Source organism: Micromonospora sp. CNZ297 (assembly GCF_007827625.1).
Genome location: NZ_VISU01000010.1, coordinates 169306 through 224055, shown reverse-complemented (window position 1 = coordinate 224055; position 54750 = coordinate 169306). Strand labels below are relative to the sequence as shown.

Genomic DNA, 54750 nt, shown 5'->3' with positions numbered 1-54750 from the left:
CCGGCCGTACAGGGCCATGTTCAGGTCGGCCTGCTCGGTCTTGGTGGGCATGCCGGTGGACGGCCCGGCCCGCTGCACGTCGACGATGACCAGCGGCAGTTCCAGCGCCACCGCCAGGGAGATCGTCTCGCTCTTGAGCGCCACACCCGGGCCGCTCGTGGTGGTCACACCGAGCGAGCCGCCGTACGACGCGCCGAGCGCCGCACCGACCGCCGCGATCTCGTCCTCGGCCTGCATGGTGACCACGCCGAACTTCTTGTGCTTGCTCAGCTCGTGCAGGATGTCCGAGGCCGGCGTGATCGGGTACGCGCCGAGGAACACCGGCAGCCCGGAGCGCACCCCGGCGGCCACCAGGCCCAGCGACAGCGCCGCGTTGCCGGTGATGTTCCGGTACGTGCCCGGCAGCATCTTGGCCGGCTTGACCTCGTACCGGACGGAGAAGTCCTCGGTGGTCTCGCCGAAGTTCCAGCCGGCCCGGAACGCGGCCACGTTCGCCGCCACCAGCTCGGGGCGGGCCGCGAACTTGCGCTCCAGGAAGCGCAGCGTGGACTCGTACGGACGGGAGTACATCCAGCTCAGCAACCCGAGCGCGAACATGTTCTTGGCCCGCTCGGCGTCCTTCTTGGACACGTCGTGCTCGGCCAGCGCGCCGATCGTCATCGAGGTGAGCGCCACCGGGTGCACCGCGTACCCGGCGAGCGAGTCGTCGTCGAGCGGGCTGGCCGCGTAGCCGACCTTCGCCAGGTTGCGCCGGGTGAACTCGTCGGTGTTGACGATGATGTCGGCCCCGCGCGGCAGGTCGGCCAGGTTGGCCTTCAGCGCGGCCGGGTTCATCGCCACCAGCACGTTCGGCGCGTCACCCGGGGTCAGGATGTCGTAGTCGGCGAAGTGCACCTGGAAGCTCGACACGCCGGGCAGAGTCCCGGCGGGAGCGCGGATCTCGGCGGGGAAGTTGGGCAACGTGGAGATGTCGTTGCCCAGTTGCGCCGTCTCCGAGGTGAACCGGTCGCCGGTGAGCTGCATGCCGTCGCCGGAGTCACCGGCGAACCGGATGACCACCCGGTCCAGCTGACGGATCTGCTTGGTCACACCCGCACCTCGCTTAACTGAGCGCCGTCGCCCTCGCCGGCCCGGCCCGCTCCGATTCTCACGTCAGAGCCTACGTCGCCACGTTAGGACCACCTTGGTCGAGGTCCGACGTATGGGACTGGATCGGGCCGCTGTATGCCCTGCTTTGCAGCGTTTAGTACCTGGGCCCGTAACCCAGATCACCACATATCCATGATCACCGGTCGGTGATCGGACGCTCCGGCACGGTGATGTCGCTGCGGCGGCGCAGCGAACGGGTCGCCAGAGTCAGTGCGAGCACGACCAGGAGACCGGACACGGCGATCAACGCGACGGCGGTCCCCCGGACCGAGGTGTCGTCGCCGTCCCGTTCGCCGGCGGCGACGAGCACGCCCTGCGAGCCGGTCGGGGCCGGCGCCCCGCCGGGCGGGACGGCGTCCGCCGCCGCCGCGCTGATCCGGAAGCTCATCTGCACCTGCCGGTCGCGCCCGCTACGCGGGTCGAGCCGGCCGATCACCGCGCCGGACAGGGGCGCCCGTCGCTGCGCCTCCGCTGAGGCCGCCAGCGTCAGCCGTACGGTCGCGGTCCGCCCGGCCGCCAGCGTGCCCAGTTCGCAGCGGGTCCGGTCGGCCGACACCGGGGCGCAGCCGCTCTCGGTGCCGGCCACCGTCACCCCTTCGGGCAGGAGCACCTCGATCCGGCCCGCCGCGTCGACCTTGCCGGTGTTGCCCAGCCGGACGGTGAGCGTGCTGGGCGCACCGCTGATGTCGAACAGCACCTCGTCGGCGCGCAGCGAGATGCCGGGCACCGGCGGCCCGGGCGGGAACAGCACCGCGAAGCCCTCGTCGTCGTACGCCGCGCCGGTCACACCGGGCGCGACGGCGGTGACCTGGACCGATCCGGCCAGCGGCATGGTCCGCCAGGCGTCGCCGTCGACCCGGACCCGGATGGTCGCGCTGAACCGGGCGCCCGGCTCCGCGTCCCACCCGACGCAGCGGTGGTTGCCGCCGCCGGAGGGCTCGCAGCCCGGGGTGCCCGCGTCGGTCAGCCCCGGCGGCAGCGTGTAGCCCAGGCTGATCCGCTCCGCCCGCCCGCCGGTGTTGGTCACCGTCACCCGCAGCGTGGCCACCGTGGCGTCGGCGTTCCAGTAGGCCGGCGGGAGGGCCACGTCCTCGGTGTTCACGCGTACCCCCAGGGGCCCGCCGGCCGGCTGCGCCGGCGGTGGCGGCGGGGTCTTGACCGGCGGCACGACCGGCGGGGGTGCCGGTGCCGTGGTGGCCGGCGCGGCGGTGGTCGGCGCCGGTTCGGCGGGCGCGCTCGTCGGCGGGGCCGGCGAGGTGGTGACCGGCGCCGGGGGCGTGGTGGCCGGCGGCGGCGGCTCGGTGGGCGGTGGGGCCGTCGCGGTGGTCGTGGGCTCGCCGGTGGGCGCGGGCTCGGTCGGCTCGCCGCCGGGCTCGCCGCCGGGCTCGCCGCCCGGCTCCACCGGCTCGATCAGCCGGAGCGCGGCGGTCGGCCCCGGGTGAGCGTCGGCCCCGGCCGGCGCCACCGCCACCAGCGCCGCGACGAGCGCGGGCGCCAGCAGCGCGAGGGTACGGCGGAGCGCGACCCGCCGAACGGGCGCAACGCGGGGGCGGGCCATCTGTCCTCCGGGACGATCAATGAGATCCCATTATTCGGTGATACTTGCCATCAAGCACTAGTCCTGCGAGGAAACGAATTCGTAACGTGTCCGGGACATCTGGACGGGACCGGTACGCTCCGGTCGTGACCGGATATCTCGGCTCGTACGCCACGCTCGGTCTGCTGCTGCTCGCCGCCGTGCTCTTCTTCGTGACGGCGTTCTCCGCGAACCGGGTGTTACGTCCGAGCCGTCCGGCCGAGCCGTGGGGCAAGCGGGCCTCGTACGAGTGCGGTCTCGACCCGGTCGGCGGCGACTGGGCCCAGATGCAGATCCGGTACTACGTCTACGCGTATCTCTACGTGCTCTTCGCGGTCGAGGCGGTCTTCCTGTTCCCGTGGGCCCTGGTCTTCGACCGGCCCGGCTTCGGCGCCACCACCGTCGTGGAGATGGGCGTCTTCGTGGCGATCGTCGCGCTCGGCATCCTCTACGCCTGGCGGCGCGGCGTCCTGCGCTGGACCTGACGCGCCGGACCGGCCCGTCAGGCCAGCCCGCGGCGGGTCACCGCCGGCGGCCGGTCGCCCCGGATCGACGCCACCATGTCCAGCACCCGGCGGGTCTCGCGGACCTGGTGGGCGCGGAACACCCGGGCGCCGAGCCAGGCCGAGACCGCCGTGGCGGCGAGCGTCCCCTCCAGCCGCTCGGGCACCGGCAGGTCGAGCGTCTCGCCGATGAAGTCCTTGTTCGACAGGGCCACCAGCAGCGGCCAGCCGGTGTCGGTCAGCTCCGCCAGCCGCCTGGTGATCTCCAGCGAGTGCCGGGTGTTCTTGCCGAAGTCGTGCGCCGGGTCGATCAGGATGCCGTCCCGGCGCACACCCAGCCCGACCGCGCGCTCGGCCAGCCCGGTCACGGTGCCGACCACGTCGGCCACCACGTCGTCGAAGGCGGCCCGGTGCGGCCGGGTACGCGGGGCGAGCCCGCCCGCGTGCGAGCAGACCAGCCCGGCGCCGGTCGCCGCGGCGACCCGGGCCAGCGCGGGGTCCGCCCCCGACCAGGTGTCGTTGAGCAGGTCCGCACCGGCCGCGACCGCCTCCACGGCCACCTCGGCACGCCAGGTGTCGATGGAGATGACCACATCCGGGAAGGCGGACCGGACCGCCGCGATGGTGTCCACCGTCCGGCGGATCTCCTCGGCCACGTCCACCTCGTCGCCCGGCCCGGCCTTCACCCCGCCGATGTCGATGATCTCGGCGCCCTCGTCCACCGCGCGTTCCACCGCGCGAAGCGCGCTGTCCTGGGCGAAGGTGGCGCCGCGGTCGAAGAACGAGTCCGGGGTGCGGTTGACGATCGCCATCACCACCAGCTCACCGGGGCCGAACGCCCGTCCGCCCAGCCGCAACGCCCCGGTCATGCCCGCCTCCTCGCCGCCGGACCGCACCGGCCGGTCCGACGCTATCCGGTCCCGCCCGCGCCGCCCGTGCCGGTCCCGTGCGCCGGACGCATTTACCGACCGGACGTCCCGGAGGGCTCGCCCGATCCCGGCCCGCATGCCACGATCTGTGCATGGGTGAGGTTCTGCTCCTCTTGGTCGTCGCGCTGACCGTCGCGGCTGTGGTGTTCGGGGTGACGGTGCTCGTCTCCGGCAAGGATCCGGGCCTCACGCCGGCCGAGCCGGACGGGCGGGCCGTGCCCCTGCCCGGCAGCCGTCCGCTCGACGAGTCGGACGTGTCCGACGTCCGCTTCGACACGGCGCTGCGCGGCTACCGGATGAGCCAGGTCGACGCGGCGCTGCGCCGGGCGGCGTACGACATCGGCTACAAGACCGAGCTGATCGGCGTCCTGGAGGCGGAGAACGCGGCCCTGCGGGACGGGCGTACCGAGGACGCCGACGCGCTGCGCCGGGCGCGCGAGGAGGCCGCCGCGACCCGTCCCGAGACCGAGCAGGCACCCGACCCGTCCACCCCCGAGCCGGTGGTGATCGACCTGTCCGCGCCCGAGCCGCCGGCCCGGACCGACACCGACGGGCAGCCGGGTCGCACCGACGCCGACGGCCGGGCCGGACGCGCCCCGGCCGAGGCGGGCGTGGCGGAGGCCCCCGCCGCCGCGGCGACCGAGGACACCGTCTCCCCGGCGAACGGGATCGCGGCCGGTCCGGCCGACGACGACCGGGAGCGCGGTTCGGTGGTCCGCTCGGAGTCGGCGTGACCGGCGCCGGCCGGCCGGCCGACGACTTCACCGAGGCGTCCCGCCGGGGCGCCGCCGAGGTCACCGCCACGGTGATCGTCGAGGCCCCGGCCGACCGGGTGTTCGCCGCGCTCACCGCGTGGGAGCGGCAGTCGGACTGGATCCCGCTGACCCGGGTCCGGGTGGTCGAGGGCGACGGCGGCGAGGGGAGCCTGGTCGAGGCGGTCACCGCGCTCGGCCCGGCCGTGCTCCGCGACGAGATGCGTGTGGTCCGGGTCGACGCGCCCTACGAGGTCGGCGTGGTGCACTGCGGCAAACTGCTGCGCGGCCCCGGCGTGCTGCGCTGCACCCCGATGGACCGCGACCGCACGCAGGTGGTCTGGCACGAGTGGTTCCACCTGCCGGGCGGGGCGGCCGGCCGGGTGGCGTGGCCGGTGCTCTGGCCCGGCTCGAAGTTCAGCCTCACCCAGGCGCTGAAGAAGTTCGCCCGGCTGGTCGAGCAGGGCCGCCTGCCCTGACGGGCGGTCGTTGGCGCGGCGGGGCTGTCGGTGGCCCGGCCTATCGTGGACGCCGTGACTGACCTGGTGACCGGCGCCGACGGGCTGCCGCGCTGCGCGTGGGGGGCGAGCACCCCCGACTACGCCGTCTACCACGACGACGAGTGGGGCCGGCCGCTGCGCGGCGACGACGCGCTCTACGAGCGGCTGACGCTGGAGGCGTTCCAGTCCGGCCTGTCCTGGCTGACCATCCTGCGCAAGCGGCAGGCGTTCCGGGACGCCTTCGCCGGCTTCCGGATCGAGTCGGTGGCCCGCTACGGCGAGGCCGACGTGACCCGGCTGATGGCCGATGCGGGGATCGTCCGCAACCGGGCCAAGATCGAGGCGGCGATCGCGAACGCCCGGGCCGCGTCGGAGCTGCCCGAGGGCCTCTCCGCGCTGCTCTGGTCCTTCGCGCCCCCGCCCCGGGCCGCGCGTCCCCGGTCCTTCGCCGAGGTGCCGGCCACCAGCCCGGAGTCCGTGGCGATGGCCAAGGCGCTCAAGAAGCGGGGCTTCCGGTTCGTCGGCCCCACGACCGCCTACGCGCTGATGCAGGCCACCGGCATGGTCGACGACCACCTGGCCGACTGCCACGTGAGCGGTGACCGGGCCGGGGTGTGACGGAGCGCGCCACCTCCGGCGTGATGGGATTGGGGCATGACCGACACCGAGCCGCGTACGAGCGGGACGACAGACGGTGCGACCACGACCGGAGCCTGGGCGGTGCTGCTGCCCGCCGAGCGCTTCGAGGCCGAGCGGCTCGTGCACCACGACGCGCTGGAGCTGACCGGGCTGTCCGAGGCGGCCCGCCCCCGGCCCGGTGACCGGGTGGCAGTGCTCGTCGACGAGCCGCTGCGCCTGGTCGCGCTCGGCCGGGTCGCGCTCGCGTCGTCCGAGACCCGGGAGGACCCGGACGATCCGCAGTCCGACGCGGTGGCCGGGTCGCTCGTGGTCACGTACACCCGGCGGGTGCTCGACGAGCCGGTGCCGGTCGACGGCCCGGCGCCGGACGGCCCGGTCGTGGCGCTCGACCCGGCCCGCTGGCGGTCGCTGGCCGACCGGCTCGGCCCGCCGCCCGCCCGCAGCACCTGGCTGGTCAGCCTGGACCTGCCGATCGAGGCCGCGTCGCGCGCCGAGGCGGTGCGGATCTTCTGGTCCTACGTGCAGGAGCTGGGCCCGCGGGAGCTGCCGGCGTTCGTCTCGCCGTACGGCGACGAGCTGGCCATGCAGGCGTTCGTGCTCGGCGTCGAGGCCAACCAGGATCCGGAAGAGGACGACTGACCTCCGGGGCCGACCGGGGCGGTCAGCGTCCCTCGAAGACCGGCTTCTGCTTGGCGACGAACGCCGTCGTGGCGGCCCGGTGGTCGGCGGTGGCGCCGCAGATCGCCTGGGCCTGCGCCTCGGCGGCCAGCGCGTCGGCGAGCGTGCCCGCGTCGGCGATGGAGAGCTGACGCTTGATCGCCCCGTACGCGACGGTCGGGCCGGCGGCGAGCCGGGCGGCCAGTTCCTGCGCGGTCGGGAGCACCTGCTCGTCGTCGTCCACCAGCTTGGTCAGCAGGCCCAGCCGGCAGGCCTCCTCGGCGCCGACCGGCTCGGCGAGCATCAGCAGCTCGACGGCCTTGGCGTGACCGACCAGGCGGGGCAGCGTCCAGGAGGCGCCGGTGTCGGCGGCGAGGCCCACCCCGGCGAACGCCATCAGGAACCGGGTCTTCGGGCCGCCGATGCGGAAGTCGGCCAGGAACGCCAGCGAGGCGCCGGCCCCGGCGGCCATCCCGCGCACCGCGGCGACCACCGGCTTGGGCAGGTTGGCCAGCCGGGCGGCGATCGGGTTGTAGTGCGCCCGGACCGTGGCCAGCGGGTCGGCGTCCGAGGTCTCCAGCGTCCGCACGTGCTCGCGCAGGTCCTGCCCGGCGCTGAACGAGCCGCCCGCGCCGGCGAGCACGACCGCCCGGCAGGACCGGTCGGTCTCCAGCTCGGCCAGCGTGTCCCGGAGCGCCTCCTTGAGCGCCACGTCGAGCGAGTTCATCGCCGTCGGGCGGTTCAGCGTCAGGGTGACGACGGCGTCGGTGCGGTCGACGAGCAGCGGCTCGGTCACGTTCTAACGACCCTTCTGTCGGGCGAGGCGGTTGCCGGTGTCGAGGCACTGCTCGACGTACCGGTCGGCGGCCGGCCGGAGCCGGGCCGCGTGCCGGTCGAAGAAGCTGGCCGCGCTGGTGCCCGGCCAGCGCTCGGGCAGCAGTGCCGGGGGCAGTTGCGGATCCCGGAACAGGAACGTACGCCATGCGTGCACGAGCCGGAATCGGGCCGCGTACGCGTCCTCGTCGCTGCTGCGCACAGTGACGCCGGAGAGCAGCGGCTTCTGCTCGGCGACGAACCGCTCGTACGCCCGCCCGATCTCGGCCAGGTCCCAGGCGCGGCGGACCACGCCCATCGCGCCGGGGGTGCCGGCCGCGTGCGCTGCGGTGAACCGCTCGTAGCGCACGCCCGCCTCGTCGAGCAGCAGGTCGACGTCCTCACCCGGGCGGGTGGCCACCCAGGTGCAGTCGTCGAGCGTGCCGTAGCCGAGGAAGGCGAGGTTCGCGGCGAGCCGCTGCCGGTCCCGGCGGGACGAGGGCGCGGTGAGCACCAGGAGATCGAACCGTCCGTCCCAGCTGTGCCGTCCGGTCCGGTAGATCCGGGACGCCGCCTCGTCGAGTCGACGTGCCGCCTTCGGGGTGATCGAATATCCCGGTCCGGACGCCAGACGGAGCGGTTCCAGCCAGCCCTGACGGACCATCCGGGAGACCGCGGTGCGTACCGCCGGTGGGGCGATCCCGAGCGGGGCGAGCAGCTTGACCAGGGCGGCAACCGGTGCGCGGCCACCCCGGGCCCGGAGGTGGTCGCCGTACAGGTCGAAGAGTGCCGACCGTGCCTGCATGACCGCACATTGTGACAGGCCTATCCAAGATAAGCTAGATGCTGTTACATCAATGCTGCTTCGGTTTGGGTCCGGCGGTGTTCATCAGGGAAAATCGTTGGTCGAGCCTTCCGCGATGGTTGCGGATGGCGATGGCGAAGTGGCTGTGGGGCAACTCACCGACCCTGGTGTAGGTCTGAGGGGAGACAACATGGCGGCGATGAAGCCGCGGACGGGCGACGGTCCGCTGGAAGTCACCAAGGAGGGCCGGGGCATCGTCATGCGAGTCCCGCTGGAGGGTGGTGGCCGGCTCGTCGTCGAGATGACTCCCGACGAGGCCACCGCGCTCGGTGACGCGCTGAAGGCGGCCGCGGGCTGATTCGAGGAGTGTCCCGCACGGCGTCCGCCGTGCGGGCGGTTCGTCCTACCCTGAGCCACCGGCATGCCCGGTGGCTCAGGGTCTTTCCTCGACGGCTGCGTGGGGGAATGTGCCCGTTCAACCCATTTCGGAGGTACGGTCCAGCGTGCTGGTCATTCGTCTGGTGAGTGGGCCCGCAGGGCCCGACGCTCTCGTCCTGCCCGTCCGTCCCGGAGGGCCGGACTCCCCGGACTCCCTGGCCTCGCCGGACCCCACGGTCTCGCCGGCCTCCACGGCCCGCCTGGTCCCGACCGCCGTGCCGCTCGGCGACGACGTCCCTGCCGAGGCCGCAGCCGTCCTGCCCGCCACCCGGCTCACCGGCGCGGCCGGCGAGGTACGCGAGCACCTGCGTCCCGGTGGCTCCCCGGCGCGGCTGTGGCTTCTGGGCGTCGGCGAGGGCGACGAGCGCGACTGGCGTACCGCCGGAGCGGCGCTGGCCCGCGCGGCGAAGGATGAGACGCAGATCACCATCGCGCTTCCCGGCGAGGCGACGGCGGCGCTGCGTGGCCTCGCCGAAGGGCTGCTGCTCGGCTCGTACCGATTCCGTCTCACCGAGGCCGGCAAGCGTCCCGCCCTGGCCGAGGTGTCGGTGCTCGTCGACGACCCGGACGCTCTTGCCGGCACGCTCGACGCCGCCCGGGCCACCGCCGAGACGACCCGGCTCGCCCGGGACCTGACCAACATGCCCTCGTCCACCAAGAACCCGGAGTGGTTCGCCGCGCAGGTGGCCGAGGCCGCGTCCGGGCGCCCCGGCCTGCACCTGCGGGTACGCGGCCCGGAGGAGCTGGCGGCCGAGGGCTTCGGCGGTCTCCTCGCCGTCGGCGGCGGCTCCGCGAGCGGCCCGCGCCTGGTGGAGCTGGACTGGCGGCCCGACGGCGCGCGTACCCACGTGGTGCTCGTCGGCAAGGGCATCACGTTCGACACCGGCGGCATCTCGATCAAGCCGGTGCCGGCCATGAAGCTCATGCGCAAGGACATGGCCGGTGCCGCCGCCGTGATCGCCGCGACGCTCGGCGCCGCCGAACTGCGCCTGCCGGTCCGGGTCACCACGCTCGCCCCGCTCGCCGAGAACATGGTCAGCGGCTCGGCGTTCCGCCCCGGCGACGTGATCCGGCACTACGGCGGGCTGACGAGCGAGAGCACCAACTCCGACGCCGAGGGCCGGCTGGTGCTCGCCGACGCGCTGGCGTACGCGGTCCGCGAGCTGAAGCCCGACGTGCTGATCGACCTGGCGACGCTGACCGGCGCGAACGCCGTCGCCCTGGGCAAGCGGCACGCCGCGCTCTACAGCGAGAACGACGCGCTCGCGGCCGGCCTGCTCGACGCGATCACCGCGGCCGGCGAGCGGGCCTGGCGGATGCCGCTGGCCGACGACTACGTGGAGTATCTGGCCAGCGAGATCGCCGACCTGCACAGCTCCCCGGCGCAGGGCGCCGGTTCGGTGGTCGCCGCGCTGTTCCTGCGGGAGTTCACCGGCGACCTGCGGGACCGGTGGGCGCACCTGGACATGTCCGCGCCGTCGTGGTCCGACGACACGCACGGCGAACTGGTCAAGGGCGCCACCGGCTGGGGAGTGCGCGGGCTGCTGCGCTGGCTGGCGACGCTGGGCTGATCAGGCGTGCAGGGCACGCCTGATCAGCCTGGTCAGGCCTTGACGGCGGCGAGCAGACCGTGGCCGACCGGCAGCAGCGCGGGCACCCAGTTCTCCGACTCGCGGATCGCCTTGATCGTCTCCCGTACGGTGACCGTCTCGACGTCCCGCGCGGCCGGGTCGCCGATCCGGCCGGCCGCCAGCGCGCCGTTGAGCGCGAGCACGCCGCCGGGGCGCAGCAGCCGCAGCGCCGCGTCCACGTACGCGGCGAAGCCGGTCGCCACCGCGTCCACGAAGACCAGGTCGTAGGCACCGTCCGCGAGCCGCGGCAGCACGTCGAGCGCCCGGCCGGTGATGATCCGGGTGCGCCCCGACGGGAAGCCCGCCTCCTGGAACAGCCGCCGGGCGATGCGCTGGTATTCGACCTCGACGTCGATCGTGGTGAGCACGCCGTCGGGGCGCATGCCGCGCAGCAGCCACACGCCGCTCACCCCGGTGCCGGTGCCGATCTCCACCACGGCTCGGGCGTTGCCGGCGGCGGCGAGCAGCCGCAGGGCGGCACCCGACCCGGGCGTGACCGCCTCCACCCCCACCTCGTGGGCGAGGGCGCGGGCCGTGCGCAGCACGAGATCCTCGGTGACGAAAGACTCGGCGAAGTGGAGCGCCTGGGCCGTCGAACTGCCGTGACCGGCGACCGTGGCGATGGGACACCTCCGAGGGGCGGACTGGTGCGAGGGGCGGTATGCACTGTGAGCGTAGAGGCGGGCCGGTACCGGCGCAGCCGCGAGTCCGCCGCGGAGTGCTCACGGTCGGCAACCCCTGACTCCGTTCGCGTCATCCGTGTAATCCTGGATGCGTCCCGCGCGTCACTGTCGTCCGGCTCCGCCGGCCGTCGGCGCGGGGCCAGCGGGACGGAGTGGGAGGCACCGACGTGACCGACGGCTGGGACTGGCGGCGGCCCGGCGGATCGCCGGCACCGGGTGGGCCGGCGTCCGGACGACCGCCGCAGGACGGCCCGGGTCAGGCGACGTCGCCGTGGTGGTCCGACGCGCTGGCCGACCCGTGGCGGGATCCGTACGCGCCCGCCGCCGTGGTGATCCCGGCGGCCCCGGCGTCCGGTGCGGGGGAGCCGGAGCCGGTCACCGACCCGGACCTGCCGACCCGGCCGGGGCTGCGCCAGGTGGTGCTGATCTCCCTGGTCACGGCGCTGCTGGCCGGTTCTCTCGGCAGCGCCCTGACGTACGCCTTCCTGCGCGGCGGTGACGTGCCGACGATCGGTGCGCAGACCGGGCAGGCCCCGGCGCTGGCCCAGCGCAAGCCCGAGTCGCTGGCCGGGGTGGCCGAGCGGGTCCTGCCCAGCGTGGTCACCATCCGGGTGGTCAGCCTCGGCGGCACCAGCGAGGGCTCCGGCTTCGTGGTGACCAGCGAGGGTCACATCGTCACCAACGACCACGTGGTCGCCGACGGCCCCGGCAAGGCCACTGTCGTGTTCAACGACGGCAGCACCGCCGCCGGCACCGTGGTCGGGCAGGATCCGGAGTCGGACCTCGCCGTGATCAAGGTCTCGCGCAGCGGGCTGACCCCGGTGCAGTTCGGCGACTCCGACGCGCTCGCCGTCGGTGACCCGGTGCTCGCCATCGGGTCACCGTTGTCGCTCGCCAACACCGTCACCGCCGGCATCGTGAGCGCGCTGGACCGGACGATGCAGGCCGGCGAGCCGGGCGGGCCGACCCGCTACTACGCGGCGATCCAGACCGACGCCGCTGTCAACCACGGCAACTCGGGCGGCCCGCTGGTGGACGGCGCCGGGCGGGTGGTCGGGGTGAACTCGACGATCAAGTCGCTGGTGGCCGACGGGCAGGAGGCCGGCAACATCGGCCTCGCCTTCGCCATCCCGATCAACCAGGCGAAGCGGATCACCGAGGACATCATCGGCACCGGCAAGGCCCGGCGTACGGTGATCGGCGCCCAGGTCGGCGGCACCGGCGCCACCGGCGGCGGCGTACGCCTCAACGCGGTCGAGCCGGCCGGCCCGGCGGCGGCGGCCGGACTGCGTACCGGGGACGTGGTGCTCCGGCTGGACGGCCATCCGATGACCGATCCGACCGACCTGGTGGCCCTCGTGCGCAAGTACGCGCCCGGTTCCGTGGTGACAGTCGAGTACCGGCGCGGGTCGTCGCGGCAGAACGCGTCGGTGACGCTCGCCGCGGATGCGAAGTGAGGACCCGTCACCCCCTCCCCGATGGTCACCTGACGTGCGTAGTCTTGCCCTCACACGGACGAGGAGGCCGCGGTGTTCGAGAACCTGAACTGGTGGGAGATCGGCGTCCTGCTGCTCCTGGCGCTGTTGATCTTCGGCGATCGGCTGCCCAACGTGATCAACGACGGCCTCCGGATGGTCCGCAACCTGCGCAACATGGCGCGCAACGCGACCGGTGACCTGAGCCGCGAGCTGGGTACGGACATCCAGCTGGAGGATCTGCACCCCAAGGCGTTCATCCGCAAGCACCTGCTCAGCGAGGACGACGAGCAGGCGATCCGCAAGCCGCTCCAGAGCATGTACGACAACCTGCGCTCGGACGTCACAGGCGTGCACGACGAGCTGAAGGACGTGGCAAAGGCCGCCGATCTGCGTACCCCGAGGGTGGCCACCAGCACCCCCACCCCCGCGCCCCCGGCCCCCCGCCCGTCCTACGACGACGCCACCTGACCGCACGCCCTCCCGCCGATCGCGCCGTCGATCATGAGGTTGACGGCGCGACACGCCGCTCCGGCGACCGTCAACCTCATGATCGACCCCGGGAGCGGGACCGTGCCCGGGGACGGGACCGGCCCTGGGGACGGGACCGCCCCCTCCCGCGTGCGGCGGGAAGGGGCGGTGGGAAGGGAGCGGTGGGTGAGGGTCAGCGGCCGGCCGGCTTGAGGCCCAGGGGCTTGCCGAGCAGGGACTCGCGGCGGACGGCCAGGCGGTCGGCGACCTCGAACAGCGCCTTCGCGGCAGGGGCGTCCGGCTGCGCCAGCACGATCGGCTGACCGGCGTCGCCGCCCTCGCGGACCCGGGTGTCCAGCGGGATCTGCCCCAGCACCGGCACCTGCGCGCCGATCGTGCGGGTCAGCGACTCGGCCACCGCCGCGCCGCCACCGGCCCCGAAGACCTCCATCCGGGAGCCGTCCGGCATCTCCAGCCAGGACATGTTCTCGATCACGCCGACCACCCGCTGGTGGGTCTGCAGCGAGATCGCACCCGCCCGCTCGGCCACCTCGGCGGCGGCCGCCTGCGGCGTGGTGACGACAAGGATCTCCGCGTTCGGCAGCAACTGGGCCACCGAGATCGCGATGTCGCCGGTGCCCGGCGGCAGGTCGAGCAGCAGGACGTCCAGGTCACCCCAGTAGACGTCGGCGAGGAACTGCTGAAGCGCCCGGTGCAGCATCGGCCCGCGCCAGACCACTGCGGCGTTGCCGGGGGTGAACATGCCGATCGAGATGACCTTCACGCCGTGCGACTGCGGCGGCATGATCATGTCCTCGACGCGGGTCGGCGCGCCGTCGGCGCCGAGCATCCGGGGCACCGAGTGGCCGTAGATGTCCGCGTCCACCACGCCCACCGACAGGCCCCGCGAGGCCAGCGCGGCGGCCAGGTTGACGGTGACGCTGGACTTGCCGACACCGCCCTTGCCGCTGGCGACCGCGTAGACGCGGGTCCGCGAGCCGGGCTGGGCGAACGGGATCACCGGCTCGGCGGTGGCGCCGCCACCGCGCAGCTTCGACTGCAGCTCCTGGCGCTGCTCCGGGCTCATCACCCCGAAGATGATCTCGACGCCGCTCACGCCTGGTACGGCGCCCACGGCGGCGGTGATGTCATTGCGCAGCTTGTCCTTCAGCGGGCAGCCGGCCACGGTGAGCAGCAGCTCCACCCGGACCACGCCGTCCTCGCCGCGCTCGGCGGACTGGACCATGCCGAGTTCGGTGATCGGCCGGCGGATCTCCGGGTCGTTGACGGTGGCCAGGGCGGCCTGGATCGCGTCGGAGACGGTGCTGACGGGTGCTGACATGCCCGCAATGCTACGTCGCGGGTCATCGGCCACCGCCGCTGGCGGGGGCGGTGTGAGCGATTCGATGACCGCTCAGCCCTCGTAGCGGCCGCCTCGGGCGTAGTCGCCGTCCAGCTCGTCCCGGGGCTCGTCCAGCCGCTCGCCGCCGGCCGGCCGTCGGGCCTCCCGCTCCTGCTGCCGCCGCTCCAGCTTGCGCCGCCGCTCGGCCGCCTCGTCCAGCTCCTCACCGAGCCGGCTCAGCTCCGACCGGAGGAAGTCCCGGGTCGCCACCTCACCCATCGCGATCCGCAACGCGGCGATCTCCCGGGCCAGGTACTCCGTGTCCGCCTTCTGCATTGTCGCCCGCCGCCGGTCCTCCTCCATCGCGATCCGGTCCCGGTCCGCCTGCCGGTTCTGCGCGAGCAGGATCAACGGCGCCGCGTACGACGCCTGGAGCGAGAGGATCAAGGTCAGGAACGTGAAGGTGTACGGGTCGAAGCGCAGATTCGCCGGGGCCAGCGTGTTCCACAGGAACCAGGCCACCAGGATCAGCGTCATGTAGACGAGGAAGTTCGCCGTACCCATGCCCCGGGCGATGCCCTCGGCCCAGCGGCCGAACGTCTCCGCGTCGACGCGGGGCAGTTGCAGGCTCCGCGGGGCGCGCGGCTGGTCGAGCCGGTCGCCGCGTCGCTGATCACTCATCGTCGCCGTCCAGAGTGCCGTCGTCGGTGGCGGACGAGGTGGAGGCCGCGTCCCGGTCCCGCCAGTCCCGCGGCAGGGAGTGGTCCAGTACGTCGTCCACGGTCACCGCGCCGACGAGCCGGTTGTTCCGGTCCACCACCGGCATGCCGACCATGTCGTAGGTGGCCATCCGGCGGGTGATCTCGGGCAGCGGCGTCGACGTCCGCAGCGGGTCGATGTCGTTGACCACGATGCCGCCGAGCAGGTCGGCCGGAGGCTCGCGGAGCAGCCGCTGGAAGTGCACCATACCCAGGTAGCGGCCGGTCGGTGTGGTCAGTGGGGCGCGGGCCACGAAGACCTGGGCGGCCACCGTGGGGGACAGCTGCGCCTCGCGGATCCGGGCCAGCGCCTCGGCCACCGTGGCGTCCGGCGGCAGGATCACCGGCTCCGAGGTCATCACGCTGCCGGCGGTGCCGGACGCGTACCGCAGGAGCTGGCGTACCGGGTCGGCCTCGTCCGGCTCCATCAGGTCGAGCAGCACGTCCTGTTCCGGCGGGGGCAGCTCGTTGAGCAGGTCGGCGGCGTCGTCCGGCTCCATCTCCTCCAGCACGTCGGCGGCGCGTTGCCGGTCCAGTGCGGCCAGGATCTCCACCTGGTCGCGCTCGGGCAGCTCGCCCAGTACATCGGCCAGGCGTTCGTCGTCGAGTGCGGCGGCCACCTCGTTGCGCCGTGCGTCGGGCAGATCCTGGAGGGCGTTCGCCAGGTCGGCCGGGCGCATGTCCTCCAGGACGGCGAGCAGGTTCGCCGTACCCCGGTTGTCGCCGACCGCGCCCAGCCCGCGGACCCGGTCCCAGTCGACCTGGTGGAGGTGGCCGCGGCGGGTGAGCCGCCCGGTGTGCTCGCGGACGGCGACGCGGCTCAGCGCCCACTCGCCGCCGCGGCTGCACTCCATCGCCACGTCCACCACCGAGCCGGCCTGCCCGCTGTCGAGCTGGACCCGGCGGTCCAGCAGCTCCTGGAGCACCAGCAGCTCGTTCGGGCGCTTCTCGAAGCGGCGCAGGTTGAGCGTGCCGCTGCCGAGCACCACCGCGTCCGTGTCGATGGAGGTGATCCGGTTGATGGACAGGAAGATGCGCCGCCGCATCGGCATCTCGGCGACCAGACCGACCACCTCCGGCGGTCGCTGGGTCGCCCGCATCCGGGCCACCGCGTCGCGGACGCGGCCGACCTGGTCGCCGTTCGGGTCGAAAACGGCGACTCCGGCGAGTCGAGCGAGGTAGACCCGGTTCGGCGTGCTCACGGCCACCAGCCTAAGGGCCTAGTCTCTAACAACATGTCGACCTTGGGCTACGAGATCGTGGACGTCTTCACCGACCGCCCGTTCGCCGGCAACCCGCTGGCCGTGGTGTTCGGCGCGGAAGGGCTGGCCACCGAGCAGATGCAGGCGCTCGCGCTGGAGTTCAACCTGTCCGAGACGGTCTTCGTGCTGCCGCCGACGCAGGTGGGCGCCACCTACCGGGCCCGGATCTTCACCCCGGCCGACGAGCTGCCCTTCGCCGGGCACCCGAGCGTCGGCGCCGCGGTGACCGCGAGCCGGCGCGGCGTCTTCGGCGCCGGCCGGATCACCCAGGAGTGCGGCGCCGGCGTCCTGCCGATCGAGGTGACCGCCACCGGCGCGACGCTCACCGGCGGCACGCCCACGCTCGGCCCGGAACTCGACCCGGAGCCGCTGCTGGAGATGGTCGGCCTCACCGGCCCCGACCACGTCGGCCCGCCACCGCGGGTCGCCGGGTGCGGCCTCGAATTCCCCTATCTTCCGGTACGCCCGGACGCGGTGGCCCGGGCACGGTTGAACACGACGGCGGCGCAGCGGTACGGAGTGGAGCACGTCAGCCTATTCTCCTGGGAGCCCGGTTCGCAAACCGCACACGCCCGGGTCTTCGTGCCGGGGCTCGGCGTACCGGAGGACCCGGCGACCGGCTCGGCCGCCCTGGGACTGGGCGTGTGGCTGGTCGCCAGCGGCCTGCTGCCCGGCGAGGGCCGCGCGGAGTACACCGTCCGGCAGGGCATCGAGATCAACCGTCCGTCGACGCTCGCCTGCACGGTGACCGCGTCCGGCGGGCTGGCGGTGGGCGCCACCGTCTCCGGCCAGGTCATGCCGGTGGCCCGAGGCGAGATCACCGTCCCCCCGTTCATCGGCTGACCGCCCCGCCCGTGGCCCTCTCCGGGGTGGGGTGGGCGGGGGATGGGGCAGGATGGCGGGGTGAGTGACGAGGTGGACGAGCGGGTGACGCCGCCGCTCGTGGACGAGGCGGTGAAGAAGGCCGCGGTCTGCTGGGTGAGCACCGCCGGCGGCCCGGCGTACGCGCTGTGGTGCCTGCCGCTGGAGGGCACCCTGCTGGTGGTCACCGGCCCCGGCGAGCAGGCCGCACCCGGGCTGGCCGACAGCGACACGGCCGACGTGACGCTGCGCGGCGACCACGGCGGGCGGATCGTCAGCTGGCCGGCGCGGGTGACCCGGCTGCAACCGGGCACCGAGGAGTGGGACACCGTCGCGCCGCTGGTCGCGGCGAAGCGGCTCAACGCCTCCGGCTCCGCCGCCGAGTTGGTGGAGCGGTGGGCGGCACAGGGGTGCGCGCTGAACCGGCTCGCGCCCGCCGGCACCGCGGTGTCCGGCGCCGACCTGCCGGCCGGCTCGCTGAGCGAGCAGCCCCGACCGACCCCTGTGGTACGGGCCGTCCGCAAGCCGTTCCGCCTGCACCGCGTCCGCCGCCGCTGACCGCGCGAACCCGGCGGGCCGGGTCAGGCGACGGGGACCGGGTCGAGCAGGTCTAGCACGCCCCTCAGGGAGGTCAGCGACGGCCCGTCGAAACCGTGGTCGGCGTTGAGGACCACGTGGTCGGCGAGATCCGGTGCCGCCAACCGGGCGGCGCTCAGCCCTGCCCGCTCCGCGCCGGTCAGCTCCTGGCTGTCGCCGTCCCCGACGTAGAGGCAGTCGGCCGGGGCCTGGCCGAGCCGGTAACACGCGGCCAGGTAGAGCGCCGGGTCCGGCTTGCAGCGTCCGAGGCGTACCGAGAAGACCTGGGCGTCGAGCAGCGGCGCGACGGCGAGCTGCGGCAGGAACGCCGGTAGTTCGTGCGTGCAGTCGCTGACCAGCCCGGTACGGACGCCCCGGTGGCGCAACGCGGCCAGTACCGGCACCGCCTCGGCGCGTAGCCGGGTGTCCGCGCGTACTGCCCGGTGCCGGGTGGCGACGGCGGCGCGCACGGTCGCGTCGGACGGGTGGACGCCGAGCCGGGCGCACACCCAGCGCATCGTCGACTCGGCGTTCCCGAAGGAGCCGCTGGCCCGTTCGTAGAAGCTGCTGTCCAGCACCTCCACCAGGGCCTCGGTGGAGCAGCCGAGCATGTCGGCGGTGGCGCGGTGGGCGGCTCCGCGCCGCACACCGTGGGTCAGGGTGCCGAAGAAGTCGAACAGCACCGCCTGGAATCCGGGCATGAGGGAACGCCTCCGGACGTCGAGGGGGGATCGCCGGGACGCGCATGATCGTAACGGAGTGCTGACTTTCCGTGTCGGTCGGGTGTCCGTGTGAGGATTACCGTTCGTGCCGACCGTTCCGCATCGCCCGCCGCTCGACGCGCTGACGGTGGGCGCGCTCGCCCTGGCCGTCGCCTCGGTCTCGTCCTCGGCGCCGCTCGTGGCGTTCGCCGCCGCGTCGGCGCTGGCAGTGGCGTTCTGGCGTACCGCGTTGTCGGTGGCGGTCCTGGGCCCTGTCGCGTTGACCAGGAGGCGCGCCGAACTCCGGGCGCTGACAGTCGGGCCGGGCCGGCGCGAGGGGCTCTACTGCGTACTCTCCGGGGTCGCCCTGGCCGCCCACTTCGCCACCTGGATGCCGAGCGCGCAGCTCACCTCGGTGGCGGCCGCGACCGCGCTCGGGGCGACGCAGCCGGTGTGGCAGGGGCTGATCGCCCGCGGGCAGGGGCGGCGGCTGCCGACGGCGGTGTGGGCCGGAATCGCGGTGGCGGTGCTCGGCGCGGTGCTCGCCACCGGCGCCGACTTCGGCGTCTCCGGCCGGGCGTTCGCCGGCGACCTGCTCGCGGTGGTCGGCGGACTGTTCGCGGCCGTCTACACCGCCTTCGGCGAGCGGGCCCGGGCCAGCATCAGCACCACCACCTACACCACCGTCTGCTACGGCGTCTGCGCCGCGATCCTGCTCGTGGTGTGCCTGGTCGGCGGCGTACGCCTGCACGGCTTCGACGGCGCGACCTGGCTGGCGATCCTCGGCCTGGTGGCGGGCGCCCAGCTGCTCGGCCACTCGATGTTCAACTACGCCCTGCACCGGGTCTCCGCGACCACAGTCAGCGTGCTGATCCTGCTGGAGGCGCCCGGCGCGGCGCTGATCGGCTGGGTGTGGCTGGGGCAGTTGCCCCGGCCGCTGGCCCTGCCGGGCCTGGCGCTGCTGCTGGCCGGCGTTGCGGTGGTGGTGCTCGGCGGCGCGCGCGCCGGCCGTCGCGTCGCGCCGGTCGCGGCCCCCGCCGACCCGACGCCGCTCGGCGACTGAGCCGGTCGGGGCGAAGTCGCGCCGTTCCGGCCACCGGGCCGTCCGGTTTGCACGAAAGTGCTCAGGGTGGGGGCGGACCGGGACGACGCGGCGGAGGCGGGCACCGTCGTCACGCCCTCGGCCGAGTTCCCGCCGCTCGGCGACGAGGAACGGGCGGCGCTCGGCCGGATCGGTGAGCGCTGGCGCGGCCCGCGCCGCGCCGACGACCTGCCGGTCGACCCGACGCTCGGGCGGCACGACCGGCACCCGGCGCCCACCCGGTTCGGCCGGCTGGCGCCGATCGACATGTTCACGGTGGCGCAGCCGGACGAACTGGTCGCCACCGGTGCGGCCGACCTGCCCGGTGACCGGGCCGGCCGGACCGCCGCCCGGGTCCGCCGGGCCCTGCTCGGGCCGCCGCTGTCCAGCGCGTCGGTGCTCTACGAGCGGATGCGCAAACTCGTCGCGCTGCCGGTGCTCTCCTCCGACCTGCTCAGCTCCGTGGCGTACGGGCCGGAGGCGATGCTCGCCGTGCTGGTGCTGGCCGGGAGCGCCGCGCTCGGACTGGCCCTGCCGCTCGCCGCCGTGCTCGTGGTGCTGATGGTCGCCGTCGGCCTCTCCTACCGCCAGACCATCCCGGCCTATCCGCACGGCGCCGGCTCCTACATCGTCGCGGGGGACAACCTCGGGCGTACGCCGGGACTCGCCGCCGCGGCCGGGCTGATGCTCGACTACGTGCTGACCGTGTCCGTGTCGGTGGCGGCCGGGGTGCACGCGGTCACCTCGGCGCTACCCGGGCTCAGCTCGTGGGCGGTGCCGCTCGGGGTGCTGGTGATCGCGGTGCTGCTCGCCGGCAACCTGCGCGGCGTACGCACCGCGGGGAACATCTTCGTGCTGCCCACGTACGCGTTCGTGGTGGTGCTGCTCGCGGTGCTGGCTGTGGGTTACGCGAAGGCCGCGGCGCGGGGTTTCGCACCGGTGCCGCCGCCGTCGGTGCCCGCCGCCGAGGGCCTGAGCCTGCTGCTGGTGCTGCGGGCGTTCTCCTCCGGCGCGGTGTCGATGACCGGCATCGAGGCGGTCTCCAACGCGGTGCCCGCGTTCCGCCCGACCGAGTGGCGCAACGCCCGCACCACGCTCGGCTGGATGGTCGCCATGCTCGTCACGCTGTTCGCCGGCCTGGTCGGGCTGATCCACCTCGACGGCCTGGTGCCCCGGGCGGACGAGACGCTGCTGTCCCAACTCGGCCGGGTGACGTTCCCGAGCGGGCCCGGGTACGCGATCCTCCAGGCCACCACCGCGCTGATCCTGCTGCTCGCCGCGAACACGGCGTTCAACGACTTCCCCCGGCTGCTGTTCTTCATGGCCCGCGACGGGCACGCGCCGCGCCGGTTCCTGCACATGGGTGACCGGCTGGCGTTCAGCAACGGGCTGGTGGCGCTGGCGCTGACCGCAGCGGCGGTGTTCGTCGCGTTCGGCGGGCACACCGAGCGGCTGATCCCGCTGTACGCGGTGGGCGTGTTCCTCGCCTTCACGCTGTCCCAGACCGGGATGGTGGTGCACTGGCGGCGCCACCGGGGGCCGGGATGGCGCCGCCGGCTCGCCGTCAACGCGGCCGGGGCGGCGCTGTCCGGGCTGGTGCTGCTGACCGCGGCGGTCGCCAAGTTCACCGAGGGCGCCTGGGTGGTGGTGCTCGCCGTGCCGCTGCTCGTGCTGCTGTTCCGCCGGATCCACAGGCACTACGCCCGGCTGCACCACGCGCTGGCTCTGCATCCGCCGCCGTCCGCGCCGCCCGCCGAGGGCGACGAACTGCCCCAGCAGGTACGCCACCTGGTGGTCGTGCCGGTGGCCCGGCTGAACCGGGCGTCGCTGCGCGCGCTGGCGTACGCGACGTCACTCGGGCGGCCGACGCTCGCCGTGCACCTCGCTCCCGAGGAGGCCGAGGCGGACCGGTTCCGGGAACAGTGGCGGGCCTGGGGGGACCACCTGCGGCTGGAGACGATCGTGTCGCCGTACCGGTCGGTGATCGGGCCGCTGGCGCACTACCTGGAGGCGCTGCACGCCGCGAGCCCGGACCTGACGCTCACCGTGATCGTGCCGGAGGTGGTGCTGCGCCGGCGGCGGTACCGGCTGCTGCACAGCCGCGCCGAGCAGCGGCTACGGGTCGCGTTGCGCGCGCTGCCCGGCGTGGTGGTCACGAGCGTCCCGGTGCACGTGTCGTGACCTCAGACGTCGTGGACCTCCAGCACCCGGGTGGCGGGGGCCGCGTCGCCCAGCTCGGCGCGCAGCGCGACGCGCTCCGGGTCGACCAGGAACGCGTCGAGCCCGGCGCGGGCGGCGAACCGGATGACGTGCACCTCGGTCTCCCCGTCCCCGGTGCGCAGCCGCCGTTCCAACTCGCCGCCGTGCCGGCCGAGCAGCGCCAGCACCGCGTCCTCGTACCGCCGCCCGGCGTTCACGTCGGCGCTCAGGTCGACGAGCGCGACCAGCAGGACCGCTTGCTCCGTGGTCATGTGTTCCTCTCGGTTCCGTCAGGCGTCCAGCCCGAGCGCCTTCGCGCTGGCCGTCCAGAGCCGGGCGGCCAGCGCCGGGTCGGCGGCCTTGGGCCGGGGCCGGTGCGGCTTGCGGTCGGCGTAGTAGCCGCCGTCGATCAGCCGGGCCGGATCCTGGCAGGCGAGCCAGACGAGCGTCTCCGCGCCCTTCTCCGGGCTGCGGAACGGCAGCAGCCGCATGCCGAGCGCCACGATCCGGCTCTCGTTGCCGAAGCGGGTACGCACCACGCCGGGGTGGAACACGTGCGCCGGCACCTCCGGCCAGCGTCGCGCCGCCTCGGCGGTGAACAGGATGTTCGCCTGCTTGCTGGTGCCGTACGCGCGGAACGGCCGGTAGGAGCGCAACGCGGAGTTGAGGTCGTCCGGGTCCAGCACACCGCTGCGGTGCGCGTCCGATCCGGTGACCACCATCCGCCCGATCCGGTCCCGCAGCAGGTTGCTGAGCAGGAACGGGGCGAGGTGGTTGGCCTGCATGCTCAGCTCGAACCCGTCGACCGTGGTGATCGGTTCCAGCACGATCGCGCCGGCGTTGTTGGCGAGCACGTCGATCCGGTCGTACCGCTCGCGTAACCGCTCGGCGAGCCCGCGTACGTCGTCGAGCACCGCGAAGTCGGCGCGGAACAGCTCCGGCTGCTCGCCGCAGCACTCGCGGACCCGTTCGCCCGCGGCGCGCAGCCGGGCCGGGTCGCGGCCGACCAGCACCACCTGGTCACCGCGGCGCGCCAGTTCCTCCGCGGCAGCCAGCCCGATGCCGGAGCTGGCCCCGGTCAGCACCACGATCCGACGCTCAGTGAGATCTTCCACAGGTCCATTCACCCCGGTCACGGCACGAGGTTACCGTGGCGTCACCACGCCCTTTGGGATCGTTAAGTTCTCGAAATCCACCGCTGCGCCGGCACTCGCGCCGGACGCTGGAAGGAGCGCATCCATGACCGCTGTCGGTCGTCCCCGCCGATCCTGCCTGGCGGTACCCGGCTCCAGCGTCAAAATGCTCGGCAAGGCCCAGGGCCTCCCCGCCGACCAGGTCTTCCTGGACCTGGAGGACGCGGTCGCCCCGCTGGCCAAGCCGGACGCGCGCAAGAACATCGTGGCCGCGCTGAACGAGGGCGACTGGGCGGGCAAGACCCGCGTGGTCCGGGTCAACGACCTGACCACGCCGTGGACCTACCGGGACGTCATCGAGGTGGTCGAGGGCGCCGGGGCGAACCTGGACTGCATCATGCTGCCGAAGGTGCAGAACGCCGAGCAGGTGCACTGGCTGGACCTGCTGCTCACCCAGATCGAGAAGACGCTCGGCCTGGAGGTGGGCCGGATCGGCATCGAGGCACAGATCGAGAACGCGGCCGGGCTGGTGAACGTGGACGCCATCGCCGGCGCCTCGCCCCGGGTCGAGACGATCATCTTCGGCCCGGCCGACTTCATGGCCTCGATCAACATGAAGTCGCTGGTGGTCGGCGCGCTGATCCCGGACTACCCGGGCGACCCGTACCACTACATCCTCATGCGCATCCTGATGGCCGCGCGGATGCACGACAAGCAGGCCATCGACGGCCCGTTCCTGCAGATCCGGGACGTGGACGCGTTCCGCGAGGTGGCGAAGCGCTCGGCGGCGCTGGGCTTCGACGGCAAGTGGGTGCTGCACCCCGGCCAGATCGACGCCGCGAACGAGGTCTACTCCCCGGCGCAGGCCGACTACGACCACGCCGAGCTGATCCTCGACGCGTACGACTACTACACCTCGGAGGCGGGCGGGAAGCTCGGCGCGGTGATGCTCGGCGACGAGATGATCGACGAGGCGTCCCGCAAGATGGCGCTGGTGATCGCCGCCAAGGGACGCGCCGCCGGCATGTCCCGTACCTCCTCGTTCACCCCGCCCTCGGAGTGACCGGCCCGGGCCGCCCCGAGTTCGCGGGGCGGCCCGCCGAGTTCAGTAGGTCGTGCTGTCGTAGCCGGACGAGTCCTGGTTGGCCGCCCAGACAATGAAGATCACGATGGCGGCGGTGGCCAGCACGGCCAGCACGGTGGCGATCCAGCCGACGATGATGCCTGCGGTGGCGAAGCCCTCGCCGCCCTCGCCGCGCTCCCTGATCTGCTTACGGGACACGTGGCCGAGGATCGCGCCCACCACGCCGATGTAGCCGCCGAGGCCGTAACCGCAGAGGCCGAGCGCGCCGACGATCGAAATGACCATCGCGGCGATGGCCAGGCCGTTCTGCTTCGGTCCGGAGGGGTACCCGTATCCGGGATAACCACCCGGGGGCGGGTACGCGCCCGGCTGCGGATAGGCGCCCGGCGGGTAACCGGCCGCCGCGTACGGGTCGGCGGACTTCATGCCGGCGTACGGGTCGGCGGACGCGTACGGGTCCGCCGAGGTGGGCTGGGCCGGGATGGGATTGCCGGCCATCGGATCGGCCGGTGGGCTCGACTGCGGCCCGGCCGCCGAGGGGTCCTGCCAGCCACCGGACGGTGGGGGATAGGTCATCTGATCATCTCCAGGTACGTGGTCGCGCTCAGGGTAGCCACCTTGCGCGCGACACGGACGTCCCCTTTCCGGCCACCGCGTTGCCCGTGGGGTCGGCACGGGGCAGGATCCTCGGCATGGCACTTGACGCGCGTGGGGGTCGGTCGCGACGGGACATGAGCCGGCCGGGGTCGGTGCGGCGCCCGCGCGCCGGCGAGCCGGCCGGCACCGCCGACTCCGAACGGCCGGCGCCGCTGCCGGAACCGGCCACCATGCGCCTGGACGGCCGGGTCGCGCTGGTGACCGGCGCGGGCAGCCCGGACGGCATCGGGTACGCGACCGCGCGCCGGCTGTCCGACCTGGGCGCCCGGGTGGCGATCGTGTCCACCACGAGGCGCATCCACGAACGCGCGGGCGAGCTGGGCGTCACCGGTTTCGTCGCCGACCTCACCGACGAGTCGGAGGTGGGCGCGCTCGCCGACGCGGTGGCCGAGCAGCTCGGCGACGTCGAGGTGCTGGTGAACAACGCGGGCCTGGCCAGCCGGGCCAGCCCGGAGGTGCTGCGACCGGTGGCCCAGCTGACGTACGACGAGTGGCGCGGCGAGATCGACCGCAACCTGACCACCGCATTCCTGTGCAGCCGCGCGTTCATCGGCGGCATGGCCGAGCGGGGCTGGGGCCGGATCGTCAACCTGGCCGCCACCGCCGGGCCGGTCAACGCGCTGCCCACCGAGGCGGCCTACGCGGCGGCCAAGGCCGGTGTGGTCGGGCTGACCCGGGCGCTGGCGATGGAGATGATCGCCGACGGGGTGACGGTGAACGCGGTGGCGCCCGGAATCATCCACACCGCGGCGTCCACCATGGCCGAGATCAAGCAGGGCCTGGGTACGCCGGTCGGGCGTCCCGGCACGCCGGACGAGGTGGCCGCGGCCATCGCGTTCCTCTGCTCGCCGGCCGCGTCGTACATCACCGGGCAGATGCTCGTGGTCGACGGCGGCAACAGCGTCCGGGAGGCGCAGTTCCGCTGACTGTCAGTAGGTGCCGTTGTCGGAGTTGGCCCAGATCGCCAGCCCGATCCAGCCGCAGCAGACCAGCAGGCCGATCGCGGTGAAGATGTAGCTGAGGATCAGCCCCCAGTTGGCGAGCTGGTCGCCGTCCTCGCCGGTCTGCCGGATCTGCCGCTTGGCCAGGTGGCCGCAGACGATGCCGGCGGGCGCGAAGACGAACGCGAAGACGAGCGACAGGATGGCGAGCACGTTCGTGCCACGGGGGCCTGGTCCCGGCCCCTGGCCGGGCGGGCCGTACTGGCCGTAGGGCGGCTGCGGTGCGTACGGGGGTTGCTGGCCCCACTGCGGGTGCTGCTGGCCGTACTGCGGCTGCCCGTACGGCTGGCCGTGCGACGGCGGCTCGTACGGCGACGGTGGCTGCTCGTCGGTCACGGGCGCCCCTTTCCCCAGGTCGACGGCCCTTTCTCTTGCGGACGCTACCCGCAGCGGTGAACCTTTTCACAGCGGTTGTGTGGACTGGTCACCTTGGCGCGGCCGGTCGCGGGACCGATACTGACCGAGCGTTCAGTTACCCATGAGTAAGGCGCCGACCCCGGAGGCTGAGATGGCCCGACTCGCCCAGACACCCGGACTGACCGACGTGCAGCGGTCGATCCTGGAAACCGTCCGGGAGTTCGCCGACAAGGAGATCATCCCGCACGCGCAGCGGCTGGAGCACGCCGACGAGTACCCGAGCGACATCCTCGACGGGATGCGCGAGATGGGGCTGTTCGGCCTCACCATCGACGAGGAGTACGGCGGCCTGGGCGAGTCCCTGCTGACCTACGCGCTCGTGGTCGAGGAGCTGTCCCGGGGCTGGATGTCGATCTCCGGCATCGTCAACACCCACTTCATCGTGGCGTACCTGATCTCGCAGCACGGCTCGGCCGACCAGAAGGCCCGGCTGCTGCCCCGGATGGCCACCGGCGAGGTGCGGGGCGCGTTCTCGATGTCGGAGCCCGAGTGCGGCTCGGACGTCTCGGCGATCAAGTCGAAGGCCGTCCGCGACGGCGACAACTACGTCCTCAACGGCCAGAAGATGTGGCTGACCAACGGGGCGTACTCGTCGGTGGTGGCCACCCTGGTCAAGACCGACACCGGGGCCGACTCGGTCTACGGCAACATGAGCACCTTCCTGCTGGAGAAGGAGCCCGGCTTCGGCGAGACCGCGCCCGGCCTCACCATCCCCGGCAAGATCGACAAGATGGGCTACAAGGGCGTCGAGACCACCGAGATGGTGCTCGACGGCGTCACGGTGCCCGCCTCCGCCGTGCTCGGCGGCGAGGAGAAGGTCGGCCGCGGCTTCTACCAGATGATGGACGGCATCGAGGTCGGCCGCGTCAACGTCGCGGCCCGCGCCTGCGGCATCTCGATCCGGGCGTTCGAGCTGGCGGTCGCGTACGCCCAGCAGCGCCACACCTTCGGCCAGCCGCTCGCCAGGCACCAGGCCGTCGCGTTCAAGCTCGCCGAGATGGGTACGAAGATCGAGGCCGCGCACGCGCTCATGGTCAACGCGGCCCGGCTCAAGGACGCCGGCCAGCGCAACGACGTCGAGGCGGGCATGGCGAAGCTGCTCGCGTCCGAGTACTGCGCCGAGGTGGTGCAGGAGGCGTTCCGGATCCACGGCGGCTACGGCTACTCCAAGGAGTACGAGATCGAGCGCCTGATGCGCGAGGCGCCGTTCCTGCTGATCGGCGAGGGCACCTCGGAGATCCAGAAGACGATCATCTCGCGCGGTCTGCTCAAGCAGTACAAGCAGTAGGGGCCCGGCTCACCGCTCGGGCCGGCGCGCTGCCTGCTCGGCGGCGGGCAGGTGCCGCCGCGCGTGCTCGGCCAGCGCCGTCGGGTCGTCGGCGTACAGCCGGATCTCCCGTACCGGCTCGCTCGGCCCCTTCGGCAGCCGTACCGACAGCGGCTCGCGCAGCACCACGTCGACCGCCGTCTGGCTGCCGACGCCGAGGTTGAGCACCGCCGGGTCGTCCGCGTCGTACTGGACGGCCCGGCTGGACGGCAGTGACCGGCGGCGGACCGCCACCCGGGCGACCGCGCTCCACGGGATCGTGACGTCGACCGAGGTGCCGTTGCGCACCCGCAGGCCGGCGTCGTCGACGACGTGCGGATGGATCCGGAGGGCGGCCAGCAGCCCGATCATCCACAGCACACCCCAGACGCCGAGCGCGATCGCCGCGTGCCGCACTGTCGGCTGGTCGACCGTGTGCCGCAGGATCACGTCGAGGATCGGGATCTCGATCGTGGACAGGGCGATGAAGGCCAGCAGGATCGGCTGCACGCCGCCGACGTAGGCGTACGTCCCCGCGCCCGGGGCGACCGGATACGGGCGGCGCAGGATCCACCGGGTGAGGCTGCGCCACATGCCCCACTCGTACGCCACCGCACGCCGCGCCAGCCGGATCGCCCGTTCCATGACCGCACCCCCTCTTTTTCAATACAACTGCAATGTAAAACGCGTGTCGGCGGTGTGTCAATGCAGTCGTATTGTGAAACCATGGGGACATGCCGAAGCGGGTCGACCACCGGGAGCGTCGCGCGCTGATCGCCGACGCGCTGATGCGGGTCGCTGCCGAACAGGGCCTGGAGGCGGTCAGCCTGCGCCACGTGGCCGCCGCCGCCGAGGTCAGCACCGGGATGGTGCAGCACTACTTCCGCACCCGGGACGAGATGATGGTCTTCGCGCTCGCCGTGGTGCGCGAGCGCAACGAGGCCCGGGTCCGGAAGGCGGTCGAGCCGCTCGGCGCGACTCCGGCGCCCCGGGCGCTGCTGCGGGCCATGCTGGCCGAGCTGCTGCCGCTGGACGAGGACCGGCGGGCGGACGGGCGGGTGGCCCTGGCGTTCCTCGCGTACACCGCCGTCCGGCCGGCCGTGGCCGCCGCGCTGCACGACGAGACGGCCGCGCTGCTGGCCTTCGTGGCCGGGCAGATCGCCACCGGCTCACCGTTCGTCGCGGACGGCCGGGTGGACCCGGAACGGGCCGCGGTCGGGCTGCTCGCGGTGATGGAGGGTCTCGGCATCTACGTGCTCGGCGGTCACTACCCCCCGGAGACCGCGTTGGCCGCGCTCGACGCCCAGCTCGACCTGATCTTCGGGCCCGAGCCCCCGCCCGGAGCCGTCAGTCGCGACGGGTCAGGCCGGCGGCGGCCCGCTCGACGATGAGGCACTTGTCCTCGACGTAGTCGAGGCCGGCCTCCTCGGCGATCCGGCGCGCCTCGTCCGAGAAGATCCCGAGCTGCAACCACACCGCCGGGGCGCCGATCGCCACCGCCTGCCGCACCACGTCGACCGCGTCGCGGGCCGGGCGGAACACGTCGACCAGGTCGACCGGGTGCGGGATGTCGGCGAGCGCCGGGTACGCCTTCTCGCCGAACAGCTCGTCCACAGTCGGGTTGACCGGGATGATCCGCCACCCGTGCCGCTGCATCTCCAGCGGTACGCGGTGCGCGGCCTTGCCCGGATCACGGGAGGCGCCCACGACGGCGATCACGGCGGAGTCGGCGAGGATCTGCTGAGCGGAACGCATTCCCCGAGACTAGCCCCGCCGGTGCGGGTTCCCCCGTCGCTAGAGCAGGGAGAGCTGTTCGGCGGCCGGTGCGGGCGGCGGGGTCTCGGGCAGCCGGCGATTGTCGCCGGTCTCGCCGCGGTTCAGCCCGTGTCGGCGTGCCGCCATCCGCACCCGCGCTGTCACCTCCCGCTGGTACGCCTGCGGCGCGTATGAGCCGGCCTGGTAGAGCTGCCGGTAGCGGGGCACCAGGTGGGGGAACTCCCGGGCGAGCCAGCGGGCGTACCACTCCCGGGCACCGGGCCGCAGGTGCAGCGGCAGCGGCGTCACGCTCGCCGCCCCGGAGGCGGCGATCGCCGCGACAGTGGCGTCGATGGACTCCTCGTCGTCGCTGAGGCCGGGCAGGATCGGCGCCATCAGCACGCCGACGGAGAAGCCGGCGTCGGTGAGGGTGCGGACCGCGTCGAGGCGGCGGCGCGGGCTCGGCGTACCAGGCTCGGCCGCCCGCCAGAGCGCCTCGTCGACGAACCCCACCGAGTACGACAGCCCGACCCGTGTCACCTCGGCCGCCTGGCGCAACAGGGGCAGGTCGCGCAGCAGCAGCGTGCCCTTCGTCAGGATGGAGAACGGGTTCGCGAAGTCCCGCAGCGCCTCGATGATCGGCGGCATCAGGCCGTAGCGGCCCTCGGCCCGCTGGTAACAGTCCACGTTGGTGCCCATGGCGACGTGCGCGCCGCGCCAGCGAGGCGCGGCCAGTTCGCGGCGGACCAGCTCACCGGCGTTGACCTTGACGATCACCTTGCGGTCGAAGTCGGCGCCCGGGTCCAGGTCGAGGTAGGTGTGGGTGTTGCGGGCGAAGCAGTTGTGGCTGACCACGCCGTTGGCGATGAAGTCGCCGGTGCCGGTGGTGATGTCCCACAGCGGAAGCTCCAGGCCGAGGTCCTCGACGGCTGTCACCTGGAGCTGCGCCGCGCACTTGAGCGCCATGCCCTCGATCGAGCGCCGGGCGGTGACGGCCGGGTCGGTGAGGTGGAAGAAGCGCAGCCGCTCCGGCAGCCCGCCGGTCAGCCGGAGCTGACGCGCCGCTCCCGGTGCGCCGGGCACGTCGAGCGCCCACCGGAAGTCGAAACGCTCCAGCGCCGCGGCCGCGCGGGCCTGGCTCTCGTCGTCGGCGACGCTGATCCGGAACACGCCCCGGTGGCAGGTGCCGGCGGCGTCGAACATGCCGGCCAGGTAGCCCAGCGCCCAGTCGTCAGTCGTCTCGTCGATCGGCTCGAACAGCCCGGTGACGACGTCGGCCGGGCCGGAAGTGCGTACCACAGTGGTCGTCGCCCGGCGGCCGACCCGGACGACGGTGGCCCGCTCGACGGTGACCCCCGCGTCGGCCAGATAGCGTTCGGCCCGGTCCAGCGCCTCCGCCTCGGCGGTGGCCAGCCGGAACCGGGTGTCGCGCCGGTGACCGGAGTGGCCGTCGTCGCGGACCAGGGCGTGCAGGTAGCCGCGGCGGTAGTCGGCCGAGCGCTTCGGCGCCACCGCGAACCCGCCGGTGCCCAGCAGGCGGTTGCGGGTGGTCAGGTGCGGACGGCGTCCGCCGCCGCGCATGGTCCCGGTGACGTGCTTCCAGCCGCGTTCGGTGAGGAACCGGTGGTCGCCGCTGGCGACGAGCGTGGTGCCGTCGGCCAGTGTGACCCGGTGGGCCCGCTTCACCGTTGACCACTTGTCGAGCACCGTGGTGACGACGTAGTGGCGGTAGGCGCCGCTGCGCCGGGTGCCGTAGATCCGGTCGCCGGGCTCCAGCTCGCTGATCGCCCTGGTGCGGCCGTCGGCCATCAGGATCGGAGTGTCGCCGCCCAGGCAGTAGACGCAGGCGTGCGAGCAGCCCCGGTAGGGGTTGATCGTCCACTCGAACGGCACGCGCGACCGGCCGGGCACCCGGTTGATGATCGACTTGGCGTGGACCTCGTAGAAGGTCATGCCGGCGAAGCCCGGGGTGTCGAACGTGCGGGCGACGGCGCCGGGCAGCGCCAGCGGCAGGGGTGGAGCCGCCGGCGCCGCCCGATCGGGAGTCCCCTCGTCCGGGGGAGCGGAGAGGTTGTCCCAGCGCATGGGGTTCATTCGAACACGTGTTCGAACAAAGCGCAAGCGAGCCCGCCGCGGTACGGAAACGCCGCCGGCCGGCGCCCGAAGCAGGGCACCGGCCGGCGGCGTGTGGAACGTCAGTGGTTGTGCTCGGCCAGCTTCTTGCGGACGTCGTCCATGTCCAGCGCCTGGACCTGCTCGATGAGGTTCTCCAGCGCCGACTCCGGCAGCGCGCCCGGCTGGGCGAAGACGATCACGCCGTCACGGATCGCCATGATCGTCGGGATGGAGCTGATGTTGAACTTCGCCGCCAGCTCCTGCTGCGCCTCGGTGTCGACCTTGCCGAAGGCGATGTCCGGGTGCTTCTCCGAGGAGCGCTCGTAGACCGGGGCGAAGCGCTTGCACGGGCCGCACCAGTCCGCCCAGAAGTCGAGCAGGACGATCCCGTCGCGCCCGGTCACCTCGTCAAAGTTGGCCGTGGTCAGCTCAACCGTTGCCATTTGCTCTCTCCGATCACCGCGGATTGTCGTACGTCCGGTGGAACCAGGGTCAGTCCGTCCGAATTCCCGCCGCGGGGGTGACGAAACGCTGAGCGCCGGGACGGTGACCCTGAGCACATCGAACACCATCTGTTGGCTCCGTTCGTGCGGAACGCAAATGCACGCCGCACTTGCGTGACGGGACGTGATGGGAGCGTTTCCAAGGAGATCACTCTCAGTTTCCGCTACGTCTCGGTAACTTCGGGCTTGACGAGCATCTATCCGGCCTGCGGAGATCGCTTATCGACCTCGTGTCGGTTACTTTGAGTAGTGTTACGAAAAGGTAAATGTGACCTCCGTCTCTGTCGGCGACGGGTGGTCGTACGGCAGAATTCTTCGCATCAGAGCGTGGGCGGCGGGTGCCGGGGAGGGCCCCGCCGCTCATTGCGTCCGGACCTCGGTGGCCCCCGGTGTGACATTTCCGCCGGGCGAGCGCCCCGCCCCTCGCCTTAACAAGCGATAAGGCATGCTGTGCCGAACTCCATCGCCGCCCGTGAAGGGGACAAGGATGCAGTTCGGCCGCTACTACGAGGAGTTCGAGGTCGGCGCGGTCTACCGGCACTGGCCGGGCAAGACGGTCACCGAGTACGACGACCACCTCTTCTGCCTGCTCACCATGAACCACCACCCGCTGCACATGGACGCGCACTACGCCGAGTCCGCCTCGCAGTTCAAGCGCAACGTGGTGGTCGGCAACTACATCTACTCGCTGCTGCTGGGCATGTCCGTGCCGGACGTCAGCGGCAAGGCGATCGCCAACCTGGAGATCGAGTCGCTGCGGCACGTCGCACCGACGTTCCACGGCGACACCATCTACGGCGAGACGACGGTGCTGGACAAGCGGGAGTCGGCCTCGAAGCCCGACCGCGGCGTGGTCGCGGTCGAGACCCGCGGCTACAACCAGGACGGCACGCTCGTCTGTGTGTTCCGCCGCAAGGTCATGGTCCCCAAGAAGGAGTACGCGGCCGCCGCCGTCCCGGACGGCGTCGACCCGGAGCGTCCCAGCTTCCCCGAGCCGCGCTGACCTCGCGTCCGTCCGGCCACCGGGCCTCGTTCTCCGTTCGGCGGGGACGGGGCCCGGACCTCGTCCGGGGGCATATGCTCGGGCTGGAGGTTCCCATGAGCCACTCCGTAGCCGGAGAGCCGCCTTCCGCCGGTCGCCGTGCCGCACCGCTCACCACCGCCGCCTACTCGGCGGCGGAGTGGGACCTGCTGACCGACCTGCCGGGCCGCGTCCTCGTCGCCGCCGCCTCACCCGGACCCGGGCGCCCGCCGCGTGGCGTCGCCGCCGGTCTGGCCGGCCTGGACGCGGTGGCCGCCGGCCGGGCCTTCGACAGCGATCTCGTCCGCGCCGTGGTGGCCGCCATCTACGCCCGCCACGACGGGACCACCGAGCGGGACGAGCGCCTCACCGACCTGGTCGACCTGCTGGCCGCCGCCCGGGCCGCGGTACGGGTGCTGCGCCGCCGTGCCGACCCGGCCGACTCGGCGGCGTACCGGCAGTGGGTGGAGTCGGTCGCCGCCCGGGTGTGCCGGGCCGGGCAGACTGCGTCGAGCCCCGCCGACACACGCTTCCTCGACCGGCTGGGCGGCGCGCTCGACCTGCGCTGACCGGGGACGCCGTCGGGCCGTACCCTCGGCAACCGTGACCGACGACCAGCTCGACGTGGGTGTGGGGCCGTGGCCCGGTGACCCGCCGGACGACCCGCGCTACGACCCGGAGCTGCTCACCGCCGGGGACCGGCGCAACGTGGTGGACCGCTACCGCTACTGGCGGCGCGAGGCGGTGGTGGCCGACCTGGACCGGCGCCGGCACGACTTCCACGTGGCGATCGAGAACTGGCAGCACGACTTCAACATCGGCACCGTGGTCCGCAACGCCAACGCCTTCCTCGCCGCCGAGGTGCACATCGTCGGGCGGCGGCGGTGGAACCGGCGGGGTGCCATGGTGACCGACCGCTACCAGCACGTCCGGCACCACCCGACGATCGAGGAGTTCGTCGCGTGGGCGCGCGACGAGCGGTTGCCTGTGGTCGGGATCGACAACCTGCCCGGCTCCCGGCCGATGGAGACCGCGGTGCTGCCGCGCCGCTGCGTGCTCCTGTTCGGCCAGGAGGGGCCCGGTCTGTCGGCGGTGGCCCGGTCGGCGTGCGAGGCGCTGTTCTCGATCGCCCAGTACGGCTCGACCCGGTCCATCAACGCGGGCGTGGCCAGCGGCATCGCCATGCACGCCTGGATCCGGTCGTACGCCGGGCCGCCGCCGGACTGAACGCCGCGTGGGTCCACCGCCGGACGGAAATCCCACGTTCGTCGGCCCGCCCCGCTTGACGCCTCGCGGGTCCGGGGTGACGGTGAGGGTGTGACTGTCGCGGTGAGTTGTCCGAAGTGCGCGGGCCCGGTGCGCGAGCCGGATCTGATGCACGCCGAGCACCGGTGCGTGCGCTGCGGCCCGGTCGCGCCGCTGCACGTGCCGGAGCACATCAGTGCCGAGATCATGGCCAGCGTGGTCGAGCGGATGGCCGCCGACCCCGACCCGGCAGGCCGGCTCCGGATGCCGCTGTGGTGCCCGTGGCCGCTCCCGCCGGGCTGGACGCTCACCGGCGTGGCGTGGGCGGGCGACGACCGCGCGGGCGTACGGGCCACGCTCGTCGCCTGCGCCGGTCCGGCCCCCCTGGACGGTGGCCCGGCCGACCTGATCTTCGTCGCCGAGGAACCCGGCGTCGGTCTCGGTTCCCGCTTCGCGGGACTGCCCGGACCCGACCCCGGCCCACAGGTGGAGGAGGCGCTCACCGATCCCGGCCCTGGTCATCCCGAGCGCCTGCCGCACGCGAAGATCCGGGTGGGCGGCCATCCGACTCCACTGTGGCTCGTTCGCTCCGAAACGGATCGAAGCGCGTACGCCGGCGAGGCTCGGGGAATGTGGCTCCATGCGATAGCCTGGCCGGCGAGTGCGGGTCACCTCCTCGCGGAAGAAGTCGTGCTGCACGACCTCACCGAGTGGACACCGCCCGAACTCGTGTACGGCGCACCATCTCCGTACCTGCACGGGCGGGCCTGACCGGCTTGCCACGGCTAGTCGGAGAGCGGACGCAGATATTCACGGTAAGACACCATGCTGATACTCTGGGTGCCGCTGCGGTAAACGGACCCGGCGCCGCGCGAGAGGATGGCCCGCTATGGTCAAGAAGGTCCTCACCTGGGCCGGCATCGCATTCTTGATCTTCTTTGTTGCGTACCGGCCCAACTCCGCCGCCGACGTCTTCAAGTCTCTCGGCGGCGGCATCATGGACATCGCGCAGGGCTTCGGCGACTTCTTCACCAACCTCGTCGCCTAGCCGCCCATGGGAAGCCCCTCCGGTCCACCCTTCGACCCGGACGACCCCGACCGGGCACGCCGGGAGCGCGACACCGAGCCGATCCCCCGGATCGACCCGGACGACCCGGCCGGTTACGGCCCCGGCCCGTACGCGGACGCGGACGACGCCGGTTACGGCAGCGCCTACACCGGTGAGGGGCGGTCCGGCCGGGCCTGGGCGCGTGACCCGGACGGCTTCCCGGACCAGCCGATCTCCGAGGACGAGCTGGCCGGGCTGCGGTCCGACGCCTCCGGCATGGCACCCCGCCGGGTGCTGCCGCTGGAGGACGAGCCCAGCTCGCTCGTGGCGCGTTACCTCTTCCCCACCGAGCGCTACCGGGGCGAGTGGAAGCGGCACTGGATCCACCTCACCACCCCGATCATCGTCGGCGTGGCGGCCACGTTCGTGCTCGGCTACCTCTCCGGCTTCCTCGCCGGGCGGGACGTCGGCGCGTTGACCACCGTCGCCGTGCTGCTCTGGTTCGCCGTGATGGGCTGGGTGGCCTGGAAGGTCGCCGACTGGTGGTACGACCGGTTCATCCTGACCAACAAGCGGGTGATGGTGGTCAACGGGATCATCACCCGGCAGGTCGCGATGATGCCGCTCACCCGGGTCACCGACATGAAGTACGAGCAGAGCCCGACCGGCCGCGCCCTCAACTACGGCACGTTCGTGCTGGAGTCCGCCGGTCAGGAACAGGCACTCCGAGTGATCAAGAACCTGCCCAACCCGAACGAGCTCTACCTGCGCGTGGTCGAGGAGATGTACGAGCCGCAGGCGGTCGAGGCGCGGCTGGGCAAGGAAGCCGACGAGGCCAAGGCCGACGACGGAGCCTGAAACTTTTCGTCCGAACATCGGATGAACTGCACACCTTCCGCCATCGACCCGACCGGGCAGGCCGTGGCATTCTGCCAGGCAGGACGGGGGGAGATGAGTGTGGTGGTGAGCAGAGATCCGCTGGAGGAGGAGTTCCGCGAGTTCGTCGCGGCCCGGTCCGGCGCACTGCTGCGCACCGCGTACCTGCTCGCCGGTGACTGGGCCACCGCCGAGGATCTGCTCCAGACCGCGCTGACCAAGACCTACCTCGCCTGGAAGCGGCTCGGCGGGATCGACGCCATCGAGCCGTACGCCCGCCGGGTCATGGTCAACACGTCCACCAGCTGGTGGCGGCGCCGCTGGCACGGCGAGCGCCCCACCGAGGTGCTGCCGGAGCGCGCCGGCGTCGACGAGATCGAGCAGCAACTCGACCGGGACGCGCTCTGGCGGCACCTCCAGGCGCTGCCGGCCCGGCAGCGCGCCGTGCTGGTGCTGCGCTTCTACGAGGACATGTCCGAGGCGCAGACAGCCGCGCTGCTGGAGATCTCCCCGGGCACGGTCAAGAGCCAGACCTCCCGTGCGCTGAACACGCTGCGCCGCCGGCTCGGCTCCGAGGCGGCCCTGAGCCTGCCCACGCCGGCCGACGCGCCAGCCGCGACCCCGCCTGCCTCGCCCGCCGCAGCCGGCCGATCCGTCCCGCCGGCCCGGGGCGCCGAGCCGACCCGTATCCCGGCGCGGCAGCCCGCCGCCCGGGTGCCGCGACCAGCCCCACCCGCGGCTCCGGTCCGCCCCGCCGTCCCGATCGCGGCGAAGAGCCGATGAGCGGCACCCGGCAGCACGGTGACAACCGGACGGGCAGCCCGGAGCGTCCATTCCCCGTGAGCGACGACGAGCTGGAGCGGGCGCTGCGGGAGACCCTGTCCCGCCGCGTCGAGACGTCCCGCCCGCTGCCCGCCGACCCGGCCGGGGAGATCCTGCGCCGGGCGCGGCGCACGGGCCGGCGGCGCACGCTCACCGGCCTGGCCCTGGCCGGGGTCGCCACCGTTGTCGTCACCACCGGGGTGGCCCAGTTCAGCGCGCCCGGCGGCGACGGCGGCACGCCCACAGTGGTGCTCGGCGACCCGCCCGTCCTCTTCCCGTCCCCGTCGCCCTCCGGGCCGTCCTCGGTCACCCGCTTCGGGCCGGTCCGCGCCGAACTCGACCTGCTCGTCGGTGACCGGCTGGACACCAGCGGCGGTGAACGGCGGCAGCTGACCGGTGTGAGCGGCGTCGAACGGGCGCAGCGGATCCACGAGCAGGAGGGCTGGCTGCTCACCTCGGCGGCCACCGTCGCCGGCCGTACCCTCTGGTGGGTGCCGGTCGGTGGCGCCGCGCCGCAGGTCATGCTCGCAGCCGCGGACGCGGTGGCGATCTCCCCGGACGGCCGCCAGGTCGCCTGGCGGGACGGCACGGACGTGATCGCCGCCGGTGTGGTCGCCGGCCAGCTCATCGCGCCGGTCCGGATCGCCGCGCCGGAGGGCGCCGTGCCGGTCGGCTTCGCCGGCGACACCGTGCTGATCCGGCAGCCCGGCGACGGCGGGATGAGCGTCTGGAACCGCGCGCTGGGCGGACAGCCGGGCCCGGTGAACCCGGCCGTCCGCACCGTCTACGGCACCCGGCCCGACGGCCGGGTGGTCGGCCTGGTCGCCGCCGGCCGGGATCAGCAGCTCTGCCTGGCCCTGCTCGACCCGGCCCGGGACCTCGCCCCGGTGCGTACCGGATGCGGCCTGAAGCTGGCTACCGACGGACTCGGCGCCGTCTCCTTCGACGGCCGGTGGCTGCTCGCGAACGGCACGTCGCGCACCGCCCTCCTGGTGGACCTGGCCGACCCGGCCAGCCCGGTCACCCACCCGGCCGGCCCGGTGCTGGCCGGCGGCGTGGCCTGGACCCGGGGCGGCGTGGCGCTGCACGTGGACGCGAGCGGCGGGCTGGTCCGGGTCAAGCCCGAGCGGGTGCTGGCCGGTGACCGGCCCACGGCCTCGAAGGTCGAAGGGCTGGCGCCGGAGGACCGCCCGGTGGTGGTGGCCGACGTCCCCACGGTGCCGGACGGGGCGTAGCGTCGGGCGGGTGAGCGTCCCCGCCCGCATCGACCTGCATACCCACTCCACCGCCAGCGACGGCACCCTGACGCCCGCCGAACTGGTCCGGGCCGCCGCCGAGGCCGGGCTCGACGTGGTGGCACTCACCGACCACGACACCACCGCGGGCTGGGCGCCCGCCGTCGCCGCCCTGCCGCCCGGCCTCACCCTGATCCGCGGCGCGGAGATCTCCTGCCGGTGGTTCGGCGCCGAACCGGCGATCCCGCTGCACCTGCTCGCGTACCTGTTCGACCCGGCCGAGCCGCACCTGGCCGCGGAACTGGCCCGGGTCCGCCGGGCCCGCGAGGAACGCGGCGAGCGCATCGTCCGGCTGCTCCAGGCCGACGGCATCCCGGTGAGCTGGACGGAGATCCTGGCCGGCGCGGGCGGCGGCACCGTCGGCCGCCCGCACATCGCGCAGGCGCTGATCCGGGCCGGTCTGGTCACCACCACCACCGAGGCGTTCGGGCCGGACTGGCTCGGCGAGCGGTACCGGCTGCCGAAGGACGACATCGAGGTGTTCCAGGCGGTGGCGCTGGTGCGGGCGGCCGGTGGCGTGCCCGTCTTCGCCCACCCGAGGGCCAGCAGGCGCGGCCGGATCGTGCCGGACGAGCTGATCGCGGACCTGGCGGCGGCCGGCCTGGCCGGGCTGGAGGCCGACCACGAGGACCACGACCCGGCCGAGCGCGCGCACGTCCGCGGGCTCGCCGCCGACCTGGGACTGCTGGTCACCGGCTCGTCCGACTTCCACGGCACGCACAAGACGGTCCGGCTCGGCGCGCACACCACCGACCCCGAGGCGTACGAGCGGATCGTCGCGCAGGCCCGCGGGGTGACCCCTGTCGCTTCGAGCTGAAGCGATCCGACGGCACGGCTACCGTGTCCGCGTGGATCTCAAGCTCTTCGGCGAGGTCTTCGTGACCCTGCTGGTGATCGTTGACCCGCCCGGAATGATGCCCATCTTCCTCGCGCTGACCGGGCCGCTGCCCGCGCGCGACCGCAACCGGGCCGCCTGGCAGGCCGTGGCGCTGGCGCTCGGGGTCATCGTGATCTTCGCGGTGGCGGGGCAGACGATCCTGGCGTACCTGCACGTCGACCTGCCCGCCCTCCAGGCGGCGGGCGGCCTGCTGCTGATCCTGGTCGCGCTGGAGTTGCTGACCGGCAAGGCGGACGACCCGAGCAACCAGGTCACCTCCAACATCGCGCTGGTGCCGCTCGGCACCCCGCTGCTGGCCGGGCCGGGCGCCATCGTGGCGACCATGCTGTTCGTGCAGCAGGCCGGCGGCGCCGTCGACTACCTCGCCATCGGGCTCGCCATCGTCGCGGTGATGGTCACCGTCTGGGTGGTGCTGCGCTTCTCCGGGGGGATCGTCAAGGTGCTGCGCCCCGGCGGCATCGAGGTGCTGACCCGGATCGCCGGTCTGCTGCTGGCCGCCATCGCGGTGCAGCTCATCGCCGACGCGATCGCCGCGTTCGTGACCCAGTACCTCAACAACGCCTGAGCGGGTCCGTCCGCTGTCGTACCCGGATGGCAGGATTCTCCGGGTGCGACGACAGTCAGCAGCCAGCGGCTCCAAGGCTCCCCGACCCCGCGCCGAGCAGTCCGAGCAGCTCGGCTTCGAGGGCATGCCGGAACGCCTGTTCGTCTGCACACCGAGCAAGCTCGGCGCGTACGCGGACTGTCCCCGCCGCTACCGCTACGCCTACGTGGACCGGCCCGCGCCGCCCAAGGGCCCGCCGTGGGCGCACAACTCGCTCGGCGCGAGCGTCCACACCGCGCTGAAGAACTGGTACGTGCTGGCCCCCGACCGCCGCCGCCCCGAGGTGCTCGGCACGCTGCTCAAGGGCACCTGGGTCCGCGAGGGCTATCGCGACGACGAGCAGGAGCGCGACGCCTTCCGGCGGGCGCTGACCTGGCTGGAGAGCTACGTGGCGGGCCTCGACCCGGCCGACGAGCCGCTCGGCGTGGAACGGGTGGTCGCGGTCAAGACCGCGGTGCTCGCGTTCAACGGCCGCACCGACCGGATCGACTCGCGTCCCGGCCCGGACGGGCGGCCCGAGCTGGTCATCGTCGACTACAAGACCGGCCGCACCGGGCTCGACGCCGACGACGCGCGCGGCTCGCAGGCGCTCGCGCTCTACGCGTACGCGGCCGAGCGGGTGTTCCGCAAGCCGTGCCGCCGGGTCGAGCTGCACCACCTGCCGACCGGCACCGTCGCCGCGCACGAGCACACGCCGGAGTCCCTGAACCGGCAGCTCACCCGCGCCGAGGACACCGCCCGCGACATCATGGCCGCCGAGCGCGCGGTGGCCGACGGCGCCGACCCCGACGCGGCGTTCCCCACCGAGCCGGGCCCGCGGTGCGGCTGGTGCGACTACCGGCGTACGTGCCCGACCGGCGCGCAGACCCCCGGCAAGGAGCCCTGGTCCGCCGTCGAGCGGTTCGCCGACCCGGAGTGAACGCGGGTCGCCGTCAGGCCGCGGCCAGGCGGGCGGCGCGTTCCTTGGCGGCCTGCTGCAACGGGCCCTCCCGGTAGCGCCGGGGCACCGCGGCCAGCGCCAGCCGCAGCGCCCGCGCGCTCAGGTCCGCCGACAGGGCGGTGGTGGGCAGGCCCAGCCCGCCGTAGAGCCGCAACGCCCACGGCGGCAGCATCCCCAGCGCGGTGGCGGCGATCCCGAAGTACGCCCAGCGCGGCGGACCCAGGTTCAGGCCGACCCGCGCCGGCAGGCTGAGCTTCCACGGGATCGGCGGCGCGGTCAGGAACACCGCGGTCTCGGCCGCCTCCCGGGTCATCCGCAACTGCGGGCGTACGTCCCGGTAGTAGTCGGCCACCTCGGCGGCGGTACCCGGCACGTCGTCCGGGTCCAGCCCGACCAGGGCCGCCGACCGGCGCTGCTCGGTGTAGTAGCCGTCCACCTCGTCGTCGGTGAGCGCCAGCCCGGACCGCCGGGCGGTGCTCACGAACGACTCGACCTCGGTGACGTGCACCCAGCGCAGCAGCTCCGGATCGTCGACGCGGAACTCCTCACCGGTGAACGGGTCGGTGGCGCGCATCCGGGCGTGCCGCGTACGCAGCCGTCGCCCGGCCGCCTCCGCCTCGGCGGTGGTGCCGTAGATCGTCGTTCCCACGTACGTCGCCGTGCGGACCAGCCGCCCCCAGGCGTCGGTGCGGTAGTTGCTGTTCTGGGCGACGCCGGCCATCGCGCGGGGGTGCAGCGCCTGGAGGTAGAGCGAGCGCAGGCCGGCGACGATCAGGATCGGTTCCTCGTGCACCTTCCACGTGACCGATCCCGGACCGAAGAGGCCGAGGTCTTCGGTGTCCACCGATCAAGAGTGCCACGCGCCGTCGTCGGCCGTCCTCGGTGCGGCGGCCAGTCGACGTGCGGCGGTCGTCGGTGCGGCGGTCAGTCGTCGGCGGAGCGGCGGGACTGGCAGGTAGGGCAGAGGCCCCAGAAGGTCACTTCCGCCTCGTCCAGCTCGAAGCCGTGCGCCACGTTCGGGTCCAGGCAGGGGGCGCTGCCGACCGCGCAGTCCACGTCGGCGATCTCCCCGCAGCCCCGGCACACCACGTGGTGGTGGTTGTCGCCGACCCGGGCCTCGTACCGCGCGGGACTGCCGGCCGGCTCGATCCGGCGGGACAGCCCGGCCCGGGACAGGGCGCCGAGGACGTCGTAGACGGCCTGGGTGGAGACCGAGTCGATCCGCCGGCGGACCCGCCGGGTGATCTCGTCGACCTCCAGGTGACCGCCGGCGGAGAGCACGTCCAGCACGGCGAGACGCGGCCGGGTGACCCGTAGGCCCCTCGACCGGAGCAGCTCCTCGCCTGTGGACATGGATCCATGACAGCACGGCTCAGGCGGGCCGACAAGCGAGCGTTGTTCACCCGTGGTCGGGGCCACAGGTGAACCGGCACCGCCGCGCCCGCGTGTATCGAAGAAGACGGCGTCACGCCGTACGCTGAGCGCGCCAAACCACCCACTCGCCGGAGGTGTCGGTGTTCAGGGAAATCAACGGTCTGCCCGTCCACGTGCTCGTCATCCACGCGGCGGTGGTGCTGGTGCCGCTGCTGGCACTGCTCGCCGTCGCGTACGGGGTGCTGCCCCGCTGGCGGCCCCGCCTCGGCTGGGCGGTCGCGGCACTCGCCGTGGTCACCCCGATCGTCGCCTGGGTGGCGACCGAGTCCGGCGAGGAACTGGAGGAGGCCCTGCGCGCGAAGGGCTATCCGCCGGACCGGCTCCAGCAGATCCACGAGCACGCCGAGTACGGCGACACGCTGTTCTGGTTCGCGCTCGGGCTCGGCGTCGTGGCGCTGCTGCTCGTGCTGTCGACGAGCCGCCTCGTCGCGGGCCGGAACCTGCCCCGCTGGCTCCCGATCGTGCTCACCGTCGTGGTGGCGGTGCTCGCGGTCTTCGCGATCGTGTACGTCTACCTGACCGGGGACAGCGGCGCCAAGATGGTCTGGGACGGCGTCGTCTGACCGGTACGGCTCAGAACAGCACCCGCGAGCAGAGCAGGCAGGTGAGCAGCACCAGCACCACTGCGACGGCTGCCCCGATGCCGTAGGTGAGCCGCTGCGCGCGCTGCTCCGCCTGGTCCATCGCGGCCATGTCCTGCGGCGGGAGCCGTCGGGGCGGTGACGGCTGCACGTGTACCGGTGGCCGCCAGCCGGGCGGCGGAGGCGTGCTCGGCGGCGGTCCCGCGTACCCCGAGGGCGGTGGGCCACCAGCGGGCGACCCCGGCCACGCGCCGCCGGCCACCGTCCAGCCGCCCGCCGCCTCCGGCCGGGCCCACGGGCTGTCGGTGGCCGCCTCGCGTGACCACGGGCTGGCGGTCCCGGCCGGTTCGGCGGTGCGGTCCGGTTCATGGGCGCCGTCGGCGTTATTGGCGTCACCCGGCCGAGATCCGGGACCGGCCGGGTGGGCGTCCGCGTTGTCCGCGCCGTCCCGGGGGACCGCCCCGGGGGCGTTCTCCGCGGCGGGCGCCGGTTGGTCCGGGCGTCGCCAGGTCTCGTCGTCGGGGCTGCCACCGCTCGGCGTCGTCACGCCGTCCGACGCTACCAACGCCCCGGGCCGGTCGGCCGCCCGACGCGTCGATCACCGCCACCCCGGCCCGTCGCGCCCGGTGTGTGGCGTTCCGACGGCTCCCGGCACGGTACGGCCGGGCTCGGGACGATCCGGCCGGTCCCGGGGATCGAGCCGGTGCCCCGTTCGGCGGTATCGTTGCTGCTCGTGACCGACCCCGCCATCCGGACACCGCGCGACGACGACGACCGCGTGGTCGACCTCAGCGACGACTTCGTGGTGCTGCCCGAGCAGACCAGCGACGACACCGACCGCGGCTGGGGCGAGCGCCCCGGCGGCAACGACGACTGGCTGCTCGCCGAACGCCCCCCGCACTGGGGCTGATCGCGTCAGCCGCGTACCACCACGGCGAATCGACTGCCCTCCGGCAACCCGACCGCCCGCCTGGCCTGCTCCGGCGGCAGCGCCAGGTAGAGCGCAGAGGAGCCGTCGACCGCGCCGGTGGCGCCGACCACGTCGAGCACCAGCGCGCGCGGAGCTAGCAGCGTCGGGTCGGGCGAACCGCCGGCCGGCACGACGAGCAGGTCGACGCGGGCACCCGGGCGCAGCACCGCGAGCGCGGCCGGCTCGGCCAGCCGGATCGGCACGCCGACCGCACCGGCCGGCAGGGCGGGGGTGCCGCCGGACGGCGACGCCGTCGCCGAGGCGGCCGGCAGGACGCGGGGTGGTGGGCAGGACGGCGGCGTCCGGAGCACCGCAGCGGCCAGGCCGAGCAGCACCGCGACGAGCGTCACCCGCAGCAGCGTCCGGCGCCGGGGCAGCCCGCGCCAGCGGACCGGACGCAACGTCGCCTCGCCATCCGCCACCGCTGCCTCCCGCCGCCGGTCAACCGTCCGACCCGCAGGCTAGGCCCGGCCTCCCGGCTCCCGCCGCCCCACCGCCCGCCCCTGTGGATAACCCGCCGGCTTGTGGAAAACCGCTCCCCGGGGAGGCCCGCCGTCACCAGCGGACGTCCGGTACGGCCGGAACCGCCAGCTCGGGGAGGTTGCTGCTTCCGGGCTGGCGGATGCAGCAACCTCGCCGAGGTGGCGAGCATCCGCCACCGGCCGATGCAGCAGCCTCGCCGAGCCGGCGAGCATCCGCCACCGGCCGAGCAGCAACCTCGCCGAGCCGGCGAGCATCCGCCGCGAACGGAACGTGGCCGCCCCCGAGCGGGAACGGCCACGTGTCGCGTGCGAGCAGCGGGTCAGGACGAGCTGGACGCCGCCGGTGCCTTGCTCGCCGTCGACCCGGAACCGGACGAAGAAGACGAACCGGATGAGGAAGGCGACCCGGACGAGGAGGACGACGAGGACGAGGACGACTCGGACTTGGCCGGCTTGCTCGTCGAGGCGCCGTTGTCGGAGCTGGACGGACGGGAGTCCGTACGGTAGAAGCCGGAGCCCTTGAACACGATGCCTACCGAGTTGAAGAGCTTTCGCAGCCGCCCCTCACACGCCGGGCACTCGGTCAGCGGGTCGTCCGAGAAGGACTGCACCGCCTCGAGCTGGTGGCCGCACGCGGTGCAGGCGTACTGGTACGTGGGCACGTTCTCCTCCGGATCTTCGGCACGGCCTGTTGGCACTCGTGGTCTTCGAGTGCCAATGGTGCGTCATGACCCCCGGGTTCGTCCAGCGGAAGCGCCCGGGCCCACACCCGGGACCGCCACCAGCCCGTCCGCCGGAGTGATCACACAGTGCACCGGGCGGTCGTGCGGCAGGGCGGGCACCGCCTCGACCAGCTCGCCGTCGTGCAGCAGCGCCACGGTCGGCACTGTGGCGGGCACCCGGGCCAGCGCGCGGTCGTACGAGCCGCCGCCCCGGCCCAGCCGAATGCCCCGGCGGTCCACCGCCACCGCCGGCACCACGACCAGGGCGGCTCCGGCCACCGCGGCCCGCCCCCGGGGCGGTGCGGTCGGCTCGCGCAGACCCCGGCCGGCGGCGCGCAACGACTCCGGACCGGTGTACGGGGCCCAGTCCAGGTCCAGGTCCTCGCGCAGCACCGGCAGCAGCAGTTCGGCGTCGGGCGGCAGCGCGGCGCGCAGCACGTCCGGCAGGTCGTGTCCGCCGGGCTCGGAGGCGACCGGCACGTACGCGCTCATCCTGGCCGGTCGCAGCCGGCGTACCAACGTCACCAGCTCGGCCTGGACGGCGGCCGCCGCCACCGCGCGGTCGGCCGCGGACAGCGACCGGCGCGCGGCGAGTAGCGCGATGCGCATCTCCCGCTTCGCATCGTGCGCTTCATCCGAAAATTCCGGCACGCAACACTCCTGACGCAACGCTTGCCTAATGGTCGCTCTGTGTCAGCATCGCACCAAGGGAGCGGAACTTCCGGGGGGAAGATTGACGCTACGCGGGCGGTTGACGGCGGCTTTCCTCGCGGTGGTCCTCGGCCCCGTCCTGCTCGGCGCGTTCTTCGTCGGGGCCACGCTCAGCGCCGTCGACCACAGCCGCGCCACCGAGCGGCTGGGCCTGGCCGCGGCCGGTGTCCGTACCTCGATCGACGCACTCTGCCAGCAACTACGCGCGGCGGCCGACGCGGTCGCGCTGGTCGGCGACCCGGTCGGCCGGTCGCGCACGGCCGACCAGGTGGTCGCCCGGGGCCTGGCCGCCGCCGTGCGGATCGCCGACGACGCCGGCCGCACCACCTACGCCACGGCGGGCGGGCCGGCCGGGCGCTGGCAGGACTGCGCCGGCACGCCCGCCACCCCCGTCGGGGCGCTCTCCGCCCAGGTCGGGCTCCGCGACCCGGCCGGCACCGACCTGGGCGCGGTCGCCGCCGCCCAGCCCGTCGACCGGGCCTTCGTGGCGCGGCTCGCCGCCGTGACCGGCGTCGGGGTCACCCTCCTCGACGACCCCGGCGGCATCACCCACACGACCGAGGACCAGGGGGTACGCGCAGCGGTGCTGGCCGCCGCCGGCCAGGCGGACGGGAACCGGGTGACCGGGACCGGCGACGGCCGGTACGTGCGGCGGGTCGGTCCGTCTCCCGGTCAGCCGCTGCCACTGGTGCTGTCGGTGCCGGGGGAACGTGCGCCCGGCCTGTACGGGGCGCTGATCGCCGCCGTCGCGCTCGCCGCACTGCTCGCAGTGCTCGCGGCCTGGCGGCTGGCCCGGGTGACCACCCGGCCGCTCGGTGAGCTGGCCGGCGCGGTGGACCGGGTGGCGCGCGGCGACCTGAGCGCCCGGGTGCCGGTGCGCAGCCGCGACGAGATCGGGCGGCTGGCGAGCGCGTTCAACCGGATGACCCGGGAGACCGGCACCTATGTGACGGCGCTGACCAGCAGCCGCGACCAGCTTCGCAACCACCTGGCGGTGCTCGGCGACACGCTCGCCAGCACGCACGACCTGCAACGCATCCTGCGGGTGATCCTGGACAGCGCGATCGCCGCCACCGGCGCCCGGGCCGGCGCGGTGCTGCTGGTCGACGGCGACGGCGTCCTCGTCGGCCGGTGCGTGGAGGGTCTGACCGGGCGCTGGCCCACGGGCGACCCGGCCGACCCGGCGACGCTGCGGGTGCCGGTCGGCTCCGGGGTGCTCGGCGCGGTGGCCGCCACCGGCGAACCGCTGCGCGGACGGTGGGCGTCGCCGGACACGCCGACCGGGGAGCCGTCCTGCGAGACGTACGTGGCGGTGCCGTTCGCCACCCCCGGCACCGCCGAGCCGCGCGGCCCGGACCGGCCCGGCCACCCGCCCGCCGACGGCGACCCGCCCGGCTCGGCCTGTGCGGCGCTCGGCGTGCTCGTGCTCTACGACCGGCTCGGCGGGCACGAGTTCCACGACGACGACGTGGTGACGCTGCGGACGTTCGCCGGGCACGCGGCGGTCGCGGTGGAGAACGTCCGGGTGCACGAGGAGGCGCAACGGCTCTCCCTCACCGACCCGCTCACCGGCCTGTGGAACTACCGCTACCTGCGTGAGTCGATCCGCCGGGAGGTGGAGCGGGCGAACCGGTTCGGCCGCATGCTCAGCGTGCTCGCGCTCGACCTGGACCGGTTCAAGAACGTCAACGACACCTGGGGGCACGCCGCCGGGGACGCCGTCCTGGTCGAGTTCGCCCGCCGGGTACGCGGCGTGATCCGCGAGGTGGACCTGGCGTTCCGGCAGGGCGGCGAGGAGTTCGTGGTGCTGCTGCCGGAAACCGACGCCCGGGGCGCCACGATCGTCGCCGAGCGGCTCGGCGCGGTGGTACGCGACCAGCCGGTGGCCGTCGAGGGGAGCGGCGACGAGCCGGTGCGGGTGCCGGTGACCGTCTCCATCGGCATCGCCGTCTACCCGGACCATGCCGCCGGCGGCCAGCAGGTGCTCGACGCCGCCGACGACGCGTTGTACGCGGCCAAGGCCGCCGGACGCGACGGCTACCGGCTCGCCCCGGCGCCCGATCCGGTGCCCACCCAGGAGATCCCGGTGGTGGCCGCCGGGGTCAGCCCGCCGGACGGGCTGCCCCGAGCCGGCGCGGCGGACCCGGCGGGCACCGTCCAGGGCGGCGCGTCTTCCGGTCCTCACCCGCCGCGGCAGAGCCGTGGCCGATAGTCTCGCGACATGTCGGAGCACTCAGCGAACCCCTCAGCGGCCCCCGGTCGCTCCCGCGCGGTCAAGGCCGTGATCCCGGCCGCCGGCCTGGCCACCCGGTTCCTGCCGGCCACCAAGGCGGTTCCCAAGGAACTGCTGCCGGTCGTCGACCGGCCGGTGCTGCAGTACATCGTCGAGGAGGCCGCGCAGGCCGGCATCGACGACATCCTGCTGATCACCGGTCGCGGCAAGACCTCGATGGTGGACCACTTCGACCGCCGGCCCGACCTGGAGGAACGGCTCGCCAAGAAGCCCGAGCTGCTGGCCGAGGTCAAGCGCACCGAGGAACTCGCAGCGATCTACACGGTCCGCCAGCCGGAACAGCTCGGCCTCGGTCACGCGGTCGGGTACGCCGAGTCGCACGTCGGCGACGCGCCCTTCGCGGTGCTGCTCGGCGACGAGTTCGTCAAGCCCTCCGAGCCGCTGCTGCCGGCCATGCTGGAACTCCAGGCCCGCACCGGCGGCGTGGTGCTCGCGTTCTTCGAGGTCGACCCGGCCGAGACCAGCCGCTACGGCATCGCGTCGGTCGAGCCGGCCGAGTCGGAATACTCCGACATCGCCGAGGTCGTCAAGGTCACCGGCATGGTGGAGAAGCCCAGCCCGGAGGACGCCCCCAGCAACCTCGCCGTCCTCGGCCGGTACGTGCTCCCCGGGAAGATCTTCGACGCGATCCGGCGTACCCGACCGGGCAGCGGCGGCGAGATCCAGCTGACCGACGCGATGGAGCTGCTGCGTACCGAGGGGGTGCCGGTGCACGCCATCGTCTACCGGGGCACCCGCTACGACACCGGCATGCCGCTCGGCTACCTCCAGACCGTGGTGCAGATCGCCGCCGAGCGGGAGGACCTGGGCGCCGAGTTCCGCAAGTGGCTGACCGAGTTCGTCAACAACGGTGACGAGACGGTCACCGCCGCGGTCCTCAACGGCATCCGCGACGCGTCCGGCGGTGCCGATACATGACAGCGACGGCCGACGCCGAGGCGGCCGCGAACGAGTTGACGCCGCTCGCCGACTACCTGGGCAGTGTGCTGCGCAGGTTACGCGCGCTGCCTCCACTCGACCTCGACCTGACCCAGGCGTACGGCAACGTGCTCGCCGAGGACGTGGTCGCCCCGCACTCGTACCCCGCCTTCGACCAGGCGGCGGTGGACGGGTACGCCGCGCGCTGGGAGGACATCTCCGGTGGGAGTCGGGGGCCGGGCTACGTCCCGGCCCCCTCCGGTATGCCCGGCGGCCGCAGCATCCGCCTCAACGTGGTGGGTGACCTGGGCGCGGCGAGCTGGCGACCGGTGCGGCTCACCCCCGGCGCCTGCTTCTCGGTCGCGGCGGGCGCGCCGCTGCCGATCGGCGCGGACGTGGTCGTCCCGGTGGAGTGGACCGACCAGGGCATGGCCGCCGTCGAGATCTTCCGCGCCCCCAAACGGGGGTACGGCCTGCGCCGCGCCGGGGAGGAACTGGTCGCCGGCACGCTGCTCGCCCGCGCCGGGGCGTACGTCTCACCGGCCCTGGTCGCGGTGTTCGCCGCCACCGGCATCGGGCACGTGGTGGTGCGGCCCAGCCCGCGCGTGGTCATCGTGGCCACCGGCGACGAGCTGGTGGACGTGGGCCGGGGCAGCCAGCCCGGCCAGGTGGTGGACACCAACTCGCACGCGCTGACCGCGGCGGCGGCGGAGGCGGGCGCGCTCGCGTACCGGGTGGGGATCTGCGACGACGACCCGGAGGCGCTGCGCGGCCTGCTGGAGGACCAGACGCTGCGCGCCGACCTGATCATCACCACCGGCGGCACCGGCACCGGTCCCGGCGACATGGTCCGCCGCATCCTGTCCCGCCGCGACGGCGGGCGCGCCGGGCCGGTCGCCTTCACAGAGGTGGCCCTCTATCCCGGAACGGCTCTCGGGTTCGGTACGGTCGGCGCCGAGGAGGTGCCGGTGGTGTGTCTTCCCGGTGAGCCCGGCGCGGCGCTGATCGGCTTCGAGGTGCTGGCCCGCCCGGCCATCCAGCTGCTGGCCGGGGCCGAGCCGGTGTTCCGGCCGAGCGTCCGCGCGCACCTGCTGGAGACGGTCTCGTCCCCGGTGGGGCTGCGCGAGTTCCGGCCCGCGCACGTGGCCGAGCGGCGCGGTGGCGGGTACACCGTGCAGCCGCTCGCCGGTGGCCCGTACACGCTCTCCGGCCTGGCCGAGGCGAACGGCCTGCTGGTGCTCGGCGAGCGGGTCACCACCGCCGCTGCGGGGTCTACCGTGGATGTGCTCCTGTTGGACCGGCGCCGGTGAGCGCGAGGAGTGAGCTTGCGAGCCCCGCAGTCGCGAGCGAAAGGCAAGCTCGGTGAGCGCGAGGAGTGAGCTTGCGAGCCCCGCAGTCGCGAGCGAAAGGCCAACTCCGTGAGGTTCCGGCGGGCGCCGGGGTGGCCGGCGGTGCTGGTGGACGGTCCGGTGGTGCTGCGGCCGTACCGGCGTTCGGACGCCACCGCCTGGTCGGAGATCCGGCGCGCGAACCGGGAGTGGCTGGCGCCGTGGGAGTCGCATGTGCCCGGCGGCTGGTACGAGACGAACTCGCCCGCCGCGTTCCGCCTGGTGCACGCCGACCAGCGCAAGTCCGCGCGTACCGGTGAGGGCATGCCGTTCGCGGTCTGCCTGCGCGAGGACGGGCAGGAGCGGCTGGTCGGCCACGTCAACATCGGCAGCATCGTGCGGCGGGCGTTCTGCTCCGGGTACGTGGGCTACTGGGTCGACTCCAGGGTGGCCGGTCGCGGCGTGATCCCGACCGCTGTCGCGCTCGCCGTGGACCACGCGTTCGGGCCGGGCGGCCTGCACCGGATCGAGGTGAACATCCGGCCGGAGAACATGCCGTCCCGGCGGGTGGTGGAGAAGCTCGGCTTCCGCGAGGAGGCCTATCACGTGCGCTACATGCACATCGACGGCGCGTGGCGCGACCACATCGGATACGCGATGACGGGCGAGGAAGTAGTAGCCGAGGGCGGCTTGCTGGCGCGGTGGCACCGCGTACGTGACAACCGCCGCTGAGGCGAACGCCCGGCGCGGCGCACTGTGAACCGGGTCGGCGGCCCGTAACCTCAAGTAACTGCAAGCTGTGGCAAGCGCTGCCCGCCCGCACGAAGTGCGCCGTAAACGACGGTAGACGGAAGAAGTTGCGGCGGCGGCGCTCGCCGGAGAACTTTGGTGACGGGAGGGGTGAGGGTGCCCACGTCGGTGCTCCTCGCCGTCCTCGCCGCCGCCGGTCTGCTCGCCCTCGCTCCGGCGCTGGTCCGCCGGTACGACGCCACCGAGCGGCTGGTGGCGGAGCGGGCGCAGTCGACGGCGCGGGTGCTCCAGCGCCAGCGTCGACGGCGCACCGTGCCCGGGCGGCGACCGCTGCACCCGCCGCGCTCCCTCGTCGTGACCCTCAGTGAAGACTCCGACACGGGCAGTCTTGCTCGTCCGGTCTCCGCACCGCCACTGCGCCGACGCTCCGGGCGACTCCGGCCCGTCTCCGCGGTGCCGGCCCAGTCCCGCCGACGGCACCCGCCCCGGCGACGGCACACCCCGGCGATCTACCGCCGGCGCCGGGTGCTGGCCGCGCTGCTGCTGCTCAACCTGGTCGAGCTGGGCGGCGTGGTACTCGTCGGACCCGGGTTCTGGATCAGCGTCTCGGTCACCGGCACACTGCTCGTGGCGTACGTCGTACACCTGCGGCAGCGTGCCCTGGCCGAGCGCCGGCGGCGGCGCGCGGACGCCCGCGAGGCGGCCTGGCTGGCCGCCCGCCAGGCCGAGGTGCGCCGCGAGCAGGCCCGGCGCGCGGCGGCTCGCCGGGAGGCGCAGCGTCGGCTGGCCGCCCAGCGCGAGGCGGTCCGGCGTACGGCGATGGGGCTGGACCGTCCCGCGGACCTGCCACCGGCGGCGAGCGGCGGTTCGGTGTCCTACCGGCGTGCGGGCGGCCTGCGCGGACGCCCCTACCAGTCCGGCCGAGGCGCCTGACCGCCGTGCCGGCGCCTTGCTGGTGGCGATCTTGGAGGGTTTGGGCCCCTCCGAGGGCCTTTTCCTTCCAAGATCTACGGGGCGGCGGGGCGGTTCGCGTCGTGGGGGCGCGACCTGTTAGCCTTGTTGTCGGCCCGCCCGGTGAAAGCCGGGTGGGACCGACGCTGGTTCGCCGGCGGAGGGGCTGTGGCGCAGACCGGTAGCGCACCTCGTTCGCATCGAGGGGGTCAGGGGTTCAAATCCCCTCAGCTCCACCCAGTTCAAAGGCCGTCTCCCGTGGTGGGGGACGGCCTTTTCTGATCTTCTGCAGCAAGTGGCTTGGGCGCATCGTGAGGTGGGCGCTCACCCGCGGCGGTGCGACACGCCATGGCCGAGACGGTCTTCGCCACCCTCACGACCGAACTGGTCTACACCCGCGCCTGGCCGTGACGGCACGAACTGGAAACGGTCGTCTTCTCTTCCATCGAAGGCTTCTGCGGCCCACGGCGCCGGCACGGCCGTCTGGGTAACGTCAGCCCCGACGCCTACGAGAAGACCCGTCACGAGTCCCTGACACACTCATGAAGCTGTTGAGATAGACGTCCGAGTGGTCAACGCCGACACGACAGGAACAGCCGCTGCGACAGTAGTCGGGCGGGTCAAGGGCGACCGCGAGGGTGAAGGACCCGAAACCTGCTGTGTCCCGCCACCGACCAGCAGGCGAACAGCGCGCCGGATGTCAGGTGCCCGGCGCCGTCTCGAGCCGTCTTCCAGGTCGGTTGGGCCACCTGCTCGGCGGCGTCGCCGCTCGCCCTTTGCGGTGTTTATGAGGGCGTTTGTTGCCGAGCATTAGCGTCCGAGACGGCGACAACCGGAAGTCTTCGCCATTCAAGAAAATGTTATGACTTGTTGCCGATGCTTGGGATATCCAGTTTGTCGGCAATGGCCCCCGGGATTCGATCGGCACTCCTGACTTCCTTATTGTTAATCGCGTTTAGAGTTCCGGCCGACCGGGGGATCCGGGCGTCGTCGGCCAGCGCCCCACAATGAGCCGACAAACCAGTCGGGCCGCCCCGAACAGGCGCGATTTTGCCACCCGCTCGACCTGTTGTGGCTGCCAGGAGCGCCCGTACCGTTGCGGCACCAGCGTTCCGTGTGATTGGCCAGATGAATTGCGGCAATTGCAGGCGTGCTGATTGTATCGAAAATCGTCTTTGATGGGAACGACAGTGAAAAACATGCGAAAGTCTGTGGTGGTCTTGGCGGTTCTGGCCATGGCCGCGGCGGGATGCGAGCAGGACAGTGAGTCAAGCCCGTCTGCGTCCGAGTCGGCCACGCCGACGAGCGTGGCATCCGCCTCTGCATCCGCCGCCGCGTCCGCGCCCGCGGTGGCGGTCGACACGTCCATCAACGAGAAGCCGGTGGACGGTTCAGACGCCGCTGCCGTGAAGACGGTGGATGTCGCGGCGCAGCCGGCGGCCCAGGCCCCAGCCTCGGCGGGGGGATACTACAAGCTCAAGACCGTGTTCCGCGGTGAGAACGAGTGCCTGGAAGGCAACCGCGTCGACGGCAACTCAACCCTCGCCGGCGCCGCGTTCCAGAACACCTGCAAGGACGTTGACGGGCAGGCCTGGAGTCTCACCAAGCGCCCCGACGGCTACTACACGCTGCGGACGAAGTTCCTCGGCGGGGAGAAGTGCCTCGAAGGCAACCAGATCGCCGGGAAGGTCCTCGGCGGCGCCGCGTTCCTGGACACGTGCCGCGAGGTCACCGGACAGCAGTGGAAGCTGGTCAAGGCCGGAGACAACCTCTTCCGGCTGCAGACGAAGTTCCGGGAGAAGGAAGGCGAATGCCTGGAAGGTAACCGATTCGCGCCGACGTCCGTCCTGAAGGGTGCGGCGTTCACCGACAAGTGCCAGAACGTGACCGGGCAGCTCTGGTACCTCACCGCGATCCCTGCCTGACGACACCGCATTGACCGGAGGAGCCCGGACTGTTGTCCGGGCTCCTCCGCGCGGATGACGGTTTGCTCGCACGCCCCGGCGTCAGTCGAACAGGCCGTCGAGCGCCTTCTGTTCGAGATCGCGCCAGCGCTCGGCGTCCTTCAGCGCCTTGGTGATCTCCTTCTCGTCGAGGTGGTGGGCGCCCTCCTCGCGGATGCACGCGACGCTGAAGGGCCCGCCGACCGACGGCGAGGTCCGCTCCAGAGCCTCCAGCACCCGTACCACGCCCACCACGCCGTACTCGACGGTGCGCGTGGTCATCCGGAAGTGGGACAGCAGCGCGCCGGCCTGCTGGGCCATGGGCGCGCCGGAGCCGATGGCGTGGAAGCCCACGTCCTCGTAGCGGCCGATGAGTCCGTTGGGGTTGATCTCCACGATCCACGGGCCGCCCTGGCTGAAGCCGGCCGCGAGCAGGTACGCCGACACCCCGCCGCCGGCGCCCTCGCCCGGTACGTCCGGGATGTAGTTCTCGTAGTGCTTCTTGAAGACGGGCAGGACGCGCTCCTGCAACTCGTCGCCGATGTCGGGTGCTTCGAGGATGGCGGTGGCCGAGTCCTGGAGGAGGGGGCGCAGGTCGTTGAGTACCCCCCGCGCACCGCTGCCGCCCCAGGCGGCGCAGTCGCCCAGCGGGTGCAGCTTCTGGGCGGGGAAGCTCAGACCGCGGTCGCTCTCGGTGATCTGGGAGTCGGCGCCGATCACCACCCCGTCTTTGCAGACAACGGCGAGTACGACGGTCATAGCGTCCTCCTGAGCAGGGGTAAGGGGTAGGGCGCGACGTACCCGCCATCCCGCCTGCCTACACCCCGACGAGGGTTGGCCCACTCGTGGCCGGACTACGGGAAGGCTGCCGCCCGTCGGCGGCGACGCGGTCGAGCGGCCGGCCGGATGCGTTACGGCGACGGCTCGTGGAAGTAGACGGTGGCCGACCACCAGTCACCGTCGGCAGTGATCTCGCTTTGAATGACGACGTCCTGGACCTCGATACCAGGCCGTTGCTCGATGCTGTCGGCGATGCGGCGTAGCAAGGCCGGGACGCTGTCCTGACCCGGTCCCGCCGGGTTGGCCTGCGAGAAGTGCTTGATTGTCCACGACGGCGGTTCGGACGGCACGACGGCAGTCTGCCAG

At 73.3% G+C, this 54750-nt stretch carries 62 protein-coding genes, 1 tRNA gene and 1 pseudogene (1 of these 64 only partly in view); 38 read left to right on the top strand and 26 right to left on the bottom strand.

Features of this window, described 5'->3' with window-relative positions; translation table 11 throughout:
* Nucleotides 1-1089 carry the 5' portion of a 2-oxoacid:acceptor oxidoreductase subunit alpha gene (locus FB454_RS19670; RefSeq protein WP_013283856.1) on the bottom strand. The gene continues 759 nt to the left of window position 1, outside the view, so the window shows 1089 of its 1848 coding nt (coding positions 1-1089); its start codon is at nt 1087-1089; the stop codon falls past the left edge of the window.
* Nucleotides 1090-1285: 196 nt separating this feature from the next.
* The gene (locus FB454_RS19665; protein ID WP_145823277.1) at nt 1286-2707 is read right to left on the bottom strand and encodes a hypothetical protein; all 1422 of its coding nucleotides are present in this window, start codon (nt 2705-2707) and stop codon (nt 1286-1288) included.
* A 125-nt stretch (nt 2708-2832) separates the two neighbouring features.
* On the opposite strand from FB454_RS19665, the gene FB454_RS19660 reads away from it, so the two are divergent.
* Nucleotides 2833-3210 carry an NADH-quinone oxidoreductase subunit A gene (locus tag FB454_RS19660; protein WP_030273665.1) on the top strand — a complete coding sequence of 126 codons (378 nt, stop codon included), beginning with the start codon at nt 2833-2835 and terminating at the stop codon, nt 3208-3210.
* Between the two features lie 17 nt (nt 3211-3227).
* Here FB454_RS19660 and folP read toward each other — a convergent pair whose 3' ends face one another.
* Nucleotides 3228-4097 (bottom strand): dihydropteroate synthase, encoded by an 870-nt coding sequence (gene folP, locus FB454_RS19655; protein ID WP_047891385.1) that lies wholly within the window; start codon nt 4095-4097, stop codon nt 3228-3230.
* Nucleotides 4098-4249: 152 nt separating this feature from the next.
* Between folP and FB454_RS19645 the strand changes: the two genes are divergently transcribed.
* From FB454_RS19645 to FB454_RS19630, 4 genes are read left to right on the top strand one after another with little or no spacing between them, the layout of a single operon-like run.
* Nucleotides 4250-4891: a DivIVA domain-containing protein gene (locus FB454_RS19645; protein ID WP_013283860.1), complete on the top strand. Its 642-nt coding sequence runs from the start codon at nt 4250-4252 to the stop codon at nt 4889-4891.
* Entirely contained in the window at nt 4888-5388 is a 501-nt protein-coding gene (locus FB454_RS19640) for an SRPBCC family protein (protein ID WP_030273661.1), read from the top strand. Before FB454_RS19645 ends, FB454_RS19640 begins: the two co-directional genes overlap by 4 nt.
* Nucleotides 5389-5442: 54 nt before the next feature.
* The gene (locus FB454_RS19635) at nt 5443-6027 is read left to right on the top strand and encodes a DNA-3-methyladenine glycosylase I (protein WP_030273659.1); all 585 of its coding nucleotides are present in this window, start codon (nt 5443-5445) and stop codon (nt 6025-6027) included.
* A gap of 36 nt (nt 6028-6063) precedes the next feature.
* Nucleotides 6064-6687: a hypothetical protein gene (locus tag FB454_RS19630; protein ID WP_013283863.1), complete on the top strand. Its 624-nt coding sequence runs from the start codon at nt 6064-6066 to the stop codon at nt 6685-6687.
* A 22-nt stretch (nt 6688-6709) separates the two neighbouring features.
* Here the strand turns inward: FB454_RS19630 and FB454_RS19625 are convergent, their stop codons facing one another.
* Nucleotides 6710-7501, bottom strand: a complete 792-nt coding sequence (locus FB454_RS19625; RefSeq protein ID WP_013283864.1) for an enoyl-CoA hydratase/isomerase family protein — start codon at nt 7499-7501, stop codon at nt 6710-6712.
* Nucleotides 7502-7504: 3 nt separating this feature from the next.
* Nucleotides 7505-8323, bottom strand: a complete 819-nt coding sequence (locus FB454_RS19620) for a PaaX family transcriptional regulator (RefSeq protein WP_013283865.1) — start codon at nt 8321-8323, stop codon at nt 7505-7507.
* Between the two features lie 190 nt (nt 8324-8513).
* On the opposite strand from FB454_RS19620, the gene FB454_RS19615 reads away from it, so the two are divergent.
* Nucleotides 8514-8681, top strand: a complete 168-nt coding sequence (locus FB454_RS19615; RefSeq protein ID WP_013283866.1) for a DUF3117 domain-containing protein — start codon at nt 8514-8516, stop codon at nt 8679-8681.
* 145 nt (nt 8682-8826) lie between these two features.
* Complete coding sequence (locus FB454_RS19610) at nt 8827-10332, top strand: M17 family metallopeptidase (RefSeq protein WP_145823276.1); 1506 nt, start codon at nt 8827-8829, stop codon at nt 10330-10332.
* A 32-nt stretch (nt 10333-10364) separates the two neighbouring features.
* Here the strand turns inward: FB454_RS19610 and FB454_RS19605 are convergent, their stop codons facing one another.
* Nucleotides 10365-11015, bottom strand: a complete 651-nt coding sequence (locus FB454_RS19605) for an O-methyltransferase (protein ID WP_083395284.1) — start codon at nt 11013-11015, stop codon at nt 10365-10367.
* Between the two features lie 212 nt (nt 11016-11227).
* Here FB454_RS19605 and FB454_RS19600 point away from each other — a divergent pair, with 212 nt between their 5' ends.
* Together FB454_RS19600 and FB454_RS19595 are read left to right on the top strand one after the other, a co-directional pair.
* Nucleotides 11228-12532 carry a trypsin-like peptidase domain-containing protein gene (locus tag FB454_RS19600; RefSeq protein WP_186461623.1) on the top strand — a complete coding sequence of 435 codons (1305 nt, stop codon included), beginning with the start codon at nt 11228-11230 and terminating at the stop codon, nt 12530-12532.
* A gap of 72 nt (nt 12533-12604) precedes the next feature.
* Entirely contained in the window at nt 12605-13021 is a 417-nt protein-coding gene (locus tag FB454_RS19595) for a twin-arginine translocase TatA/TatE family subunit (protein WP_013283870.1), read from the top strand.
* 193 nt (nt 13022-13214) lie between these two features.
* Here FB454_RS19595 and FB454_RS19590 read toward each other — a convergent pair whose 3' ends face one another.
* The 3 genes from FB454_RS19590 to FB454_RS19580 form a co-directional block, all read right to left on the bottom strand.
* On the bottom strand, nt 13215-14363 hold the full coding sequence (locus tag FB454_RS19590; protein ID WP_135243182.1) for an Mrp/NBP35 family ATP-binding protein: 1149 nt from the start codon (nt 14361-14363) through the stop codon (nt 13215-13217).
* Nucleotides 14364-14435: 72 nt separating this feature from the next.
* Complete coding sequence (locus tag FB454_RS19585) at nt 14436-15044, bottom strand: DUF1003 domain-containing protein (RefSeq protein WP_135243183.1); 609 nt, start codon at nt 15042-15044, stop codon at nt 14436-14438.
* Nucleotides 15037-16323 (bottom strand): magnesium transporter MgtE N-terminal domain-containing protein, encoded by a 1287-nt coding sequence (locus tag FB454_RS19580; RefSeq protein ID WP_135243184.1) that lies wholly within the window; start codon nt 16321-16323, stop codon nt 15037-15039. Before FB454_RS19580 ends, FB454_RS19585 begins: the two co-directional genes overlap by 8 nt.
* A gap of 33 nt (nt 16324-16356) precedes the next feature.
* On the opposite strand from FB454_RS19580, the gene FB454_RS19575 reads away from it, so the two are divergent.
* Nucleotides 16357-17226, top strand: coding sequence for a PhzF family phenazine biosynthesis protein (locus FB454_RS19575; protein WP_145823274.1), 870 nt, complete (start codon nt 16357-16359; stop codon nt 17224-17226).
* 42 nt (nt 17227-17268) lie between these two features.
* Entirely contained in the window at nt 17269-17802 is a 534-nt protein-coding gene (locus tag FB454_RS19570) for a hypothetical protein (protein ID WP_186461622.1), read from the top strand.
* Between the two features lie 23 nt (nt 17803-17825).
* On the opposite strand, the gene FB454_RS19565 is transcribed toward FB454_RS19570, so the two are convergent.
* Nucleotides 17826-18521, bottom strand: a complete 696-nt coding sequence (locus FB454_RS19565) for an HAD family hydrolase (RefSeq protein WP_030273651.1) — start codon at nt 18519-18521, stop codon at nt 17826-17828.
* A 106-nt stretch (nt 18522-18627) separates the two neighbouring features.
* On the opposite strand from FB454_RS19565, the gene FB454_RS19560 reads away from it, so the two are divergent.
* Nucleotides 18628-19584: a DMT family transporter gene (locus FB454_RS19560; RefSeq protein WP_145823272.1), complete on the top strand. Its 957-nt coding sequence runs from the start codon at nt 18628-18630 to the stop codon at nt 19582-19584.
* A gap of 66 nt (nt 19585-19650) precedes the next feature.
* Nucleotides 19651-21783 carry an APC family permease gene (locus FB454_RS19555; protein WP_486481555.1) on the top strand — a complete coding sequence of 711 codons (2133 nt, stop codon included), beginning with the start codon at nt 19651-19653 and terminating at the stop codon, nt 21781-21783.
* Nucleotides 21784-21785: 2 nt separating this feature from the next.
* Here the strand turns inward: FB454_RS19555 and FB454_RS19550 are convergent, their stop codons facing one another.
* Both FB454_RS19550 and FB454_RS19545 read right to left on the bottom strand, forming a co-directional pair.
* Complete coding sequence (locus FB454_RS19550; protein ID WP_145754521.1) at nt 21786-22073, bottom strand: hypothetical protein; 288 nt, start codon at nt 22071-22073, stop codon at nt 21786-21788.
* 18 nt (nt 22074-22091) lie between these two features.
* Nucleotides 22092-22916 carry an SDR family NAD(P)-dependent oxidoreductase gene (locus FB454_RS19545; protein WP_162881502.1) on the bottom strand — a complete coding sequence of 275 codons (825 nt, stop codon included), beginning with the start codon at nt 22914-22916 and terminating at the stop codon, nt 22092-22094.
* Nucleotides 22917-23040: 124 nt separating this feature from the next.
* Between FB454_RS19545 and FB454_RS19540 the strand changes: the two genes are divergently transcribed.
* Entirely contained in the window at nt 23041-23997 is a 957-nt protein-coding gene (locus FB454_RS19540; protein ID WP_013283881.1) for an HpcH/HpaI aldolase/citrate lyase family protein, read from the top strand.
* Nucleotides 23998-24039: 42 nt separating this feature from the next.
* On the opposite strand, the gene FB454_RS19535 is transcribed toward FB454_RS19540, so the two are convergent.
* Nucleotides 24040-24594 carry a DUF4190 domain-containing protein gene (locus FB454_RS19535; protein WP_013283882.1) on the bottom strand — a complete coding sequence of 185 codons (555 nt, stop codon included), beginning with the start codon at nt 24592-24594 and terminating at the stop codon, nt 24040-24042.
* Nucleotides 24595-24710: 116 nt separating this feature from the next.
* On the opposite strand from FB454_RS19535, the gene FB454_RS19530 reads away from it, so the two are divergent.
* A complete protein-coding gene (locus FB454_RS19530) occupies nt 24711-25601 on the top strand; it encodes an SDR family NAD(P)-dependent oxidoreductase (protein WP_145754516.1) in 891 nt (296 codons plus the stop codon).
* A gap of 3 nt (nt 25602-25604) precedes the next feature.
* On the opposite strand, the gene FB454_RS19525 is transcribed toward FB454_RS19530, so the two are convergent.
* Entirely contained in the window at nt 25605-26012 is a 408-nt protein-coding gene (locus FB454_RS19525) for a DUF4190 domain-containing protein (RefSeq protein WP_013283884.1), read from the bottom strand.
* A gap of 172 nt (nt 26013-26184) precedes the next feature.
* On the opposite strand from FB454_RS19525, the gene FB454_RS19520 reads away from it, so the two are divergent.
* Nucleotides 26185-27381: an acyl-CoA dehydrogenase family protein gene (locus FB454_RS19520; RefSeq protein ID WP_013283885.1), complete on the top strand. Its 1197-nt coding sequence runs from the start codon at nt 26185-26187 to the stop codon at nt 27379-27381.
* A 9-nt stretch (nt 27382-27390) separates the two neighbouring features.
* Here FB454_RS19520 and FB454_RS19515 read toward each other — a convergent pair whose 3' ends face one another.
* The gene (locus FB454_RS19515; RefSeq protein ID WP_145754513.1) at nt 27391-28044 is read right to left on the bottom strand and encodes a PH domain-containing protein; all 654 of its coding nucleotides are present in this window, start codon (nt 28042-28044) and stop codon (nt 27391-27393) included.
* 89 nt (nt 28045-28133) lie between these two features.
* Between FB454_RS19515 and FB454_RS19510 the strand changes: the two genes are divergently transcribed.
* Entirely contained in the window at nt 28134-28790 is a 657-nt protein-coding gene (locus FB454_RS19510; protein ID WP_013473901.1) for a TetR/AcrR family transcriptional regulator, read from the top strand.
* On the opposite strand, the gene FB454_RS19505 is transcribed toward FB454_RS19510, so the two are convergent.
* The 3 genes from FB454_RS19505 to trxA all read right to left on the bottom strand — a co-directional run bounded on the left by FB454_RS19505 (nt 28747) and on the right by trxA (nt 31712).
* On the bottom strand, nt 28747-29154 hold the full coding sequence (locus FB454_RS19505) for a CoA-binding protein (RefSeq protein WP_145754511.1): 408 nt from the start codon (nt 29152-29154) through the stop codon (nt 28747-28749). The two genes, FB454_RS19510 and FB454_RS19505, sit on opposite strands and share 44 nt — an antisense overlap.
* A 39-nt stretch (nt 29155-29193) precedes the next feature.
* The gene (locus FB454_RS19500; protein ID WP_145823271.1) at nt 29194-31239 is read right to left on the bottom strand and encodes an intein-containing Rv2578c family radical SAM protein; all 2046 of its coding nucleotides are present in this window, start codon (nt 31237-31239) and stop codon (nt 29194-29196) included.
* Between the two features lie 110 nt (nt 31240-31349).
* Nucleotides 31350-31712: a thioredoxin gene (gene trxA / locus FB454_RS19495; RefSeq protein ID WP_013283893.1), complete on the bottom strand. Its 363-nt coding sequence runs from the start codon at nt 31710-31712 to the stop codon at nt 31350-31352.
* 547 nt (nt 31713-32259) lie between these two features.
* Between trxA and FB454_RS19490 the strand changes: the two genes are divergently transcribed.
* The 11 genes from FB454_RS19490 (at nt 32260) to FB454_RS19445 (ending at nt 40500) form a co-directional block, all read left to right on the top strand.
* The gene (locus FB454_RS19490) at nt 32260-32775 is read left to right on the top strand and encodes a MaoC family dehydratase (RefSeq protein ID WP_013283894.1); all 516 of its coding nucleotides are present in this window, start codon (nt 32260-32262) and stop codon (nt 32773-32775) included.
* A gap of 95 nt (nt 32776-32870) precedes the next feature.
* Nucleotides 32871-33362: a hypothetical protein gene (locus tag FB454_RS19485; protein ID WP_013473904.1), complete on the top strand. Its 492-nt coding sequence runs from the start codon at nt 32871-32873 to the stop codon at nt 33360-33362.
* A 34-nt stretch (nt 33363-33396) separates the two neighbouring features.
* On the top strand, nt 33397-34020 hold the full coding sequence (locus FB454_RS19480) for a TrmH family RNA methyltransferase (RefSeq protein ID WP_013283896.1): 624 nt from the start codon (nt 33397-33399) through the stop codon (nt 34018-34020).
* Nucleotides 34021-34110: 90 nt separating this feature from the next.
* Complete coding sequence (locus tag FB454_RS19475; RefSeq protein WP_316250298.1) at nt 34111-34809, top strand: DUF6758 family protein; 699 nt, start codon at nt 34111-34113, stop codon at nt 34807-34809.
* Between the two features lie 118 nt (nt 34810-34927).
* Complete coding sequence (locus FB454_RS34920) at nt 34928-35086, top strand: hypothetical protein (protein ID WP_013283898.1); 159 nt, start codon at nt 34928-34930, stop codon at nt 35084-35086.
* A gap of 6 nt (nt 35087-35092) precedes the next feature.
* The gene (locus FB454_RS19470; RefSeq protein ID WP_091330263.1) at nt 35093-35944 is read left to right on the top strand and encodes a PH domain-containing protein; all 852 of its coding nucleotides are present in this window, start codon (nt 35093-35095) and stop codon (nt 35942-35944) included.
* Nucleotides 35945-36037: 93 nt separating this feature from the next.
* On the top strand, nt 36038-36745 hold the full coding sequence (locus tag FB454_RS19465) for a SigE family RNA polymerase sigma factor (RefSeq protein WP_030273628.1): 708 nt from the start codon (nt 36038-36040) through the stop codon (nt 36743-36745).
* Between the two features lie 56 nt (nt 36746-36801).
* Nucleotides 36802-38019 (top strand): hypothetical protein, encoded by a 1218-nt coding sequence (locus FB454_RS19460; protein WP_244879718.1) that lies wholly within the window; start codon nt 36802-36804, stop codon nt 38017-38019.
* 10 nt (nt 38020-38029) lie between these two features.
* Nucleotides 38030-38896 carry a PHP domain-containing protein gene (locus tag FB454_RS19455; protein ID WP_071096902.1) on the top strand — a complete coding sequence of 289 codons (867 nt, stop codon included), beginning with the start codon at nt 38030-38032 and terminating at the stop codon, nt 38894-38896.
* A 31-nt stretch (nt 38897-38927) separates the two neighbouring features.
* Nucleotides 38928-39542: a MarC family protein gene (locus FB454_RS19450; protein ID WP_013283903.1), complete on the top strand. Its 615-nt coding sequence runs from the start codon at nt 38928-38930 to the stop codon at nt 39540-39542.
* Nucleotides 39543-39666: 124 nt separating this feature from the next.
* Complete coding sequence (locus FB454_RS19445; RefSeq protein WP_255368351.1) at nt 39667-40500, top strand: RecB family exonuclease; 834 nt, start codon at nt 39667-39669, stop codon at nt 40498-40500.
* A 13-nt stretch (nt 40501-40513) separates the two neighbouring features.
* On the opposite strand, the gene FB454_RS19440 is transcribed toward FB454_RS19445, so the two are convergent.
* Together FB454_RS19440 and FB454_RS19435 are read right to left on the bottom strand one after the other, a co-directional pair.
* Nucleotides 40514-41365 (bottom strand): oxygenase MpaB family protein, encoded by an 852-nt coding sequence (locus tag FB454_RS19440; protein ID WP_071096899.1) that lies wholly within the window; start codon nt 41363-41365, stop codon nt 40514-40516.
* Between the two features lie 80 nt (nt 41366-41445).
* Nucleotides 41446-41874 carry a Fur family transcriptional regulator gene (locus FB454_RS19435; RefSeq protein WP_013473912.1) on the bottom strand — a complete coding sequence of 143 codons (429 nt, stop codon included), beginning with the start codon at nt 41872-41874 and terminating at the stop codon, nt 41446-41448.
* A gap of 161 nt (nt 41875-42035) precedes the next feature.
* On the opposite strand from FB454_RS19435, the gene FB454_RS19430 reads away from it, so the two are divergent.
* Nucleotides 42036-42518 carry a DUF2231 domain-containing protein gene (locus FB454_RS19430; RefSeq protein WP_030273618.1) on the top strand — a complete coding sequence of 161 codons (483 nt, stop codon included), beginning with the start codon at nt 42036-42038 and terminating at the stop codon, nt 42516-42518.
* A gap of 10 nt (nt 42519-42528) precedes the next feature.
* Here the strand turns inward: FB454_RS19430 and FB454_RS19425 are convergent, their stop codons facing one another.
* Nucleotides 42529-43083, bottom strand: coding sequence for a hypothetical protein (locus FB454_RS19425; RefSeq protein WP_176921703.1), 555 nt, complete (start codon nt 43081-43083; stop codon nt 42529-42531).
* Nucleotides 43084-43269: 186 nt separating this feature from the next.
* Here FB454_RS19425 and FB454_RS34915 point away from each other — a divergent pair, with 186 nt between their 5' ends.
* A complete protein-coding gene (locus FB454_RS34915; protein ID WP_174361685.1) occupies nt 43270-43446 on the top strand; it encodes a hypothetical protein in 177 nt (58 codons plus the stop codon).
* Nucleotides 43447-43451: 5 nt separating this feature from the next.
* Here the strand turns inward: FB454_RS34915 and FB454_RS19415 are convergent, their stop codons facing one another.
* The gene (locus FB454_RS19415) at nt 43452-43928 is read right to left on the bottom strand and encodes a hypothetical protein (protein ID WP_013283910.1); all 477 of its coding nucleotides are present in this window, start codon (nt 43926-43928) and stop codon (nt 43452-43454) included.
* A gap of 366 nt (nt 43929-44294) precedes the next feature.
* Between FB454_RS19415 and FB454_RS35455 the strand changes: the two genes are divergently transcribed.
* Complete coding sequence (locus FB454_RS35455) at nt 44295-44495, top strand: hypothetical protein (RefSeq protein ID WP_486485434.1); 201 nt, start codon at nt 44295-44297, stop codon at nt 44493-44495.
* Nucleotides 44496-44509: 14 nt separating this feature from the next.
* On the opposite strand, the pseudogene FB454_RS35450 reads toward FB454_RS35455, so the two are convergent.
* Nucleotides 44510-44650, bottom strand: a pseudogene (locus FB454_RS35450) (FmdB family zinc ribbon protein); the annotation flags it as partial.
* A gap of 63 nt (nt 44651-44713) precedes the next feature.
* Nucleotides 44714-45361 carry a 5-formyltetrahydrofolate cyclo-ligase gene (locus tag FB454_RS19405; protein WP_145823267.1) on the bottom strand — a complete coding sequence of 216 codons (648 nt, stop codon included), beginning with the start codon at nt 45359-45361 and terminating at the stop codon, nt 44714-44716.
* Between the two features lie 82 nt (nt 45362-45443).
* Here FB454_RS19405 and FB454_RS19400 point away from each other — a divergent pair, with 82 nt between their 5' ends.
* The 7 genes from FB454_RS19400 (at nt 45444) to FB454_RS19370 (ending at nt 53586) form a co-directional block, all read left to right on the top strand.
* Nucleotides 45444-47633, top strand: coding sequence for a sensor domain-containing diguanylate cyclase (locus tag FB454_RS19400; RefSeq protein ID WP_186461621.1), 2190 nt, complete (start codon nt 45444-45446; stop codon nt 47631-47633).
* 9 nt (nt 47634-47642) lie between these two features.
* Nucleotides 47643-48632 (top strand): UTP--glucose-1-phosphate uridylyltransferase, encoded by a 990-nt coding sequence (locus FB454_RS19395; protein WP_013283914.1) that lies wholly within the window; start codon nt 47643-47645, stop codon nt 48630-48632.
* Complete coding sequence (locus tag FB454_RS19390) at nt 48629-49942, top strand: molybdopterin molybdotransferase MoeA (protein WP_013283915.1); 1314 nt, start codon at nt 48629-48631, stop codon at nt 49940-49942. The genes FB454_RS19395 and FB454_RS19390 overlap by 4 nt, the downstream gene beginning before the upstream one ends.
* Before the next feature lie 108 nt (nt 49943-50050).
* Complete coding sequence (locus tag FB454_RS19385) at nt 50051-50692, top strand: GNAT family N-acetyltransferase (RefSeq protein WP_145754486.1); 642 nt, start codon at nt 50051-50053, stop codon at nt 50690-50692.
* Nucleotides 50693-50860: 168 nt separating this feature from the next.
* Nucleotides 50861-51643 carry a divisome protein SepX/GlpR gene (gene sepX / locus FB454_RS19380; protein ID WP_186461620.1) on the top strand — a complete coding sequence of 261 codons (783 nt, stop codon included), beginning with the start codon at nt 50861-50863 and terminating at the stop codon, nt 51641-51643.
* Nucleotides 51644-51823: 180 nt separating this feature from the next.
* Nucleotides 51824-51897, top strand: a tRNA-Ala gene (locus FB454_RS19375).
* Nucleotides 51898-52860: 963 nt separating this feature from the next.
* Nucleotides 52861-53586: an RICIN domain-containing protein gene (locus tag FB454_RS19370; RefSeq protein ID WP_235437318.1), complete on the top strand. Its 726-nt coding sequence runs from the start codon at nt 52861-52863 to the stop codon at nt 53584-53586.
* Nucleotides 53587-53667: 81 nt separating this feature from the next.
* Here FB454_RS19370 and FB454_RS19365 read toward each other — a convergent pair whose 3' ends face one another.
* Both FB454_RS19365 and FB454_RS19360 read right to left on the bottom strand, forming a co-directional pair.
* Nucleotides 53668-54363, bottom strand: coding sequence for a proteasome protein (locus FB454_RS19365; RefSeq protein WP_047890747.1), 696 nt, complete (start codon nt 54361-54363; stop codon nt 53668-53670).
* A gap of 152 nt (nt 54364-54515) precedes the next feature.
* Nucleotides 54516-54734: a tautomerase family protein gene (locus FB454_RS19360; protein ID WP_013283921.1), complete on the bottom strand. Its 219-nt coding sequence runs from the start codon at nt 54732-54734 to the stop codon at nt 54516-54518.
* Nucleotides 54735-54750: the final 16 nt, after the last annotated feature.

Bases quoted from the DNA above. Each gene is read 5' to 3' on its own strand.
- FB454_RS19585 (WP_135243183.1), bottom strand. From the start codon at position 15,044: ATGAGTGATCAGCGACGCGGCGACCGGCTCGACCAGCCGCGCGCCCCG.
- FB454_RS19530 (WP_145754516.1), top strand. From the start codon at position 24,711: ATGGCACTTGACGCGCGTGGGGGTCGGTCGCGACGGGACATGAGCCGG.
- FB454_RS19615 (WP_013283866.1), top strand. From the start codon at position 8,514: ATGGCGGCGATGAAGCCGCGGACGGGCGACGGTCCGCTGGAAGTCACC.
- FB454_RS19470 (WP_091330263.1), top strand. From the start codon at position 35,093: ATGGGAAGCCCCTCCGGTCCACCCTTCGACCCGGACGACCCCGACCGG.
- FB454_RS19510 (WP_013473901.1), top strand. From the start codon at position 28,134: ATGCCGAAGCGGGTCGACCACCGGGAGCGTCGCGCGCTGATCGCCGAC.
- FB454_RS19445 (WP_255368351.1), top strand. From the start codon at position 39,667: ATGCCGGAACGCCTGTTCGTCTGCACACCGAGCAAGCTCGGCGCGTAC.
- FB454_RS19390 (WP_013283915.1), top strand. From the start codon at position 48,629: ATGACAGCGACGGCCGACGCCGAGGCGGCCGCGAACGAGTTGACGCCG.
- folP (WP_047891385.1), bottom strand. From the start codon at position 4,097: ATGACCGGGGCGTTGCGGCTGGGCGGACGGGCGTTCGGCCCCGGTGAG.
- FB454_RS19435 (WP_013473912.1), bottom strand. From the start codon at position 41,874: ATGTCCACAGGCGAGGAGCTGCTCCGGTCGAGGGGCCTACGGGTCACC.
- FB454_RS19570 (WP_186461622.1), top strand. From the start codon at position 17,269: ATGGGGCAGGATGGCGGGGTGAGTGACGAGGTGGACGAGCGGGTGACG.
- FB454_RS19550 (WP_145754521.1), bottom strand. From the start codon at position 22,073: ATGACCACGGAGCAAGCGGTCCTGCTGGTCGCGCTCGTCGACCTGAGC.
- FB454_RS19370 (WP_235437318.1), top strand. From the start codon at position 52,861: ATGCGAAAGTCTGTGGTGGTCTTGGCGGTTCTGGCCATGGCCGCGGCG.
- FB454_RS19565 (WP_030273651.1), bottom strand. From the start codon at position 18,521: ATGCCCGGATTCCAGGCGGTGCTGTTCGACTTCTTCGGCACCCTGACC.
- FB454_RS19485 (WP_013473904.1), top strand. From the start codon at position 32,871: ATGAGCCACTCCGTAGCCGGAGAGCCGCCTTCCGCCGGTCGCCGTGCC.
- FB454_RS19515 (WP_145754513.1), bottom strand. From the start codon at position 28,044: ATGGAACGGGCGATCCGGCTGGCGCGGCGTGCGGTGGCGTACGAGTGG.
- FB454_RS19590 (WP_135243182.1), bottom strand. From the start codon at position 14,363: ATGTCAGCACCCGTCAGCACCGTCTCCGACGCGATCCAGGCCGCCCTG.
- FB454_RS19490 (WP_013283894.1), top strand. From the start codon at position 32,260: ATGCAGTTCGGCCGCTACTACGAGGAGTTCGAGGTCGGCGCGGTCTAC.
- FB454_RS19620 (WP_013283865.1), bottom strand. From the start codon at position 8,323: ATGCAGGCACGGTCGGCACTCTTCGACCTGTACGGCGACCACCTCCGG.
- FB454_RS19575 (WP_145823274.1), top strand. From the start codon at position 16,357: ATGTCGACCTTGGGCTACGAGATCGTGGACGTCTTCACCGACCGCCCG.
- FB454_RS34920 (WP_013283898.1), top strand. From the start codon at position 34,928: ATGGTCAAGAAGGTCCTCACCTGGGCCGGCATCGCATTCTTGATCTTC.
- FB454_RS19540 (WP_013283881.1), top strand. From the start codon at position 23,041: ATGACCGCTGTCGGTCGTCCCCGCCGATCCTGCCTGGCGGTACCCGGC.
- FB454_RS19665 (WP_145823277.1), bottom strand. From the start codon at position 2,707: ATGGCCCGCCCCCGCGTTGCGCCCGTTCGGCGGGTCGCGCTCCGCCGT.
- FB454_RS19535 (WP_013283882.1), bottom strand. From the start codon at position 24,594: ATGACCTATCCCCCACCGTCCGGTGGCTGGCAGGACCCCTCGGCGGCC.
- FB454_RS19465 (WP_030273628.1), top strand. From the start codon at position 36,038: ATGAGTGTGGTGGTGAGCAGAGATCCGCTGGAGGAGGAGTTCCGCGAG.
- FB454_RS19395 (WP_013283914.1), top strand. From the start codon at position 47,643: ATGTCGGAGCACTCAGCGAACCCCTCAGCGGCCCCCGGTCGCTCCCGC.
- FB454_RS19365 (WP_047890747.1), bottom strand. From the start codon at position 54,363: ATGACCGTCGTACTCGCCGTTGTCTGCAAAGACGGGGTGGTGATCGGC.
- FB454_RS19630 (WP_013283863.1), top strand. From the start codon at position 6,064: ATGACCGACACCGAGCCGCGTACGAGCGGGACGACAGACGGTGCGACC.
- FB454_RS19500 (WP_145823271.1), bottom strand. From the start codon at position 31,239: ATGCGCTGGGACAACCTCTCCGCTCCCCCGGACGAGGGGACTCCCGAT.
- FB454_RS19505 (WP_145754511.1), bottom strand. From the start codon at position 29,154: ATGCGTTCCGCTCAGCAGATCCTCGCCGACTCCGCCGTGATCGCCGTC.
- FB454_RS19520 (WP_013283885.1), top strand. From the start codon at position 26,185: ATGGCCCGACTCGCCCAGACACCCGGACTGACCGACGTGCAGCGGTCG.
- FB454_RS19645 (WP_013283860.1), top strand. From the start codon at position 4,250: ATGGGTGAGGTTCTGCTCCTCTTGGTCGTCGCGCTGACCGTCGCGGCT.
- trxA (WP_013283893.1), bottom strand. From the start codon at position 31,712: ATGGCAACGGTTGAGCTGACCACGGCCAACTTTGACGAGGTGACCGGG.